Raw genomic sequence first — 57671 nt, forward strand, 5'->3', positions numbered from 1 at the left:
AGGCCCGACACGTGGCTACTTGATCAAGGATGTCTGGCTTATCGATGGCGCGCTCTACAAGGACAATGCCAGTCTCTGGGTGTCCCTCAAGCCGAGTATGTTTCCACGAATTTCCGTGGAACACGAGTTCGAGCGTGCAGCCGTCTACTGCACGCAAAATGGCAATACATGGTTCGGCACCTGGTTGATGGAAGACTGCGTGACCTATCCATTGGCATGCAACGAAGGCGTCCCCGTGACTACCGCGCCATCCACCCGATTTCCACTCTTTCCCCAAGGCCCCGCCTATGAGGACTGGCTGGGTATGAAACCGGTCCGCTCGCACAGCGCGTTTTTTCGTGAGCTGGTGATTTTCGACGATATGAGCAACAACCGAAGCCGGTATTCACGTTTCCGTGCCATGGGTGAAAAGCTACTGTCGCACGTGAGCCATGACGCTCACCCTGGCGTGTTCATTCTGCGGGGTAGCGGCGGTGAAGTGCGCTTTATGCGCAATGAACTTGAGCTCGCGGAACATCTGCGTAAGAGCCGGGGATTTCGCATCATCGACCCTTCAAAATCCGATGTCCCGACCATAGTGGCGACCTGTGCCGGAGCGCGGACCGTGGTAGGGGTCGAAGGAAGCCAGCTCGTACACGGTATCAATGTACTTCAGCCGGGTGGTTCGCTGCTGGCACTGCAGCCACCGAACCGTTTCGTCAGCTACTACAAGTACCTGACGGATCGCGACCACCAGAATTTTGGCTTTGTGGTCGGAACACCAGAGGGCGATGGCTTCAAAATCGACGTTGAAGAAGTTGAGCGCACACTGGACCTGTTCCCTTCATGACGGCGGCCTGGGGAATGTCTGAAAATGACTTCCAAAACCTGCTGCCCCCTCCCCCAAAAAACCCGCTGACCGTTACCGGTTCAGCGGGTTTTTACTGCGCATCCCGTCGATGCAACGCCCACTGCGCCAAATGGCAATCCGCAATGACGCTGTTAGTACAGCGGGGAAAGTTTCGACATAAAGTCCATCTCCAGCTCACCTTCATAAGTTTCAGCACCAACCTTCAATGCTTCCGCCACACGCGCTTGCGCCACATCGTGAGCGACACTTAAATCTGACTCATGAGCTTCAACCAGCAGTCCCTCTGCCAAGGAGCCAAATGCTCCAACATCCACGGCCGCCTTGGTATGAGCGATGGCATGCGCAGGGAATGAGGCGATACGGTGAGCCAGTTCCTCGACGAAAGGTGTCAACTCCTCCGCCGGCAATGCTCGATTGATAAAGCCATAACGTTCCGCCTGTTCCGCCGAAAAATCGTTACAACCCAAAAGCACCTCTAAGGCGCGCGCCCTCCCGACGAGCCGTGGCAATCTTTGCGTACTGCCACCGCCCGGAACAAGCCCAACCGCGACCTCTGGCTGGGAGAAAACCGCTTTGCCTAGGGCAGCAAAGCACATGTCCATAGCCAGTGCAATTTCACACCCTCCTCCCCGAGCCCGTCCTTCGATTTTTGCAATGGTTACCTTAGGCATGTTCTTGAACCGTTCACCGATCATCTGTGTAAGGCGAAAACTGCGGGAATGGGAAACAGTTTTGGGAGCGGCTCCGACCCTCCCCAATCCAGAGTGAGCTATAAAAAATTCAGGAAGTTCGCTCTGCAGGACCACGACTCGGATGCTCTCATCGACCTCGAGCTCTTTACCAAGATTGTCGAATTCCAGCGACAGTACTTCATCAAGAAGATTTATCGGCGGGTGATTGATGCTGACGAATGCAACTCCAGAATCAAACCTAAACCGGAAACACTTGTAGTCAGAATATCGCATGATACTGCCTCCATTTCGGTGATCGTTTCGGTAAACCATTTCTGCTTGGTTTATGTTCTGGTTCTTGTTCTCGTGACCTTACGCAGGGTATGTTGACTCGCTAGTTTCGAAATCAATGCCAAAAACCGTCCGATGCAAAACTCTCGTGGCAACACAGGCGATACAGAAATTGTCTGTGCACTCGCCAGCGTAAAAATGGTGACCGGTTCCGCCACAGGCCGCAGAACACCCAACATGAGGACGTCAAACGCGCTGGGTTCAATTATTCATCTACGATAGGGTTCACCAAACTCCCGAGACCTTCCGAAGTTACAACACAAGTGTCACCTGGTTTCATCCACAGCGGCGGTGTACGCGCCATACCGATGCCGGAGGGGGTACCTGAAACAATCAGGTCTCCGGGGGCCAGTGTCATCACTTCGCTGACAGTTTCGATGAGCGTCGCCACATCAAAAACCATGTCGTTGGTATTGCCTTCCTGAACGACTTGGCCATTCAGCAGCGTTTGCAGTTTCAGCCCCTTCACACCCTCACGCAGTTCATCTGCCGTCACGATGTAAGGACCAAATGAGCCGGTACCGTCGAAGTTCTTGCCCATAGTCCATTGGGGCGTACGCATCTGATAGTCGCGCAGGGTCGCATCGTTGAACAAAGAGTATCCAAAGACATGCGTTAACGCCGAGGCCTTCGGAATTGCCCGGCCACCCTTACCGATAACGATGACTACCTCCCCCTCGTAGTCGAGCTTTTGGGACACTTTTGGCCGGACGATTGGTTGGCGGTGTCCGATGAGGCTCGAGGAGAAACGCGAGAAAATGGTTGGGTAATCTGGTTGTACTAAACCCGCCTCGCTCGTGTGGTCGCGGTAGTTCAATCCGATACACACGATTTTTCCGGGGGAACTGAGCGGGGGAAGTTGCTCGCAGGTTGCGAAGTCGACGGGCTCTCCTTGCAAAAGGCGTGCACCAAGCGAAGCGACTGCTTCCTCGCCTGCAAGTAGAGCGTTACTAAGGTCGCCAAATTCCGGAATGTCAGCGAGAAAGAATCCATAGAACTCTTCTCCTCTTGCCGAAGCAGCGAGGCCGACACGACCCTCTTTGGCAAAGCGCATAAATTTCATAATCTGCCCTTCAATTAAAGTGAGATCGGTTAATGGGGGGGCACGGCGCACTCAGGTATCCCCGGTGCACTGCTCCAGACTGAAGACGAAAGACGAAAGACTCGTAGGATTTACCCGTAACATGCCGCAACCCCATTTCGCATGTACGGTTTGCCGACACATAGGCGTCTGCTGTCGTCGCATCCACATAGGCATGCTCTTCTCACTCAGCTGACGCTACCAGCTCTGGATGCAAGAGGCCTTCATCGTGCGCGACGACCACGACTTGCGGCACTAGCCGATATGGGCTGGCATCTGAGGCATAGCGGAGGGAACTAAATGATGGGGAAGTCAAATGGCTTCTCCGCCACTGAGGCCGGGACGCTTACCTTAATTGCCAGCTCCTTGGCATGGGTCACATTGACCCACCAACCGAAAGCTGCAGCGGTGAAGAACATGAGGACGCTGTAAATGGCTGCCGGAATGGCCATGGTCGGGTTGTTCAGCAGCGTCGGGCTAAGCGCCAGGGCAATAGCCAAAGCGCCATTGTGAATACCAATTTCCATGCCGATGGCCACTGCCTGGCGCTGCGGCAACTGGAACAGGCGTGGCACCCAGTAGCCGATGCCGAGGCTGAGCAAATTGAACAGCAATGCGGCCATACCTACTACAGGGGCGTAGTCCAATACCGTCTGCCAATCCTTGACCAAGGCGAGCACTACGGTGACTACAAGGAACAGCGCGGAAATGATCTTCATCGGGCGCTCCATGAGTAACGCAAAGCGTGCCGCCAGTTTGCGTACTAGCATGCCCACCGCGACCGGTACCAAGACGATGGCGAATACCTGCACGACCTTTGCAAATTGCAATGGAATGGCCTGACCGTCTGCCATGAAGTACATCAGTGACCCATTGACGAGCAATGGCATGGTGAGAATCGCGACCACCGAGTTCACGGCCGTCAGGGTGACATTCAGTGCCACATCACCGTGTGCCAAGTGGCTGTAGAGGTTGGCAGAGGTACCGCCTGGAGAGGCCGCCAGGAGCATCAGGCCCACGGCCAGTTCCGGTGCCAGCCCAAAACACTTAGCAATAAGGAAGCAGAAAAACGGCAGTAGGGTTAGCTGGCAGACCAGACCGATCAAGACAGGCTTGGGAAACTTCACGACCCGGACAAAATCCGCCGGGGTGAGCGACAACCCCAGTCCGAGCATGATGATGCCCAGGGCAATTGGGAGGAATGTAGTCAGCAAGGGCGATGCCATCATTATTGTTGTACTCGCAGCGAGGCAAGCCCGGCGGTTAACCGGGATGCAAAGGGCCTGGTGGTCTGGCCAGACAAACCGAAGCTTGTACCCGGCCGGTACGTTATTGGTTGTAACCTTTGCGTTGATTGGGCTGCCGGGGAGTCTAGTGATGGAGGGGCGCGGACAATATTCTCCTTGCCAGCCAGACTATTTGCCTTGCCGGTCAGACAGATGCCTCTTGAAACATCAATATCATTGGAGAGGCGGTATTTCGGCGCTCCTGGATACCGTAAAAATCCCGCCTATATACCCTTGTGGCGCTAACGCGCGGTGCTGTAACACCACCGAAAGGGGCGGGACAGGTCAGCCTCTTTGGGCGCTGTTGCACCCGCGTCACAAGCGGTTGTCTCGAGTATTGGTGCTGGTGTAAAACGGCTGCGCCTGAATCGAGTAGGAGTCTGCAAATGAATCAGCGTACTACTTCCTCCGGCTGGGCTAGCGCCATTGTCCGATCCCTGGAAATGGGCGGGGTCGACTGTCGCATTCTGTTCGAACGTCTTGGGATGGATTACTCCGCCCTGAGCGATCCCGAAGCACGCTTCCCACAGGATGGCATGACGGGCCTATGGCATCTGGCAGTAGAGGTTTCTGGAAATCCGGTCATTGCACTGAACATGGCCCAGGTGGTGCGGCCAGCCTCCTTCCATGTGGTCGGCTATGCATTGATGTCCAGCCGCAACTTGCATGAGGGCATTTCTAGTCTGGTCCGCTATCAGCGCATCATTGGGGAGAGCGCAGATCTCAGCTTTCACCCTACGTCGGATGGCTATGAGTTGACTCTGGCAATTCATGGCGATCGCTTGCCTTCTGCCAGAGAAAGCGCGGAGGGGTCGCTGGCCTATATTCTGGCCTTTTGCCGCTGGCTAGCGTGTCGCCCATTGACTCCTCGCCTTGTCAGCTTTAGCGGGCCTGCACCAGCTAATCTGCAGCCATATTGCGAGGTGTTTCAAGCACCGCTGATGTTCAATGCCGAGCACTATGCATTGTTGTTCGACCGCCCCGATCTGGATGCCCCGCTGCATTCTGCTAACGAAGCTCTGGCGCAATTGCACGAACGCTTCGCCGGCGAATATCTGGCGCGTTTTTCGGACGGCCAGATCACCCACCAGGTACGTCAGTTGCTCTGCCGTTTGCTACCCCAAGGTGAGCCCAAACGCGAAGTGGTGGCCCAGACAATGTTTATGTCCGAGCGTACCTTGCAGCGCCGCCTGCAAGCGGAAGGAACCGGTTTTCATCAACTGCTCGATGGTACTCGCCGTGAGCTGGCCAGCCAGTACCTGATCCAGCCCGAACTGACCCTGCAGGAAATCTCCTATCTGCTGGGCTTCGCTGCTCCAAGCAATTTCTTCCGCGCCTTCCGCCGTTGGTTCAATACCACACCTAATGAGTATCGGGTAAGTCTGTAGAGAGTTGAGCGATGCGCTCGCCAAGTACATGAGCGGCGGATAGGATTTCGCCAATCGAGTCAGGTGCCTCCGTGCCCTCGTCCGCTCGGCAGCGATTGAGGGCGGCCAATGCATTCGGCACAGGTCCTCCAACGAACGCTTTCCGCCCTGTTTCCGATGCTATCCACCCAGTGCTCCCTGGCAGGAACCCGACCCGGTCATTTCAACGGGTCACACGTGACCAATGTCTTCGGCTCCAGATACGCGCTCATCCCCCACCTGCCCATTTCGCGCCCAAGGCCTGAATGCTTGAATCCACCGAAGGGGGCACGCGGTTCGTGGGCCAGGGTGTTGATGAGCACACGTCCCGAATCGATCTGACGGGCGATATTCATACAGCGTTCGGGGCTCTTTCCCAGCACCAGGGCGCTCAGCCCATAGTCCGTATCGTTGGCAATGCTGATCGCATCAGCGTCATCCTCGTAGGGGATGATAGTCAGCACGGGGCCGAAGATTTCCTCACGCGCGATGCGCATCCGGTTGTTGGCATCAGTGAAGATCGTGGGCTTCACAAACCATCCGGCGTGCAAGCCTTCCGGGCGACCTTCGCCACCCACCAGCAACCTCGCACCTTCTTCCTGGCCGATACGGATGTAGCGCTGCACCCGTTCCCATTGTTTCTGGCTCACCATCGGGCCGATGTCGGTGTCGGCGTTGCGCGGATCGCCCGATTGAATCTGTGAGACGCCCTCCTTCGCAATCCTCTCGAACTCTGCCAACCGTCTGCGCGGCACAAGGATGCGCGTGCCCGCGATACAAGCCTGGCCGCTATTGAGAAATCCGGCTTGCAGCACCAATGGCATGACCGCCTGGAAATCCGCATCGTCGAGCACCACGGTGGGCGACTTGCCGCCCAGTTCGAGCGTCACGCGCTTCATGGTGTCGGCACCAGTTCTTACCAGATGCTGACCGACAGCGGACGAACCCGTGAACGAGATCTTGGCAACGTCGGGATGGCGGGCGATTTCTTCGCCAACCACATCGCCCCGTCCGTTGACGATATTGAATACACCCGGTGGCAGCCCCGCTTCGTGCAACGCCCTGACCACGACCTGCGTCTGTAACGCGCTCATCTCGCTGGGCTTGATGACGGCGGTGCAGCCTGCCGCCAGCGCGGTGGCCAGCTTGTTGCAGATGAAGCCCGCATTGCTGTTCCAGGGCGTGATCAGACCGGTCACGCCCACGGGCGTCAGAATGACCCTGGCCATGCCGACCTGTTCCTCGAAATCGAACGCCTCCAGCGCATCGATCGCTTGCGCAATCACATCAGCCGGATAAGTCGCCATCCAGCGCCCGCGAACCGCAGGCGCGCCGTATTCCACGAGGATGGCTTCCAGCAGTTCTTCCTCCCTTGCCGCCACGGCCCGGTGCATGCGTTGCAGTGCCGCAATGCGCTCCTCCCGACTTGTACGAGCCCAGGCCGGGAACGCAGCCTTGGCGGCTGCGATGGCACGCTGTGCGTCCAGTGCATCGCCCAGCCGAACCTGACCGATGACTTCCTCGGTGCTCGGGTTATGAAGGTCGAACCATTCCTGACCGTGCGGAATGACGAACTCGCCGTTGATGTAGATGTGTTCAATGCGCTGCATGGCGACTCCTCGCTCAAAATGACTCGCCTGAATCGAGCCTCTGTGAAGTGAAGTCTAAGAAGGATTCATTGTTCCGATAAGCTATCCTTTGGCTTATGAAGCATCCGCATTTTCAGGACAATCCATGCACAAAACAGGAATGACCGAGCTGGAAGTGGTTCTGGCCGTTGCGCGCCGCAGCAGTTTTCGTGGCGCGGCACAGGAATTGGGCATGTCCACCACCGCCGTGAGCAGCGCGGTGGCCGGCCTGGAAGCGCGCCTGAAGGTGCGCCTGTTCAATCGCTCCACGCGCAGCGTTGCCCTCACCGACATCGGGCAACGCTATGTGGAGCGCATTGCCCCTGCATTGGCGCAGATCAAAAGTGCCGGCGAAGAGGCCAGCGTCGGCCCCGACGAACCCAGCGGCACACTGCGCATCAATGCACCGCATGGCGCGGCCTACCTGCTGCTGGAGCCGCTGTTCAAGCAGTACGCTCAGCGCTATCCCGAGGTGCGCATCGACATCGTCAGCGAATCAAGCATGGTCGACATCGTCGCCGGGGGCTTCGACGCCGGGATTCGCCTGGCAGAGTCCGTACCGCAAGACATGATTGCCGTGGCGCTGTCAGGTGACATCCAGATGCTCGTGGTGGCAACGCCCGAGTATCTCGAACGCCATGGCGTGCCCGAGCACCCGCGAGACCTGCTCAGCCACCAGAGCATCGGCATGCGCATGGCCCACGGTGGCCTCTACCATTGGGAACTGGAGCGCGACGGCCAGAAGTTGCAGATGGATCTGCCGGTGCGCTTCGCATTCAATGAGTTGCCGGCCATCAAACAGGCCGTGTTGTTGGGCCTTGGCATCGGTTTCATTTCCGAGTGGTTCATCCAGGAAGAACTGGCAAGCGGCGCCCTGGTGCCGGTGCTGATGCCGTGGTGCCCGTCGTTTGGCGGGTTGAGGCTTTATTACTCGGGTCATCGCTTCGTGCCGGCGCGATTGCGCGCACTGATTGATCTGGTGCACGAGTTGCGGCCCAATCTGGTTTGATTCGGGCGACGAGTCGGCACCGGATGGCGCTTAACCGCAATCGAATATCGTGACTGTCTTTTCGGTCATGGCAAAAAGGCAAAAAGGGGGACAAGGCAAAAAGGGGGACAGATTTATTTTCTGCACTCGCGCGCTGCGTCGGCAGCCGCATCAGCACATCTTTGAGAGAGGCATACGGATCATGCCCATTCATGCGTGCCGACTGGATCAAGCTCATGATCGCAGCTGCCCGCTTGCCGCTGCGTAGTGACCCGGCGAACAACCAGTTCGAGCGTCCAAGTGCGCACGGCCTTATCTGATTTTCGACTGCGTTGATAATGGGCATAGCGCCGTCCTCGATATTCAGCTCGGGCAAATTTCAATAAATCCTTCCCCTCGTTAAATGTAAAAACATCCAAGGCGCCATGAATTTTCAAAAGATATATTCCCCGACAAGGCGGATTCGGAAAGTACATTGCCCCGTTCTCCAACTCATTCTCAGTTAGAACTTCAGCCTCAATAAATCCAATTTTTTCTCCTTTTTCATTTCGCCTTGGAAGAGTAACTCGTCCGGAGCCAAAACCGGTATATATAGGAATAGAAAATTTCTCCGCAATGGACTCAATAATCAGATCGTGATTAAGCGAGAAAACCCAGAGAGGTGAATCCCCTTTGATTAATGAGCAAAAACCTTCATATCGCTGCAACTGACTATCGATCAAATCTTCGTTATTCACCTGCCGAAAATAAAGCAATCTATATACAAGTTCAACCATCCACGAATAGAGACCAGAATATTCCTGAAGATAATCTCCATTGCGCTTAGATTGAGCCTCAAGGTAACCTAATATGCTTTCATAATGTAGATTACCCATATTTAGCACGACTAAAAAATCATCTACTACAATTTCAGAATAGCCACCACCCTGTGCCCGCCAGCTCTCATTGAGCTGTTTGAATTTATCGGTAGTGAGCCACCCTTAATCTCTTCAGTAAGTTCCAAAACCAAAGGCATTGAGGCTTCATAGGAAGCGCCTGCGCCTATAAAAAGCCCTATAAGTGGTGCCATAAAATTTTCCCCAAAATTTAATTCACATCATGAAATTAGAGCACTACTGACAAAAAGGGGGACAGATTTATTTTCTGAAAATAAATCTGTCCCCCTTTTCCTCTGGAAGTTGGCGATGGTCTTGAAATCCGGCATCAAACGCCCGGTCAACCACATCAGCTCGACGTTGCGTTGAGCTTCTCGCTCCAAACGTCGGCTCGACTGGATGCGGTTGAGATAGCCGTAGATGTAGATCTTCAGCAAGATCGCGGGATGGCAAGCCGGCCGGCCAGTATCGGTTGGAACGGCACCTTCAAAACCCAGATTGACCAGGTCGAGTTCGTCGACGAAGACGTCGACTACACGCATCAGATTGGATCGCTGACGTAGTCATCGAGGCTCTTGGGAGGTAAGGAGCCTTGGCCTCGATGTTCACCTTGGATAAAGCGCTTCATGGGCGATCCTTGCGATGAAATCCTCAGAAATCAGAGCAAGGGTTCGCGGAGGCGTTTTTACACACTCTCGGCCAGAAGCGGTCACTGGGATGCGCCTGGAAAACGAGTTGATTCAATGGGCATCAGAAATGACTGTGTGTGCCGACACGATGGCTGATATCTTTCCCGCGCACCAAATCGCGTCCAATCGACGCAGATCCCATCAAGGAAGATACAAACAATGAAAATATCATTCATCGCTTCGCTAGGAATTTTATCGCTAATTCAAACATCACTATCCTTCGCGGATAATGTTAATGGAAAAAATCTCTATTTACAGCGATGCACCATGTGCCACGGAATAGAACTCAAAGCAACAGGACCATTGGCTAATAAAAGCAATCCTCCTACACCTGACCTAACAACATCCGCTTTCAAAAAACGATTAAATGATTATCCGGGCGTGATTGTATCATCGATAATACTTCGTCCAAATGGAGACTTGATTCCAAAAACTTTGCGAGAGAATGGTGTAAAGCTATCGCCGTACTCATGGGGGATTAAAGATCTGCGCGATTTAAATCAATACATGGTTGGTGTGATTTCAAAAAATAGATGATTTTTGAGATGAGAGGTAGGCCCAGAAATCTAAAAGCCATTTCAGGTTTGAGGGCTTGTGGGATAATGCCGGTGAGCCAGTCGACCTCTCGCGGGCACATCGCTAATGAACAATCTCGGATTAATACAAGCTCGGGCGGCTCTTCGCATCCAGCAGCAGTCGGCTGCGGTCGTGACAGGCAAATAACGGCCAAGAGCGGTCACTCACAAATGATCAATGTCGGTCATTTAGTTTTATCTACGTAACCTGTGGCACACCTGGCTTCGCAACGAAACTTGATCGAGAGAACGACACCGCTATCCCAACAGTGCGTGTTTTAGCACCGAGTCGGTCGTGGTCTGGTAGTGGCTGGACAGCAATTCGCAAGCCTTGCCGATGTCTTTGGCCAGCGCAGCATCCATCAACTGGCGGTGTTCGTTCGGCACATCACGTGCGCTGCTGTCGGCATAGTGCATCGACAGAAAACGATAGCGCGCTGTCTGGTCTCGCAGTGACGAGCACAGCCGCAGTAATGTCGGTGAATTGCAGCTGGAGATCAGCGCCTGATGGAATACTTCGTGAGCTTTTTCCCACTCGGGTTTTAGCAGTCGCTCCGGGCCTTCGACGATGGTCAGGCGATCCAGTCGATGGTGAGCGGCAAGAACACGACTCTCCCACTCCACATCACCCTGACGAATCGAATCGGCAAGCGCCTTGCATTCGATGTGCAATCGCGCAGCTGTGATGTCGGCGATTTCTGCTGCAGAGATACGGCCGACACTGAAACCTTTCTGATCGGCGGCAGATACGAAGCCACTGCTGGCCAGGCGCGACAAGGCTTCACGCAGCGGAATCACACCGACGTCGTAGGCTTCGGACAATTCCTTGAGACGCAGGCGACTGCCCGGAGCCAATTGGCCATTGATGATGTCCTGGCGAATCCGTTCTTCCAGCTGCGAAGCCATGGTGCGCTTTTCGGTGGGCTCGGCCGATTGCCAGTTGATCAAAGGGGAATTCAAGGTCGACTCCATTTTTCGCTTGTCTGCACGAATCATACACAGGATGAATAATTTCTCACATCATCTTAAATATATATTTTTTTGTTGACGGTATATTTTTTTGGCTCTAGCTTTGTCAACACGCAGTCGGTACTGCCCTTCACCACCGGCGCCCATCAAATCAACAAGAGAAACCTGTCATGCGCTACGTCCGCTTCCTCAATCAAGGTCAACCTGTTCTGGGTGTCGTCACTGCCGACGGCGTACGCGTACTAGGAACCGAAACGCTTGAGTCGTTGTTGGCGCGAGGTGTCGATCTGACCACTCATGCCCAAGGTGCCAATGGCGCTATCGTCGAAATCGCCGAAGACGCTTACCTGCCATTGATGGAGCGTCCGACCAAAATCGTTTGCGTCGGCCTGAACTACGCCGATCACACCAAAGAGTCCCCTTACGCTCAACCGACCTACCCCACCCTGTTTCCTCGCTGGAACTCTAGCCTGACAGCCCATAACAAACCGCTGATTCGTCCGCGCATCTCCGACACCCTCGACTACGAAGGTGAAATGGCTGTGGTTCTGAAAAGCGGCGGTCGTCATATCCGCAAGGAAGACGCACTCGATCACGTCGCCGGTTATGCGCTGTTTAACGAAGGCTCGGTACGCGATTATCAGTTCATCTCGCCGCAGTGGACCGTCGGCAAAAACTTCGATGACACGGGTGCGTTCGGGCCGGTGCTAGTGACTGCCGATGAGTTGCCAGCGGGTGGCAAGGGTTTGTTGCTTGAGACACGCGTCAACGGCAAGGTAGTACAATCGGCCAACACCACAGACATGCTATTCGACGTCGCCACCATCATCTCTACGTTGAGTGAAGCGGTCACTCTCGAAGCAGGCGACGTGATTGTCAGTGGTACCCCGGCTGGCGTTGGTTTTGGCATGAATCCCAAGGTTTATCTGAAAGCAGGCGATGTGGTCGAAGTATCGATCGAGGGCATCGGCAAACTGGTCAACCCGGTTGTCGACGAAGTCTGATAACAGACACAGCTTCGAACTCGGCGCAGGGCCGACCTCGCCCCTGCGCCCCACTACAAGAATAATTAAATGGAGGCAATCATGAGCGTGTCCCATGGTGTGCATTCAATCGATCATTACGCGCTGAACGTCCCGTCTCTGGACGAAGCCTGCCAATTCTTCGAAAGCTTCGGCCTCGACGTTCTCCGTGAACAGAACCAGCTTTTGTTGCGAGCAACTGACGGCCATGTCTGGGCAAAAATTTTCCCTGCGGCCTCCAAGTCCCTCGCCTATCTGAGTTTCAACTGCTACGAGCAGGATTACGCTGCGTTGCGCCAGCAGATCGAAACCGCTGGCGGGGTGTTCGAAGATCGTCCCGAAGCCGGAATCTGGTTTCGCGACCCGGACGGCAACCTGTTGCACGTGAAGGTCGGCGAAAAAACCATGCCCGATCAAAAGTCCGACCACCACAACAGCATCACCCCCTCCAACAGTCGCGGCGCAACGACCCGCAACGCCATGGCGCAGGTCCGCCCTCGCCGCTTATCCCATGTCCTGTTGTTTACCCCCGATGTCCTTGGCGCGCTGCACTTTTACCAACAAGCCCTGGGTTTGAAGCTCTCCGACAAGTCGATGGACATTATCGCCTTCAGTCATGCCGCCCACGGTTGCGACCATCATCTGGTGGCGTTCGCCAAGAGCAGCGCCAAGGGCTGGCACCACGCTGCGTGGGAAGTCGACAGCATTGATGAAGTCGGCGCGGGCGCTTCGCAAATGGCGGCGGCGGGACACGTGAAAGGCTGGGGCACGGGCCGTCATTGCCTGGGTTCGAACTATTTTCATTACGTGCAGGATCCGTGGGGTTCGTTCTGCGAATACTCGGCAGACATGGACTACATCTCCGAAGGCAGCGAATGGCCTGCCGGCGATTACCCCCCGGAAAACTCACTGTACCTCTGGGGCCCGGACGTGCCGGACAACTTCATTTTCAACACTGAAGCGGATACCCCGGCACCTGCCTGAGTCGCCTGCCGCTTATTGTTTAAAAAAAATGGAATTCCTGCATTGCGCGAGCCTCCCTGGTTCGCGCAACAGGCCCGGCCATGTCCGGAAATCATTGCGAAGTACACGAGGCACAGATCATGAACCAGCACACTACAGTCGATGTCGCCATTGCCGGTTACGGCCCCGTGGGCCAGACCCTGGCCATTCTATTGGGCCAAATGGGTTATTCAGTCGCCGTCTTCGAACGCTGGCCAGCGCTTTACCCGCTCCCGCGGGCAGTATTTTACGATCATGAGATTCGCCGTATTTTCCTTTCCATGGGCCTTGGCGAAGAACTGGCGAAAATCTCCCAGCCGTCGGCACGCTACCAGTGGTTCAACGCTGACTGGAAAGTCCTGGTAGAGATCGATTGGTCGGCTGAATCCATCAGTGACGGGCCGTTCGGTTACCTGTTCAATCAGCCATCGCTGGAAGCCGCACTGGACCGCAAAGCCAAGAGCATCGGCAACGTGCAGGTCCATCAGGGCTGGGAAGCAACTGCGCTGAAACAAGACACCCAAGGCTGCGATATGGTTCTCAATCGGGTCATCCGCGAAGACGGCAAGTTTTCACTCGGTAAAGAGCAGCAAAGTGTCCGGGCTCGTTATGTGATCGGTGCCGACGGCGCCAACAGCTTCGTGCGCCAGTCGCTGGGAGTTGAATGGCAGGATCTGGGCTTTCAGGAAGACTGGCTGGTAGTCGACTTGCAACCCAAGTCCGGTGTGCAACTGGATGTGCCGGACATCGGCCAATGGTGCAACCCCGAACGACCGACCACCATGGTCCCTGGAGGTCCCGGTTATCGCCGCTGGGAATTCATGCGCCTGCCCCATGAAACCATCGAAGAATTGCAAGACACCGACAAGGTCTGGTCACTGCTGTCGCGCTGGGTGACGCCGGACACCGCTGACTTGGTGCGCCACGCAGTCTATCAGTTCCGTTCACGCATTGCCTCGAACTGGCACAGCGGTCGGGTAATGCTGGCCGGCGACGCGGCCCACGTGATGCCACCGTTCATGGGCCAAGGCATGTGCTCGGGGATCCGGGATGCATGGAACCTGTCCTGGCGTCTCGATTTGCTGCTCCGCGGTTTGGCTGACAACAGCCTGTTGGACAGCTACACACTGGAGCGCAAACCGCAGATCCGCGCCGTGATCGAAGCGTCCATGGCCATGGGTAAAGTCGTTTGCGTATCGGACCCGGTGAAGGCCGCCGAGCGCGATGCAGCCTATTTGAGCGGCAACGTCGCACCACTGCCGCCGTTCCCGGGTTTAACCGATGGTCTATTGCAAGAGGATGGCCAATTGCGCGGCATTCTTGGGGTGCACGGTTCGATCGAAATCGGTGGCAAGGTCAGCCGCTATGACGATGTCATCGGACGCAGCTTCCACTTGCTGGTGAGAGGTGACGAGAATCCTTTCGCGGTGCTCGACCCGGAACAGCTGGCATTCATTCGTGACTACGACGTGAAAGTCGTTCGGCTCGCGGAAACGGCTGACAGCAGCAGAGGCATCTATCGCGATGTCTCTGGCAAATACCTGCAATTCATGGCCGAGGCCGGACTCAAAGCCCTCATCGTGCGCCCCGACTACTACTGCTATGGCGGCGTCGCAGAGCTGTCTGCGCTGCCAAAATTGCTCCACTCCCTGCGCGAGCAATTGCAGCACAGCAGCCAAACCCATGTCGTCAATGGTGGAAAGGCCCGCCACGCCTGACACGATTTCCCGGAGGCATGGATGCCCCGCTCTCTAAAACTCTGACAACAAAAACAAGAGACAGATAATGATCAACATCAAGGTGAAAACGCTTGGTGCGGTTTTGGCCGCCTTCGCAACACTCAACACACACGCCGCCGAAACCCCTGAAACGGGTGAAGGCACGCTATTTCGTAGCTTGTTTGGAGACACACTGGAAAAGGATTACGGGATTCAGGTCTCTGGCCTTTTTGACGTCGCTTACTCTCGCAATAATCGTTCGACACACGATGAGCGTCAGGATGGGTTGAGCAATCTCCCGGTGGTTGGTTTCGCCGACGAGGGCCTGGAATGGGGTAGCTTGCATCTGTTCGTCGACAAGCCCCTGAAGGGCACCATGGTGCCACGTATCACGCCGTTGCCAGGTCCTGCGCCGAGCGAAGCATCCTTCGGTTTTACCTTCGAAATGAACTACGGGCGTAATGCCCAGTTCGCCCGCACCGCGGGCTGGGACCAGCATTGGGACGTTAACGCTCCTGGTGATAACAACCTCGCCAAGGCCCAGAGCGACAAGCAGAAGTTCCTTGCCATTCCCAACATTGCCGCCACCGCCTACCTGCCTTACGGCCGTGGTATCACTGTCATGGCCGGTATATTCGGCCCAGCCATGGGCTATGAGATACCGCCCAACATCCGTGCTGCGCGCAATCAATTTGCCAGCAAGACCTACGCCTTCGTTAGCGAGCCGGGAACCGTAAGTGGCGTGCTGCTCGGTACGCGATTGTACAACGGCGAATCGTCGATTCTCGGCGCCGAATTGGGCGTCGTCCAGGGTTGGGACAACCTGAGCGATAACAACCACCAGAAGTCGATGATGGGGGCCTTGCGTTGGCGTACTGCGGACATGCAGACCTGGGTGGACTATGAATTCATCGTAGGGGATGAACAGAACGACAGCTTCAGCGATGTGCAGGCTCCAACGTCGCGCTTGGTGTCGCCAGAGGGTCAGTTAAAGCAACAACACTCGCTCAACGGCTGGCATCGTTTCGACTCAAACTGGTCGATGGGCGCCGAGCTGGTTTATGGCCGTCAGGACGGTGACGGCAAGGCCACAACCATCGACATCATCAACGGTCCTGGTTTCGATGGCGCCCATTGGTGGGGTGCCAATGCGGTGCTCACCTACCAGCAACGCCCGGACCTCTCCTACTCGGTGCGAGCCGAACATTTTGCCGATCCCGACGGGTTCATCCTGCTGCCGGTATCTACCGCTCGCGGCAATTTCAATGCCCTCACTGCGGGCCTGCGCTATGACCTGAACAAGTACATCTCGTTGCGCCCTGAAGTGCGTTACGACGTGTTTGATGGCAATGCCGACGATCACCCGTTTGGCGCGGGTCGCAACAACACGCAGCTGACCGGCCTAGTTGAAGCGCTGTTTTATTTCTAAGACCTTGGCGGCCGGGCTTACGTACGGCCACTAACCCTAAACTCCATCCGGGTAACAACCATGAATAACAATAAGCATGCGTGGGATGTGCGTTACGAATTCAAAGCGGTAGCCCTGCTGGCCTTGGGCTTCGGCCTCGTGGGCCTGGACCGGTTTATCATCCTGCCGCTATTCCCGGTGATGATGAAAGACCTGGGCCTGAACTATCAGGATCTGGGCAACGTGACGGCGATACTGGGCTTGGCCTGGGGCATTTCCTCGATCTTCATGGGGCGGCTGTCCGATCGCATAGGTCGACGCAAAGTGCTGATTCCGGCCGTGCTGGTGTTTTCGCTGCTCGCAGGCCTTTCCGGTTTGGCGACCGGCATCGGCGGGTTGATGCTGATCCGCGCGATCATGGGCATTTCCGAAGGCGCTTTCACCCCAACAGCCCTGGCGGCCACGGCAGAGTCATCGCATCCTCGCCGGCGCGGGATGAACATCGGCATTCAGCAGGCGTTTTTCCCGATCCTCGGCTTGGGTCTCGCGCCCATACTCGCCACACAGCTGTTGCTCGTCGTGCCTTCGTGGCGCTGGGTGTTCGCAATCGTTTCGCTGCCGGGTTTCCTGCTGGCATTGGCGATGTACCGTTACTTGCGGGAAACGCGCGCAGCCACTGCGAAAAAAGCCGAAGCGAGTGCCGCAGTGGATCACCCGCGTTGGCTGGATGCCCTGCGCTATCGCAACGTACTGCTGAACATCGTCGGCATGTTCTGCATGCTGACCTGCCTGTTCGTGATCAGCGTGATGATGCCGAACTACTTGATGGACTATTTGCACCTGGAAGTACAGCAGATGGGCTTCGTCATGTCGGCCATTGGCCTGGGTGGTTTTCTCGGGCAATTGATCATGCCTGCCGTGTCAGACCGCATCGGCCGTAAACCGGTGGTGCTCATTTCGTTCGTCGCCACCGGCGCATTTCTTTGGTTGCTGATGGGCACTGGTGCCGAGCCGGTCAAGTTGTTCGCGCTACTGTTTCTGACGATTTTCTTCAACTTCAGCATGATCTGCATGACGGTCGGACCACTCACCAGTGAATCGGTGCCGGCCGCGCTGACGTCTACCGCTACCGGGTTGGTGGTGGGCATTGGTGAGATTTTTGGCGGCGGTGTCGCGCCGGCTATCGCGGGTTATATCGCACAGCATCACGGGATCGAAAACACGATGTATCTGGCACTCGGCGCGGTGGTGGTCGGGTTGCTGGTCGCGACCTTTTTACGTGAAACCGCACCCGCCAGAGTGGCCGAGCCTGGGGTCGAAGGCATCGACAGCGTTTAACAAAATTCACTCTCCACCCGGGGAGCGACAGGAGGTCGGAATGGGATTGCTTGTTCGCAACAACAGCTCTCCCGCGCCACGCACACGATGAGCGTGCCAGCGCCAGGCGCCACGATCGCCCGGCGCTGATTTATCCCTTGAGCGTTTCATCAAAGCAAGGCGCCGGCCACAAGCCGGCGCCGTCTCATCCGATGTTCGCTTAGACAGCGGCAAAAAAACAAAGCGTCCATCAATGCGCACGCTGCGATCCCCTTCTTTGAGGACAAATCCGTTGTTTTTCAGAAAAATGAAGTTGGCACCGCGCTCAATTTTCGGCTTTGGCTTGATTGGCTTGGTCGTCCTGCTGCTTGGCCTGTTCTCATTGAGTATGGTCAAGCAAATGAGCGTGCAGTCCGAAGCCATCAGAGAGGTCTGGGTCCCCGCAATCATCCGGCTTGCAGCGTTGAACACAACGGAGGATCGAGCCGGAATAATGACCTTCAGGATGGTTGTTCTACAGGATCCCTCTGCCTTGGCCGCCAATCAGACAGGGTTGAAGCAAGTACTCGAAAGCGTTCGACAGCAGCAAGATGATTTTGCCGCGCACCTGCACGACAAATCGGAGCAGGAAATGTTCGAACGCTACCTTCAAGCCTACAAGGCTTTTAGTCATGAGCGACTCGAAGTCATCCGGCTCGCAGCAGGTGGGCAAACGGCATCGGCTATTGAGATACTGAATGGCCCCATCGATAAATTTGCTATGGAACTGGGCGTCAGCTCGGGGCAGCTGCTGGATTTTTATCTGAAGCATTACCATCAGGCGGCTGAAAACGAACAGCAGACACGTGATCGTGTCGTGACGGGGGTCATTGCGGCAATGGCACTGGCCGCCCTGTTGACTGTACTGCTGGCGACGCTCTACACCAGAAGTATTAACCAGCCACTGCTCGACGCTCTTAAGGTAGCGGAGAACATTGCGCAAGGTGATTTGACCTCTTCAATCGACGATACGGGGAACGATGAGCCAGCCTTATTGCTTCGAGCATTGAGGGCCATGCAGGGCAATCTTCACGACACCGTTCTGCGTATAACGGACTCTTCCACCCTGCTGGCTTCGTCCTCGCAGCAGTTTCATTCAGTGATAGCGATCGCTACGAGCGGGCTTCAGGAACAGAACAGGGAAATCGAGCAAGCCGCCACGGCCGTGAATGAAATGACCGCTGCGGTCGATGAAGTCGCGAGAAATGCATCGGCAACGGCACACGCTTCACGAACCACGGATGTCGCGGCACAAACTGGTAAAGCTCGTGTCGTCGAAACACTTGAGTCGCTCTCACTATTAGCAGAGCGCATTTCCATTACCGCAGATCGCGTAGAAGCACTTGCAAGCAGCGTGTCCGGCATTAACCGGGTGCTTGAAGTGATACGGTCGATCGCTGAGCAAACCAACCTTCTGGCGCTTAACGCGGCGATTGAAGCCGCCCGGGCTGGCGAAGCCGGTCGTGGTTTTGCCGTCGTCGCCGAGGAAGTGCGGGCATTAGCTTTTCGCACGCAACAATCTACGGGTGAGATTGAACTGATGGTCAGCGAGCTAAGCAGCGTGGCGGCGCACACATTGTCGTCCATGCAACTGAGCACGGATCGTGTCCACTCAACCTTAGGCCTTGCTCAAGAGGCGGATTCGGCGTTGCAACAGGTAACCATTGCAGTCGAGTCAATCAGTCAAATGAACATCGTCATCGCCAGTGCATCGGAGCAGCAAGCCCAAGTCTCTCGGGAAATTGATCGGAGCTTGATCAGCATTCGTGATCTGTCGGTGCAAACCTCGGCGGGAGCGGTACAGATTCATTCGACCAGCGAAGAACTGTCGCTCCTGGCGACGGGCCTGCGCGGTCACATCAACAAGTTTCGCCTCTAGCTCGGGCGTTCAGCATTCTTTGCGCGAGGTTTTATACATGATCGAATTCCACCAAGTCACCGCGTACCAACAACAGACACGGGTGCTCAATCGGTTGTCGTTGAAGATTGAGCCGCACGAGCGCGTGGCAATCCTGGGCCCCAACGGCGCGGGTAAAAGCACCCTGCTTAAACTGATAAACCGGGAGCTGTATCCCGTTGCGCAGGAAGGCAGCTACCTGAAGCTTTTTGACAGCGAAACGATTCATCTTTGGCAGTTGCGGGACAGGATCGGTTTTGTTTCGCACGACCTGCAAGAGAACTACACGCCCTATACCACGGCATTAGAGGTTGTCGTTTCCGGGTTTTTCGGTGCCATTGGCAGTCATGAACACCTTCAACCGACGAATATCCAGGCCGATCAGGCCCGGGCAATGATGACCAGACTCGGAATTGCGCAGGATGAGGCCTGCATGTTTCAGCGCCTTTCCACCGGCCAGAAGCGGCGTCTCCTGCTGGCCCGAGCACTTGTTCATCATCCCGAGGCGTTGATTTTCGATGAGCCCGCCAATGGCCTGGACATGGGCGCCAGCCTGGCCATGCTGACGCTGTTGCGCAGCTTTTGCAGTGAGAACCGGTCATTGATCATCACCACTCACCACGTTGACGAAATCATTCCCGAAATTGACCGCGTGGTGCTGATCAACCGAGGACAAATTATTGCTGACGGCCCAAAACCCGAAATTCTCACGAGTAAAAACTTGTCGGAGCTGTATCAGACCAGGCTACAAATCACCGAGAACAACGGTTGGTATCGCTGCTGGCACGATTGAGGCTGCCGTTCAAATCAAGGCGAATCAGTGGGGGGGCTCGCCGGGTCACCCGCAGCCGATGCCACTCCCGCCTGCAGGTAGACCTTGGAAAACGCCACGGCCTCCTGCGCCGGGGTGTTCGCCACACCGAAACCGCGCAGCACCATCAAAATGACCGCGTCGATATAAACCTCCGGGTCGTCCACCTTGCGCTGGGTCATGCTGCGAACCCCTTCCAGCGTCGCGCCGATCAGAGCATCGACGCCTGCCTGCATCGAGGGCAGTTCTAGCAAGCCTGCGCCTCGTCCCGCCTCCAGGTCGGCGAATACGTACTTCAGCAGGATCGACTCGTGCTGCACTAACTCGGCCCTCAGGAAAAACGCCGCCCAGCGACGGTCGGTATGTGCACGAAGCAGAAAAAGCCGCATCGCCGTGCTGATGCGCTCCAACGGATGAGTCAGCACGTCATACACGGGCAGGATGTGCAGGGTCATGCCGTCGGTGGCTTCCTGGCCTATGGCAGCCAATGCCTCCTCCAGTGAAGCAAAGTGTTTGTAGAACGCTCCTCGGGAAATCTGCGCCACCCGGGCAACATCTTCGATGCTGACCGAAACCTTTGCAGGGTCGGCCAGCAAGTCCATGGTCGCCGAGAGTATTCGAGCGCGCATCGCATCACGTTTGCGCCGAGCGGTCACGGTTCGGTGATCCGGCGGTGCGTCCATGTCCTCTCTCACTGTGGCCGGACTTTCCATTTGCGTTATGCCTTTTTGCATCAAATCGCCCACTCGCCCAGATGAATATATATCTTGACTGCAAAAATATATTTTAATTAATATCGAATTCGTCACCGTGACGGATTCGTCACTATTGTGTCACATGCCCATCCAAATAATCCCAATAACAGGAAAAGCCATGAATTCCGTCCTCCAAAATGCGGTTGTCGACGCCCAGATCGATAGCAGCGACCTTATTGCCCGCGCCAGCGGTTTGGTCGAGACCTTGCGCTCGCGTACCCGTGAAGTCGATGAACTGGCCCGTCTGCCCGAAAACACTGTGGCCGACCTCGACGCCATCGGCGCCTTTGACCTGATGATTCCACGCCAGCATGGCGGCCTGCAAACCAGCGTCAGAACCTACATGGAAATGGTCAGCGAAATCGGCCGTGGAGATGCCTCGGCCGGCTGGGCCTGCGCGCTGATCAATATTTGTAACTGGATGGTCGCAACCCTGTATCCCAAAGCGGTCAGCGACCCCATCTTCGCCAGCGGCGGCAAGGTGCGCAGCAGCGGTGTGCTGTCGCCACGCAAAGCCAAGGTCAAGCGCCAGGCAGGCGGTATCCTCATCGAAGAAGGCCTGTGGGGATTCAACAGCGGCGTGTACCACGCACAGTGGGACCTGCTGGGGATTCCGATCGTCAACGAAGTGGGTGAAACCGTGGACCAGGGGCTGGCACTCATCCCGATCCAGGACATCACCCTGTTGCACGATTGGGACACCATGGCACTGCGTGGTAGCGGCAGTACCTCGGTGTCGGTAAAAAATCTGTTTGTACCCGATGAGCGCATCGCTTCGGTATCCAAAGCCATCGCCGGCGATTACGCGTCCACACACCTGCAAGATGAAGCGCTTTATCGTGGCGCGTTCATTCCGCTGCTGGCAATCATCCTGGTGTTTCCGGCCTTGGGCATCGCCAAGGCAGCACTGGAAACTTTTCTCGTCAAACTACCCGGCCGCGGCATTCAGTACACCTGGTACAGCCAACAGGACGAGGCTGCTGTGACCCACTTGCAGGTGGGTGAGGCCTCGGCCAAGTTCGATGCTGCACGGCTGGTGGTGGAGCGTTGCGTGGACGAAATCGATACCTGTGCCGCTCGCGGCTCGGCGATGGACCGACAAACCCGCGCGCGCATCCGCCGCGACACCGGTTATGCCAGTCAGTTGATCTGGGAAGGCGTTGACCTGCTGGCCACAGCCAGCGGCGGATCGCTGGCGGGTACTTCCAACCCGTTCAACCGCCTGTGGCGCGACGCCAGAGTGGCCAATCTGCATGGTGTGGTGTGTACCTCCACCAATCTGGAACTGTTTGGGCGAATCCTGTGTGGCAAAGAGGCCAATACGCCTTTGGTGTAAATGCACGATTCAGGCAGCGGCCAGGCGCACTGGCCGCTCGGCAAACGAATGGAGAATGACAATGAATAATGCACACAATGACGCTGCCAAGTTTCGCCGCGTGATGGGCCGCTTTGCCACGGGTGTAACAGTGGTGACCTACGAAAGGGAAAACCAACCGGCGGGTATGACGGCAAATGCGTTCCTGTCGGTGTCACTGGAGCCGCAACTGATCCTGGTGTCGATCAAGAACGAGTCACGCTTTTGCAACCACATAAAGCAAGGCGACTGTTACGGCGTGAACTTTTTGACCGAACAACAGGAGCACCTTAGCGGCCACTTCGCCGGGCGTGCCGTGGAGGGATTGAACGTGGCCATGAACAAGGTTCAGGGCGTGCCAATCATCGAGGGCAGCCTGGCCCACATTGTTGCTCGGGTGGTCCAGATCCATGCGGCTGGCGACCACCAACTGTATATCGCTGAGGTGGTCGAACTTGTTGAAGCAGAACAGGCGCGGCCGCTACTGTTCTTCTCTGGCCAATACGGCAAGTTGAACGCGGCTTGAGGCCGGGAGGGTCGACGGCGAGCCGGCTTCATTGCCCCCGCGCCAACGATCACAACGTTGCTGGTGCTACTGTGCCTTGATGTGCAACCCTCAGAAATGCGCGCACCGCACCGCCGGTTTCGTTGACGCGGCTGATGAGCAGCAAGTCGGTGTGAGGTTCTACGTCGTCGAATGTTCGGTAGGTCAGGCCCGGAATGCTGACCTGCATCAACGGCGCAGGCACCATCGCGACTCCCATGCCGGAAGCAACCAGCGCGAGCACGCTTAACGTGCTGGTTGTCCGTTGAACCTTAGGCTCGCGCCCCAATGCCTTGCGCAGCCCGGCCAGCATGTATTCATCTGCGCCGTGAGCGGCATAAATGATCAACGACTCCGCGCCCAGCATCGGCACGCGCAACGTTGGCTGGTTCGCCAACGGGTGGTCTTCGGGCAATGCAACCACTAAGGGCCAAGTGCCGATGCGCTCGAATAACAAGGCACTGTCGAGGGCCTGACCGCCGTGACTCGGCGCATAACCCAGGTCCAATTGACCGCTCTGAATGGCTTCGACCTGTAGCTGCGGCGCCAGCTCGCGGAGGATGACTTCCGCGTCCGGATAAGCCGCGCGAAAGGCACGAACGTCGGCCATCAACCGGCCGCTGAACACGGCGTTGCCGGCGAAGCCGATTCGTACGCTGCCCATCTCTCCACGTAGCGAGCGTTGCACCACGCGCTGGGCATGCGCCGCCTGATCGAGGGTGCGCTGTGCTTCGGCTCGCAACAACACACCGGCTTCCGTGAGTTCTACGCGACGACTCGTGCGCAAGAACAAAGGACCACCGAGTTCCTCCTCCAAGGCACGGATCTGCATGCTCAACGCGGACTGAACAATGTGCAGGCGCTGAGCTGCCCGGCCGAAATGCCCTTCCTCTGCGACAGCAAGGAAATAACGCAAATGACGCAAATCCATGAGTGTTTTTTCCCATCAGAATTAGTGATCGATCCTTCATATCAATCTATTTGAAGTTATCTGTCCAGGGGAAGATGCTGACGCCAACACCCCACCACCCGCCAAGGACACCGCATGCAGACTTACCTGGAAGACCGCCTCCAAATTACCGACCTGATTACCGGCTGGATCCATCGCGATTTAGGCCAATGGGATCAACTGGCCAACCTTGCCCACCCTGACGGGACCATAGAAGTCACTTGGTTTGAAGGACCGTTTGCCGAGTTCGTCGAAGGTTCAAAGCGCATGGGCAAGTCCGACTTGCGCACCAAACACCTGATCGGCACGCCAGTGGTCACCATCAATGGCAGCAAGGCCATCGTTGAAACCAACGCGGTAATTGTTGGCGAAAACGTCCGGTTGGATCTGGGTTGCAGCGTGCACAACCGTTTCTACGACCTTGTCGAGAAACGCCAAAGCCTGTGGAAGCTGGTCAAGCGCCAGAGCATCTATGACATGGGCGGCTTCACCTTCCCCCAAGGCCTGATCGAGATTGATCGTGAAACCGTGGCGCGCTACCCGCGCGAATACGCGCCGCTTGCCTACCTTCTGGAAAAAAGCGGCTTCCCGCTCAATCGGGTATTCGCCACCCGCGGCAGCGACCTTGAACTGACCATGCGGACCGAGGCCAGCGCGTGGCTCGCTGACTGATAACCCGCTATCGCCCACTTCACAACAGAGATTTTCCCGCACCCGGCAACCGCTTTGACCTTGCGTCCCGAACAGCACCACTACCGAAAATAATTACAACAGAGGTATTCAGTCGTGAACAATCAACTCGACATCTGCACGATCGTCGAAAGGAGTCGCTTGGGCGCCTTTCAGGTACTTGTGCTCGTACAGTGCTTCCTGTGCATGGTCGTCGATGGGTTCGACATTCAAGCCATGGCCTATGCCGCGCCCAGCCTCATCACTGAATGGGGCATTCCCAAAGCCAACCTGGGGCCGGTGTTCAGCATCAGCATGCTAGGCATGTTGATAGGTTCGCTCGCTTTGGGCTCGATAGCCGACCGTATCGGTCGCCGGCCAGTATTGGTGACCGCCTCGTTAGTGATGGCGGTTCTGATGTACTTCACCGCTCACACCACGACGGTGGACGGACTATTGGCACTGCGCTTTCTTACCGGGATCGCCATGGGTGCAATCGTGCCAAACGTCGCCACCCTGGTGACGGAATACGCCCCCCGGCACAACCGTGTGATGCTATTGACGCTGGTGTCATCGGGAATGGTCGTGGGAGGTCTCGTCGGCGGCGCCCTCGCTGCCGCACTGATTCCGCAGTATGGCTGGCAAGCAGTTTTCTATTTGGGTGCCATCGCCCCACTGTGTGTGGGTGTGCTGATGTTCTTTGCACTCCCCGAATCGCTGCAGTGGTGCGTTCTGCGCGGACGCCAACTAGACCGCGTCAGGGCCATCCTGACCCGTATAGAGCCCGGCCTTCAAATTAGCGAACAAACGACCCTGGTGATCGGTGAACCGCGCAAGAAAGGCCTGTCGCTCGCTCACTTGTTTGCCGATGGCAGGCTGCCCGGCACTTTGCTGCTGTGGCTGATCAACTTCATGAATATGCTCTGCGTGTATTTCCTCGCGTCGTGGACGCCGGTGCTGATGAGTGGCGCGGGCCATTCACCGTCGCAGGCGGTACTGGCGGGCACGTCCATGTGGCTGGGTGGCCTGGCGGGCGGCTGGCTCTTGGGCTGGTTTGTCGACCGACGCGGCTTCGGCGCCGTGCTCGTCCCCACATTCATTGTCTCTGCCGTGGCCATCGTTCTGTTCAGTCAGTACTACACCTCGATCAACCTGGCTTACATGACCATTGCCATCGCCGGCTTCGGCATCCTCGGCGGCCAAGCGGCACTGAACGCCATGACCTCTACCTTTTATCCGACTGCACTGCGGGCCACCGGCACTGGCTGGACGCTGGGAATCGGTCGCCTGGGGGGCATTTGTGGTCCTTTCATCGGCGCGACTCTGCTGCATCTGCAGTGGTCGACGAGTGACCTGCTGGTGGCCGCCGCCATTCCCGCCAGCATCACCGCCATCGGCATCATCGGCTTCTGGCGCCTGAATCGGACGACGGCTGTGCCAGTCACCACCTAAGCGTTCCGCACCGCGGCCAGCGGATGGCCGCATCCCGATAAAAACAAGAGAAACCCCCATGAAGAACATCAACGTCAAATCGTTTGGTGCGGTTCTGTTCGCCCTCGCCACGGGTCATTGCCTGGCAGGCCAACCGGCCGATGTCGGCGAAGGCACTGTGTTTCGCAGCATTTTCGGTGACTCGCTGGAGCACGACTATGGCATCAAGGTGTCCGGCCTGTTGGACGCCGGTTACTCTCGCAACAACAACTCATCCCATGAGGATCGCGAGTCCGGACAGACCAACACCCCCGTGGCCGGATTCGGCGACGAAGGCTTTGAACTCGGCACCCTTCACCTGTTTGCCGACAAAGCGTTGAAGGCCAATTTCATCCCGCGCGTCACACCCTTGCCCGGCCCCGCACCCACTGATGCCTCTTTCGGCTTCACGCTCGAGGCCGCCTATGGTCGCAATGCGCAGCAGGCCCGCACTTACGGCTGGGACATGCACTGGGGCATCAACTCTCCAGGTGACGACGATCCGGATAAGGCCCGACGCGACAAACAGAACTTCCTCGCCGTACCTAACATCGCCGCCACGGCTTACCTGCCGTATGCCGGCGGCTTTACCGCAATCGCCGGCATCTTTGGATCAGGGCTCGGCTACGAAATCCCACCCAACGTGCGTGCGGCGCGCAACCCGTTTGCCAGCCGTTCCTACGCCTTTATGACCGAGTCCGGCACGGTTTCCGGGTTCCTGCTGGGCAAACGTCTGGTCAATAACTCCAGCATGTTGCTCGGCGCCGAGTTAGGCGTGATTCAGGGCCAGGGCAATCTGCGCGACAACAACGACAGCAAGGCCTTGCTGGGCGCACTACGCTGGCGTACGCCCGACATGAACACCTGGATCGACTATGAATTTCTCCTCGGTGACTCACAAAACGACAGCCGCAACGACATACAAACACCTCGCGGTCGTCTGATTTCCAGCGACGGACAGTTCAAGCAGCAGCACTCGCTCAATGGCTGGCATCGGTTCGATGAAAAGTGGTCAATGGGCGGGGAAATGGTCTACGGCCGTCAAGCGGGCGACGGCAAAGCCACGACCGTCGACATCGTCACCGGTCCCGGTTTTGATGGGGCGCACTGGTGGGGCGCCAACGTGGTGTTGACCTACCAGCAACGCAAGGACTTGTCGTTCTCTGTGCGGGCCGAGCATTTCGACGACCCGGACGGCTACATTCTGTTCCCCTCCTCCACGTCGCGAGGCGCGTTCAATGCGCTGACAACGGGCCTGCGCTACGACTTCAATAAGTACCTGTCGCTGCGTCCGGAGCTGCGCTACGACTGGTTCAATGGGCGCGACGATGCTCGCCCGTTTGGCAATGGTGATGCGCGCAACCAACTGACCGGAACTGTGGAAGCGCTGGTGTATTTCTGAGATCTGCTACGCGCTAACGCTATGACTCCGTGACGGGATGACGGATTAAAAGCGTTAGTGCGGCTTCCATGGCGACGCACCGGCTTATGGGGTCGACCGTCGGCGTTCATGACGGGCGGCTTTCGGCTGTGTCAGATACACAGGTAGCCTGATCGAGAGCTACGCTAATGCCTAGTGAGGCCCGGTCCATCCAAATAAGCAGTGGCGCACGAACATGGTTTTCTCTTTACTGATGGCGTTGGTATTAGCGTTCCTGATTGGCTGGGTTTCGCAGCGCATGGGTATGTGTCTTGTCAAAGCGAGCGAACAATTGCTGGCGGGGCGCCCAACGTTGTTTGTGGCACTGACATCGTGTGGATTGTTCGGGTTGATGCTGGCCCCGCTCTATCGTTTCTCCGAGGTCAGCCTGCCACTGTACTCGCCTGGTATTTCCTATCCTTTACTGGTTTCGGGAGGCTTGTTGTTCGGGGTGGCATCGGTGCTGAACAACGGTTGCAGCGTAGGCACGCTGACCAAGTTTGCCTGTGGCAATTTCAATAAACTGTTCACGATGATCGGCTGGGTCCTGGGGATCGTGCTCTGGTATTACATGCGCATGATGCCCGAACAAAAGACCATTCTGATGCCGGAAATTTCCAGCCGCCATTACTGGCTGTTGATCGGTGTAGTGGCGCTGGTGCTGATATTTTTGGTCGGCATACATGGTAATAAACACCTGGTGCTCTCCAGTATGCTGCTGGGTGCGTTGACGAGTGCGCTCTATACGTTCGAGCCGTTATGGACACCTAGTGTGTTCTTTTACAATGTTTCGCAGATGTTCTGGCAAGCCGATATGGCAATCAGCGCCCGGCGTATTGCGGTGTTTGTTATGTTGCTGGCAGGCATGCTGAGTTTTACCCTACACAGGAAAACGTTCCGTTTCGAGGCCTTTACCCCATCAAAGGCTGGCGTTCATTTGTTGGCGGGTATTTTGATGGGAATTGGGGCTTCGATGATGCTTGGCGGTAACGACTCGCAAATACTGTTGGTGTTTCCAACACTGGGCGTTGCTTCAAGCATTCCACTGGTGTCGATTGCCACAGGCATTCTGGTGTCATTGTGGTGCAAAACACGCGGTACGAGTTGAACACCCTCAAGATGGTTTCAGAGGTGTGTCGTATTTTTTGTGCAACAGCCAATCCAACTGAAGTGATTCTCGCTGAGACGGAACAAGGGCGAGCGATCCTGGGCGTAGTGGATGGCTTCTGTGCCAATGACGTTGAAGGCGATGAACCTGTGGCGCAAGAACTTGTTGCGGCAGATTGGCTACAAGCTGTGAATTGCAGAGCGAGCATTTCGTGGGAAAGGGACTGGTTTGATTTCGTCTAGCTGAACATCTGCAAAGTGTCGATTGGAACTGGTCGCTGACAGCCGCTTTCGACTCAATATAGACGGTGACGACAGACAGAAATCGGCCAGGAGCGGACAGTGAGGTATGACTATGAAACCAGTGACGTTCCACTCAGTTTCGATAACAGCTCTCAGACCAGTAAGTCGACGGTCTGCAACATGCGCCGATAAGGAGAGTGCGCATGCCCCATCTCCAGGTGAATGGTTTCGATCAGGCACTCCAGAAACCGCTCGGCCGCCGGCCGCAGGGGCTGCCCGCTGCGGCTGATGGCGCCCACCGAGGCACTGCCGACCGGCTCGCGCAGAGGCAAGGCACACAAGCCTTCGCGCTGAGCGCATATCTCCACCAGCGGCCAGGGAAAGATGCTCAACATGTCGGTTTCACGCAGCAAGCTCAAGATGATCGACAGCGAGTGGGCGAAATGCACGTGCCCCTGCGTCGAAATCGTTCCGTCTTGTTGCGAGGCCAGTATCCAGTCAGCCGACGCCAGATCCTCCATGGTCTTGCTGTTCGACAACGGGTGTTGCTGACGAGCCACCACCGCACAATCGGCAGTGAACAGCGGCAGATAGGTCAGGTCGGTGCTGGAAAACCGGGTATCAAGCCGTCCGATAAACAGATCGACGCTCGCATCCCGCAGCAGCGGACACGCAACCGATGAAAGCCCCTCATACAACTCAAGTTGCACCTTTGGAAACAGCTGGCGAAAACGCACGACGGATTTGGGCATGAGCGTCATCGCCAACCAGGGTGTCACGGCGACCGACAAGCACCCCGCCAGTTCCCCCTTGCAATCAGGCAACACCTGACGGGCACTGACCATCTGTGCCACCAGCAGACGTGCCTGAATCAACAGCTTCTTGCCGAGTTCGGTAAACACAATCCCTGAGGTATTACGGATCAGCAATTGTGTGGCGGTGTCTGCCTCCAGCTTCTGGATGGCCTTGGTGACCGCTGCCGGCGAAGTGTCGAGCCTTTTTGCAGCGCCGCGGATACTGCCCGCGTCGGCTACCGCCACGAGTGCATTGAGTTGATAGAACTTCATAGTGTCCGCCGGTGTTAACCCTGGGTTGCCTTGTTCACTTTCGATTGCCTGTCAGCTGCTGCCTTGGCCCTCTACTCTCGGACCAACACCACCTTGGCTTCGAGCCTCACCAAAAGACCGTACCAGAAAAAGCCCAGGCACTTTGATGAAACGCATGATGCCGTAAGCCATCGTGGGATGTGGCCCTTGCGACAGATTGGTTTCTCCTCTTGCTCACCAAGGAAAAACACTGCCAATGACACAGTCCATCACGCTGTTAAAAGAGATTGAGCAGGAAATGCGCGAACTACGCCACCAGATCCATGCCAACCCTGAACTCGGTTATCAGGAGGTCGAGACTAGCGAGCTGGTCGCCGAACGATTGATCAAATGGGGTTATGACGTGACGCGCGGCTTCGCCGAAACCGCGGTCATCGCCACGCTGAAAAAAGGCACCAGTTCGCGTGTGATCGGCATACGGGCTGACATGGACGCACTGCCTATCCTGGAAAAAACCGGGCTCCCCTATGCAAGCCGGATACCGGGCAAGATGCACGCGTGTGGCCATGACGGGCATACGGTCATGCTCCTCGCCGCCGCCTACGCCCTCGCCCATGGCCATCCGTTCGATGGCACCGTCCGCCTGATTTTCCAGCCGGCCGAAGAAGGTCTGGCCGGCGCCCGACGAATGATTCAGGAAGGCGTGCTGCAACAGTTCCCCTGCGATGCAGTGTTCGCTGCACACAACATGCCTGGCTACCCTGTCGGAAAACTCGGGTTCCGAGCCGGGCCCTTCATGGCATCCGCCGACCAGGTCAATGTCACGATTCACGGAAAAGGCGGTCACGGCGCGATGCCGCATCTGAGCGTCGACCCTGTGGTGGTCTGCGCAAGCATCATCATGGCCTTGCAGACAATCGTCTCGCGCAACATTTCACCTCAGGAAATGAGCGTTATCACCGTCGGGGCCATTAACGCAGGCAAGGCGTCCAACGTGATCCCGGACAGCGCGCACATGCTGATTTCCGTCCGCTCACTGAACAACGCCGTCCGGGACCGCCTGGAGAGCCAGATAAAACACCTCATTCACGCCCAGGCGCAGGCATTCGGCGCGACCGCCGACATCGACTACAGTGCCGACTACCCCTTGCTGGTAAATGACGAAGAAATGACCCGGTTTGCCAGTCAGGTGGCCATCGACTGGCTCGGTGAGGACGAGGTGATGAACGACATCGTGCCCTTCAATGGCAGCGAGGATTTCGCCTACTTCCTGCAGCAATGCCCTGGCAGCTATCTGATCATCGGCAATGGCGACGGTGAAAAGAGTTGCATGGCTCACGACCCTCGCTACGACTTCAATGACGACATCCTGATTCGGGGCGCTGGCTATTGGGTCAAGTTGACTGAGGCCTTCTTGCCACTCAACGCTTGAGCAAAGACCTGCCAAACCGTGAAAACCAATAAAAAATGAGGTCATCATGCAACTACGCAAACTTCAATACGCCACCCTGCTGTTCGGGCTGATCATCACCCCGCTATCGCAGGCAGAACCGGTGATCAAATTCGGCGTCGACCCTAGCTACCCACCTTTCGAGCAAAAGCAGCCAGATGGTTCATTGAGTGGTTTTGATATCGATCTGGGCAATGCCCTATGTGCCGAGTTGCGGGTCAAGTGTATTTGGGTCGAGCAGACTTTCGACAGCATGATCCCGGCGCTAAAGGCGAAGAAATTCGACGCCATCCTGTCTGCATTCAGCGCCACCGAGGCACGTCGCCAGCAGGTCGATTTCAGCCACAAAATCTACACCGCGCCGTCTTCTCTCGTGGCCAGAAAAGACTCCGGATTGCTGCCGACGGCAGAATCATTGAAAGGCAAGTCGGTTGGGGTGGTTCAAGGCTCGCTGCATGAAAGTTATGCCAAGTCGCAATGGGGCCGTCAAGGCATCAATATCCTTTCCTACCAAACCCAGGACCAGGTGTTTTCAGACCTCATCACCGGACGCCTGGATGCCTCGTTCCAGGCCTCGGTACAAGCCGACATCGGATTACTGCAAAAGCCTCAAGGCCAGGGCTTTGCCTTCGCCGGTGAGCCCATCACCGACAAAAGCATCATTGGCGATGGCGTCGCTATCGGTGTCCGAAAAAACGAGCCTGATCTCAGAGAGCAGCTGAACACGGCCATTGCCAGCATTCGCCAATCAGGCCAGTACGACCAGATCGCGAAGCAGTACTTCAACTTCGATATTTACGGCGAATGAGGCAATCCCCATGAACGAAATGACACAACGCGGTGAATCTCGTTTTGCCTTCCCCGTCAGCGACGAGACTGCCTCGAATTCATCGCCGGCTCACACAATGGCCCCTGGCTGATGCCTCGGTCCTTCATGGACAGCCAGGCCAAATGGTTCTCCGAGGGAACACTGGGCGAGCTACCGGATATTGAAAGCCATCGCGAGGACTTTCCCATTCTCGGATGGACGTTGTCGCCGGGGGACATGGTGTGTTTCAACATGTTGACCTTGCATGCCTCTGCTGGCGTGGGCGGGCATAACCGTCGCCGCGCGTTTTCAGTGAGGGTCATAGGCGATGACGTGCGGCATGCGCCGAGACCTTGGGCCACCTCACCCGACTTTCCAGGGCTTAAAGATGCTCTGGCATCAGACGCACCTATGGAACACGAGCTTTTTCCGCCGCTCTGGCATCGAGAAACCAGAATGTCCGAGCGATAAGTTGATAATGCAGAATGGCTCAAAAACAGGTGATGGGTGTGGGTCGGTTGTTTCACGGAACAGGAAAGCCGAGTCATGTGCCCGGTTAGCCAAGGTATGTGGTTTCCTCTTACAACCTCGACACCTTGCGATATGTTTCGGATGCCTGAATCGCCACCGTTTCTATAGATACTTCTGACCGCCTGCAATGGGTTGGCTGCTGCCCTTCGTAACTGGTCGTTATCGACCGAACGTAAGGAGGTAGGAACCTTTAAGGCCCACCCTCCCACAACTCAGCAGCCACCTGCGAGCATTGCTACGTCCAGTAATCGACCTGATGATGCCAGCCGCTCGACAGAAGTCGCAATTCAATCCCGAGCAATCTTGTTATTTTCCAAGGCTTAGGGCAGGGTCGATACCACTGAGATCTCTGCCAAAGGAGTCACCCCATGTCAAAGCTATATCCAAGTATCGATCCCGAGGGGCTGGTCGAGTACTCAGTGGTCTACACCGACCGCTCGCTCAACCACATGTCGCAGTCATTTCAAGGCGTGATGAAGAACATTTCCAGAACCCTGAAACAGGTCTACAACGCCCAGGCTGTTGCGGTGGTCCCGGGCAGCGGCACATTCGGCATGGAAGCGGTGGCACGACAGTTTGCCACCGACCAGCAATGCCTGGTGATACGCAACGGCTGGTTCAGTTATCGCTGGAGCCAGATCCTTGAGATGGGCAACATCCCGGCGGCCACCACGGTGCTGAAAGCCCGACCGGTCGACACGGGTCGCCAGGCTGCCTACGCCCCACCCCCTCTGGACGAAGTGCTGGCAGCCATTCAGGCGCAGAAGCCGCAGATTGTCTTCGCCCCCCACGTTGAAACCTCATCAGGGATTATCCTGCCCGACGAGTACCTGCGGGCCGTCGGTGACGCCGTGCATGCGGTGGGTGGCCTGTTCGTGCTGGACTGCATCGCCTCAGGCACGCTTTGGGTTGATATGCAGAAATGCGCAGTCGACTTGCTGATCAGCGCACCGCAGAAAGGCTGGAGCGCCTCCCCTTGCTGCGCCCTGGTGATGCTCAGTTCTTTGGCCCTCGAGCGCATCGAACAGACGCATAGCAGCAGCTTCGCCTGCGACCTGAAAAAGTGGCTTCAGATCATGCAGGCCTACGAACAGGGCGGACATGCCTACCATGCGACCATGCCCAGCGATTCCCTCGCGCGATTTAACGAAGTGATGAAAGAGACGCAAGCCTACGGTTTCGACAAGGTCCGCGGCGAACAACAGGCTCTGGGCGATCGGGTGCGCGCAATGTTGACCGGCAAAGGCATCAAAAGCGTGGCCGCAGCCGGCTTTCAGGCCCCTGGCGTAGTGGTGAGCTACACCGATGATGCCGACATCAAGAGCGGTAAGAAATTTGCCAACCACGGCCTACAGATCGCCGCCGGAGTGCCGTTGCAATGCGACGAGCCGGCCGACTTCCAGACCTTCCGCATCGGCCTGTTCGGACTCGAAAAGCTGCACAATATCGAGCGCACGGTCAGCACCCTCGAGCAGGCACTGGACGAGGTGATGGTTAACTAAGCCCTCATCTTGCCCGCAGCACATACCGAACTTGTGATTCCAGGAAGGCATCCTGCCCTGGGCACTGCCAGCCCATGGCGCTGATCTTCGACGAATATGACGCTGGTCGCCCGGCGTCATGTTAGAACCATAAGGGAAAGCCCGTGCACGCGTCTTACTGACACGTGCGCCCTTCAGCGCTATCAGAAAAGGTTTCCAACGAAGCCTTTCACGGGGTGGATGATTGGTGGCTGTATGACTTGGATCGAACCAAAGCAGTCATCTAAACCACGCCAGATTCCTGGCATTTTTTTTGTCCTGGTTTGGGATAGGTGCAAGGGTCAGGAATAGAGGCAAAGCGTGTGTGACGGTGTGGGGCTGGTCATGCGCCAAGACTGCGAATATGTAACATGTCTTTTTTTTCATGTTCAGCAGTCGCGTTGATGTGCCGTCTACACTCAGACCCTATCGGACACACCTACCACAACTGGCAAAATTGCCAAGATGGTTATCGGGTCCTGCCATCGCGCACAAATTCCGAGAGCCATTCAATGAAACTGAATCATGCTCTGCTCAGGGAAAATAACAATGCGGATTTGCTGCGCCTCTTCGCTGCATGTGCGGTCATCTGGGGGCATGCTTACGCTCTTGTTCCAGGGCCCGCGACGACAGAGCCTATTGGGGGTTTGCTTGGATTTGACTATTCGGGATCGCTGGCCGTTGAATTCTTCTTTTTCTTAAGCGGTATTCTTGTAACGAATAGCTGGATAAACAATAGTTCACCACTTAATTTTATACTGGCACGGTTTTTTCGGGTGTTCCCAGCCATCTTCGTTAGCGCGGCCGCTTGCGTCTTACTGCTTGGACCGATATTCACCACACTACCGTTGAATAGTTATTTTGCCGACATTCCCCTTTTTACAGCGATATTTCGGCACCCCTATGTCGAATATTCATTGCCTGGTGTGTTTGAACATAGCAACTACCCGCTAACCAACGGATCTATTTGGACGATCCGATATGAACTTATTATGTACGCCATGTTGCTGGCAGCAGGGCTCTGCGGGGTATTCCGTCATAAGCTCTTCGCGACGGTGGTTCTCATTGCAATACTTGTAACCTCAATGTTTTTCCCAGAAGAAATTCAACTGATTGGTCTGATGAACGTAGATATTGGTGGTCGCCTCCCAGCCTTTTTTGCTTTTGGTGCTCTCCTTGCGCTTTACAAGGACCAGGCAAGTATCAATATCCGTGTAGTTTTCGGTTTAATCCTCTTTGCCTGGATTTTTCGGCATGGGTCGGCGTTCCAGTTTGTATTTTATCCGGCATTTTTGATTACTGCGCTTTGGCTGATGACCACCGACCCAATCAAGGCATTGCGGCTTCCAGGGGACTTTTCGTATGGTGTTTATGTCTTCGGATGGCCAATACAACAGGTTATAGCCGCCGATTTCCCGAATTTCAGCATTCATGAAAATCAGGCTGTTACGATCGCCGCTTCTCTTGCGTTGGCCAGTATTTCTTGGTACGTAATTGAAAAACCCTGTATCCGATTTGGGCGCCAGTTAAGTCAGTATTTTGCAGCGTATAGCAGCAGCCGCGAAGCCAATTCAGAGGTGACGCTAGCGACTGGCCGTAGGCCCAGGGAATAACGACTGGCATGTGAGTTGTAACTGCGCCAAGAGGGGAATTATGTTTCCTTCAGGCAGCATTCTCTGGGCGGAGTGCTTGGGCGGATGTCTGCTCCTGGCCGATGTCTGCCTGTCGCCACCGTCAGCTCTGGGTCGATTGCACCAATCGCGTAAACGGTCACACCAGTTGCCCGAGGGACTTCATGCCCTTAAGCAACACCAAGATGGCAAGGTAGATGGGGATGATCACCAGCAAACCGGCAATCACCCGTTTGGTAAAGTACGCAAGTGCCTGTTTCATATGCCTACCCGTCGGGATTGGCAAAAAATTGTCTTGGCTTCTGAGGTCAACGATCGGGTATGCGACACCTGTGCATTATCGTGGACTTGCTGCTGGGGGGGCCGGTAAACAGAAGCCCCTCGAAAGATGAAGTTTGACGATAGTACGGCCTTGGCAGCCCCACAAGGACGGGCCTATGAAGCCAGCCGGTAGCAGTGCATTAACGGCTATTGGCCGTAGCGCCGCTGAATTAATGGCAGAAATTTTATGTTTGCTACTCTTAGTGAACCGCATCGAGGTCTGTGGCTTGCAAAGTCAGCTTGCACCTCCCTGGCATCGTTCCACTCCTTCCAAACCTGCCTGATCACAGGGAGCTGCAATGCGCACTCCATTATTTTACGTGTTGTCAGCGGTCCTTTTTTTGAGCGGCGCTCCCTGTATGGCGCAGACAGTGGATGCAGCCCCCACCTCGCCAGCAAACCCTGCCGACACCGCACCGGTCACGGCGGCAGCTAAAGATGCCGTGTTTACCGAGGAGCAGCTGGATCAAATGCTGGCGCCTATTGCGCTTTATCCGGACCCACTGATGGCGCAGGTACTGATGGCCACCACTTACCCTGGGGAAGTCGCTGAAGCGGTCACTTGGTCTAAAGCACATCCGGACGCCAAGGGCGACGATGCGGTCAAGCAAGTGGCGAACCAACCCTGGGATCCGAGTGTGCAGGCACTAGTCGCCTTCCCGCAGGTCTTGGCCACGCTGGGACAGGATCCGGTCTGGGTGCAACGCCTGGGTGATGCCTTCCTGGCGCAGCCCGACGATGTCATGAATGGGGTGCAACGCTTGCGTCGTCAGGCGCAGGCAGCCGGTAACCTGCAGAGCAACCAGTATCAGAACGTGACGATCCAGAATGTTGCGGCACCCGCCGCAGCACCGGCACCCACGGCCACAGCTCCAGCCCCTGCTCCGGCCCCTGCCAGCAACTCATCCACCATCATCATTCAGCCCGCCGATCCGCAGGTGGTGTACGTTCCCTCTTATAACCCGACAACCACCTACGGCACTTGGGCCTACCCTGCGTCGCCTCCTGCGTACTATCCACCGCCGCCCGCCTATTACCCCGGTCAGGCATTGATGGCCGGGCTGGCATTTGGCACCGGTGTGGCGATCGTCGGTGCGTTGTGGGGTGAATGTGACTGGGGCAATAACGACGTCGACATCGACGTCAATCGTTACAACAACATCAATGGCAACAACCGAATCACCAATAATCAGAACAAGTGGCAGCACAACCCCGTTCATCGCAATGGCGTGCCCTATCGAGACACCAGGAGCCGCGAACAGTACGGCCGACAACTGGACGGTGCCAATCAGCGTGAAGCCTATAGGGGGGACAATGCCCAGCGCGCCCAGGCGCGTGATAGAGCCCGCAGCTCGATGGACAAGCACGGTATCGAACGACCTGCCACCAGCAACCTCGAAGCCCGTGACAGGGCGCGCGAAGCCCAGTCCCGAACCTCGGCTGGCAATCGGGTACAAGCAGGTGCAGACAGACCGAAGGCGTCCGACAGACCGAAGGCGTCCGACAGAAGCCAGGGCACGGCCAGAAACACTCGGGAGAATCAGCAGCCCAGGAAACAGACCGCTCAGGCGAATCAACGCGCACAAGGCAACTCACAGGCGCGCCAAGCGGCGCAAAATCGGCAGACCGCGCCGGCCGCCAGCAGGGGCAGTGCCCGCGACAATGCATTCGCCGGCGCGCGCTCACCGTCCCAAGCCAACTTACAAGCCAGTCGCGGCCGGGCCAGTCAGGCATCCATTCAGCGCCCCAGCGCCACGCGATCAACCGGCCATCAGATCAGTCGGCCGTCCACTGCACCAGCGCGTCAAAGGGGGGGCCGTCGTTGAATAACCATCCTCGAGTCAAGGCTCTCAAGGGTTCGCTCCGTCATGCCTTGGCGATCACTGCCGGCTTGGCGTGGTCGTGCATGGTCATGGCGCAGCAGGAATTTCCAACGCCAGAAAAGGCCGCTGAAGCGTTCGTTGAAGCACTGGGTACGGAACACGCCGATCAGAAACGCCTGACAGAGTTGCTGGGCAATGAATGGCGCAATTTCATCCCTCGTGAAGGCGCGGAACGCAAGGACGTGGATGCGTTTTTGAAGCAATACCACGAGCAACATCAGATTGAAAAAACCAGCGACAACAAGGCGATTTTGTCGGTGGGAAATGACCACTGGACACTGCCTATTCCCATCATAAAAGTCGCGAACCGTTGGCGCTTCGATGTCAAGGCCGGTAATGCCGAAGTCCGTGCACGTCAAATTGGCCGTAACGAACTCGCCGCGGTGCAATCGGCGCTGGCCTATCACGATGCCCAGATGGACTATGCGTCAGTGGATCGTGACGGTGACGGCGCACTTGAGTATGCGCAGAAAATCTTCAGCACCCCCGGCAAGCACGACGGACTCTATTGGGCGGACGACGATAGCGGGCAGATCAGCCCGTTGGGGCCCACGTTCGGCAAAACCATTGCCGGCGAAGACTGGCATGGTTACCGCTTCCGCATCCTCAATGGCCAAGGCCCTTCAGCACCGGGCGGCGCCTACAGCTACCTCATCGGTGACAAGATGAGCCGGGGCTTTGCACTGATCGCCTGGCCGGCGAAGTATGGCGATTCCGGAGTGATGAGTTTCATGATCAGTCATGAAGGGCAGGTATTCGAGAAAGATCTGGGACCTGATGGTGAGAAGTTGGCGCAGTCGATGAAGCGCTTTGATCCGGATGACAGTTGGGAAGTGGTGAGTGCAGATCAAGAGAAGCCGGATTGACTCAGTTCTTAGTCAGCGCAGCCAATGAAATCGGGCGCGGAAGGCGCCCTGGGCACGGATGTTAGTCATCAGTTATCAATCACCCGTTGCAAATGAATCGCCAACTCCGTGGCAAACCGCCGCTCCGGCGTCTCGACATCAATGCCGAACAAATCCTGAATCCGCGACAGGCGGTACCTGAGCGTCGTCACGTGCACTCCCATTGCATCGGCACAAGCCTGACTGCGGCAGCTTTCCCTTAGATAGACGGTCAGTGTTTCGAGGTAGGGCGTGTGGTGTTTGCGGTCATGAGCCAGCATGGCACCGACGCTTTCATTGACGAAGGTACGAATATCTTCGCCGCCTACCGCCGCCATAAAGATGGGTATCGGTCCAAAGTCCTGATCGGAGATCGGGCCACTGCGGCCGAACGAACGAGCAATATCGATCAGCCGCCTGCACCGTTCCCAGGCGGCGGGATAATCGGTCAGCATCCTGCAGACGCCGCTGGCCAGCAGAATTGGCTCGGCCCCCAGGTAGTGTGCCAAGTCATCGGCAATCTGGCGTTGGACCTTGGCCAACCGCTCCCGGCCCTTCTCGCCTTCAGATGGCAGGAGGCACACCAGGCCGTTATCGACGACGATCACCGTTGAGTGGATCGCCGCCCGTTGGAGGATACGTGCAACGTTGTGATGCAGGTTCTTCGGCTCGTGGGCCTTGCCGCCGAAATCGATAATGATCATCTGCTGCGCGGTACTGAAGCTGATGCCCAGGCGCTGCGCCCGCTGCTGGATATCATCGGCGTCGCGCCAGCGACCTTCGAGCACCTCGAACAGCAGTTCGGTCTGGGTTCGGGTTTCGAAGCGAAAGCGAATAAAGCTGCGCATCATCTGAACGCTCAAGGCGAACTTGGCGCTTTCCAGCATCAACAGATCCAGCTCATTGACCGGCTGTGCCACCGGGAACAGCACCAGTGCCCCCACCAGTTCGCGATCGACCATCAGCGGCTCAATCTGCGCCCGCAGGGTAAACTGACGTTGGCCGTCATCAAGGAACAAATTGACCGTACTCCTGAGGGCACTTCGCAGGCTTTCATGGGCGGCCTTGGAGATCTGCACGCTCAGCACCCCGGCGACTGCATCCTGCCAGGCAATGTCATCGAATAGCGCGGTATCCGGCGAACGACCGGCCACCACTTGATTGGCGGTGAAGTCCACGGCAATCACCGGGTTGGGTAATTGGTTGCCGACCATCAGCGACAGGGACGTCACCGAGCCACCGCCCAGCACGTGTTCCAGCAGCGTGGTGTGCACGTGCAACGCTTGCTGCATGCGTTCCGCGGCGCGGCGCTCGGCTTCCAGTTGGCGCTGACGCTCCACTGCGATGGCGCCGAGGTGGATGATCATGCCGAGAAACACCCGGTCTTCCTCCGACACGTCCATGATCGTGCGGGAAATCACGCTGAGCACCATGGGCCGACCGTCGAAGTCGGTGCAGTTCATCGGCATCACCATCACCGTACGGTAATCGCGCTCCAGGGATTCGCTGCGATAACCTGGGTACTCGCATTCGCGTACGTCGCGGATAAATACCGGCTCATTGCGTTGCAGAGCGGTCATCACCGGGCTGGATGACAGCTCCCAGCAATCCACCAGGGGCCGCTGCACCAGGGTCGGGTCATGGCGGGCAAGGACGTAGCCAAAACCGGCGTCCATATCAATGGCCATGATGGAGCTCATGGTCCAGTGGGTGTGGCGACAACTGGCGTAGACCAATTGGTGCAGCATCGATTGCAGATCGCCGCCGGAGTTGATCTGACTGGCCACATCGCGCAACGACAGTATCTGCATTTCTCGATTCAAGGCGCTCACCTGAACGTGGAGGTCACGGCAGAAACTAGCCTGCCAGGCCGACCTGATACTTGCTCCGGTTACGAGCAATGTCCAGCTCATTTGCACTCCTTAACCATGGAAGACGCTGTTTCCCTTTGCTCCTAGCCTAAGGCCATAACCAACAGCCACAAGGGCGAAGAGTCATCATGAATCTAGAGAATCTGGGCGTCAGGAAGTACTGCACCTTTATCGAGGAAACCTTTATCGAAGGCGGCAAGGACGCCGGCAAACCCATCACCTTGATCGTCGTTGCCGCCGTGCTGAAAAACCCTTGGGCCGGCCAGGGCTTCGTCGAAAACCTGCGACCGGAGATCCTGCGCCTCGCCCCGGGCCTGGGCTACGAGATGACCCGCCGTTTGATCGCGCTGATGCCGGGCGACCAGGTCGAAGCCTTTGGCAAGGCCGCCGCCGTGGGGGTCAACGGTGAAATCGAGCACGCCTCGGGCCTGATCCATACCCTGCGTTTCGGCAACCTGTTCCGCGAAGCCGTAGACGGCACCGCCTACCTGAGCTTCACCAACACCCGCAATGCTCCCGGCGCCCTGCTCTCCCTGCCAATGGTGCACAAGAGTGAAACCGGCAAACGCTCGCATTTTCTCACCGCCAATTTCCAGATCGCCGATGCGCCGGGGCCGGACGAAGTGCTGATCGCCATCGGCGCCGCCGACGGTTCGCGCCCTCACCCGCGCATTGCTGATCGGTATCAGGACATGGCGGAAATGGAAGCCGAGCGTCCCAAGGACTGATCACTCCTTTGAACCGCAGCAAAACTTTTGCCGCGGTTGCTCTTGATCGATGCAAGCCCAAGGGATTTGTTCCCCGTAGGCTTGCTTCAAACCATAAGAAACACGCCTTGAACACAGGAGTAATCCGATGCCGAGCACCATGGTCAGCGCCAACGTCGCAGCCGTCGATCCGGGCGCCTTGCGTCAGGCTTTCGGCACCTTCGTTACCGGGGTTACCGTCATCACCACCCATGACGCCGACGGCAATCCACGGGGCATGACGGCCAACTCCTTCACCTCGGTCTCCCTCGACCCGCCGCTGCTGCTGGTGTGCGTCGGCAAATCAGCCGCCAGCTACACCTCGTTCGCCAGCACCGAGCACTTCGCCGTCAACCTGCTGCACGAAGGCCAAGTGGAAGTCTCGGGGACGTTTGCCTCCAAATCACCGGACAAATTCCACACCGTCAACCACGACAAGGTCCACACCGGCGCGCCGATCCTCACCGACAGCCTGACCTGGTTCGATTGCACCGTTGACCAGCGCATCGACGCCGGCGACCACCTGGTGCTGATCGGCCAGGTACGGGCCTTCGGCACCAGCCCGAAGCTGCCGCTGTGTTTCTGCCGGGGCCGCTACGCCAACATCCAGGACGCGCTGCCGGCCAGTTGGCTGGACTCGCACAAGATGATCATCGGTTACCTGATCGAAGCCGGCGACGCGATTCTGTTTCGCGCCGATGGCAACGGTGGCTGGACCCTGCCCGTGGCCGGCAAGCGCAAGGGCTTTATTGATGCGGGCCAGAGCGCCCTGTCGATCGAACTGGAATCGACCTTTCTGTACTCGGTGTTCGATGTCGACGATACCGATCCCGGTTTCCTGATCTATCGCGCGCAACTCGACAGCCTCGACGCCGACGTCGAGCTGCCCGACACCCTGCGCTTCTTCCCGCTGGACGACTTGCCCATCGAACAGATGCCAGTCAACGAACTGCGCTCGGTGGTCCGCCGCTACGCCCGCGAGCGCAAAAACCAGCAGTTCGGCATTTACACCGGCTCCGCCGACAGCGGCCGGGTGGAAATGATCGAGAACGCCACGCCGCCCCGTGCCGCGCTGGCCCACGAATCCCTTTGATACGCAGCCACAGGACTCTTACATGAAAACCACGGTCAGTGCCCTTGAGGGCAATCGCCTTAACCTGTTTATCGACGGCCGCTTCGTCGCCCCCGACAGCGCAACCTACTTCGACAGCTTCGACCCCACGACCGGCCAGGCCTGGTACCAATTCGCCCAGGCCGATGCCAGCGACGTGGACCGTGCCGTCGCGTCGGCCCAGCGCACCTTCAATGACCCGCAATGGCGCAACCTGACGCCCACAGCGCGGGGCAAATTGCTCTATCGCCTGGCGCAACTGGTGGCGGAAAACGCCGAAGCCCTGGCGTTGCTGGAAACCCGCGACAACGGCAAGTTGCTGCGGGAAATGCGTGCGCAGATGAGTGCCCTCCCGGACGCCTACACCTACTTCGCCGGCATGGCCGACAAGCTGCAAGGCGAAACCATCCCGGTCAACAAGCTCAACCAGCTCAACTACAGCACCCGCGAACCCTTGGGCGTGATCGGCATGATCACCCCGTGGAACTCGCCGCTGATGCTGCTCACCGGCACCCTGGCGCCGTGCCTGGCCATCGGCAACACCGTGGTGATCAAACCGTCCGAGCATGCCAGCGCCTCGACCCTGGCCCTGGCCGAACTGATCATCGAAGCCGGCTTCCCGGCCGGCGTGGTCAACGTCGTCACCGGTAATGGTGCAGTCACCGGCGACGCCCTGACCCGTCACCCCGGCATCGCCAAGTACGTGTTCACCGGCAGCACCGACACCGGTCGCCGCATCGCCGGCAATGCGGCGAACAACCTGGTGCCGTGCCAGATGGAATTGGGGGGCAAGTCACCCCATGTGGTGTTTTCCGATGTCGACATCGACAAAGCCGTCAACGGCGTGGTCTCCGGCATCTTCGCTGCGGCCGGGCAAAGTTGCGTCGCCGGCTCGCGCTGCTTCGTCGAAGCGCCGATCTACGACAAGTTCGTTGAAGCCCTGGTCGCCCGCACCCAGCGCATCAGTGTCGGCCACCCCATGGAAGAGCACACCGATATCGGCCCGCTGGCGCTGCAAGCCCAGTTGCAAAAACTCGAAGGCTACATCGCCAGCGGCGTGACCCAGGGCGCACAGGTGGCCATTGGCGGCAAACGCCCAAGCGCCAGCAACCTGTCCGAAGGCTGGTACTTCGAACCGACCGTCATGGCCAACGCCACCAACGACATGTCCTTCATGCGCGACGAACTGTTCGGCCCGGTGGTCGGCGTCATGCCGTTCACCTCCGAAGAACAGATGATCAGCCTGGCCAACGACACCTCCTACGGCCTGGCCTCGGGCATCTGGACCCAGAACATCGACCGCGCTATGCGCTTCGCCAACCGGATCGATGCCGGCACGGTGTGGATCAACACCTACCGCAGCGCCGCCTACATGTCCGCCAATGGCGGCTTCAAACAAAGCGGTTACGGCCGGCGCGGCGGCTTTGATGTGATGCGCGAGTTTTCCCGGGCCAAGAACGTGGTCATCGACTACTCCGGCGAGATGCAAGACCCCTTCGTCATTCGCCTGCGCTGATCAAGCCATTGAGGAGCACCTTATGAAATTTGCCGTATCCCTGAGCATGGAACGCTTTTCCCCAGACGTGCCCATGCAGACCGTCATGGCCAACCTGCTGGAACTGGCGAAGATCGCCGATGAAGGCGGCTTCGAAACGTTGTGGACGTCGGAGCACCACACCCTCGAATGCACCATCGCGCCCAACCCGTTCCAGACCCTGGTCTGGCTGGGCCAGCACACCGAGCGCATTCGCCTGGGCACCGCGACCCTGGCCGCCGCCTATTGGCACCCGATCCGCCTGGCGGGCGAAGCGGCGTTGTGCGACCACTTGACCAACGGGCGCCTGGAGTTCGGCATTGCCCGCGGTTCCTATCAGTATGAATTCGACCGCATGACCCCCGGCCTGCAACAGCAGGAAGGCGTGGGTTATATGAAGGAATTGGTGCCGGCGGTGCAAAAGCTCTGGTCCGGGGATTACGCCCATGACGGCCACTACTGGAAATTCCCGCTGACGGCCGCGGTGCCCAAGCCCCTGCAACAGAATCACCCGCGTATCTGGGTCGCCGCACGGGATCCCGGCACCTTCGACTGGGCAGTGGGCATCGGCGCGAACATCCTCTCCACCCCACTCTCGTTACCGGCCGCAGAAATCGCCGTACTCGGGGAGAAATTCAACAAGGCCGTGGCCGACAATCCTCATGTGCCACGCCCACGCTTCATGATGCAACGCCGCACCTGCTTGTACGCCAAGGCCAGCGATTGGGAATTGCCGGTCAAGCACAGCATGGACTTTGGCCGCGCCTTCGAAAACCTGATGCAGAACATCGGCACCGTGCACAACGGCTTCCCCGAGCCGGTGCCGTTTGAAAGCGTCAAGGGCAAGGACAACTACAACCCGGAAAACATTCGGCGCAACCTGATGTTCGGTACCCCGGACGAGATCATCGAAAAGCTGCTCGATTACGAAGCTGCAGGCGTAGACCAGTATTGTCTGGGCCTGACCTTCAACCTGCCGTTCGAATTGCAGAAGCGGACGCTGCGCCTGTTTATCGATGAAGTGATGCCGGTATTCGCCGAGCGCGAGCGCGCCAAACGCCGCGAACAGGTTGCGGGGTAAGCGCCATGAGCGACGCACAACGTTTCAGCGTGGCCAACGTCACGCTCAACTACCGCCTCGATGGCCAGGGACCGCGCGCGCTGGTGTGTATTCACGGTGTCGGCTCCAGCCTTGAGGCGTGGGCCGAGGCGGTGAAAGGTTTGAAAGACCAGTTCACCATTTTGACCTTCGACCTGCGCGGTCATGGTCAGTCGTCGCACACCCAGGGCCGTTATGAAATCGATCACCTGGTGGGCGAAGCTTTGGCCCTGGCCGATCATGTTGGTTTCGACCGCTTCGACCTGGCCGGTTTTTCTTTGGGCGGCCTGATCGCCCAGCGCATGGCCCTGACCCACCCGGCACGCATTCGCCGCTTGGTGTTGCTGTCGACGGTCGCCGGGCGCAACGCCCAAGAGCGCGAACGGGTGCAGGAACGCTTGACTGCCTTGCAGGCCGGCGAACCCGTCGCCCACTACGAAGCATCGCTGTCGCGCTGGTTGACCGAGGACTTTCAGGCGCGTCACCCCGACGTCGTCAGCCGTCTACGCCAGCAAAATGCCGACAACGATCCGGGCTGTTACGCGGCGGCTTATCGGGTGCTGGCGGAGTCGGATTTCGGTGAACAGCTTTCGCAAATCCGCTGCCCGACCCTGATCGCCACGGGGGCCGACGATACGGGATCCAACCCGAGAATGGCCGGCCTGATGCACGAGCGCATCCAGGGTTCGCAGCTGAAGATTCTGCCGGGATTGCGTCACTGCATCCTGATCGAAGCGCCGGAACAAGTGGCCAGCCTCATGCGCGATTTTCTGATTGATTCGGAGACACACCATGGATAAGTCATTGCAGGCACGGGGCGAAACCGTTCGCCGTCAGGTCCTGGGCAACGCTTACGTCGATCAGGCCCTGGGCAAGGCCGACGATTTTTCCCGACCCTTTCAGGACGTGCTCAACGAGTATTGCTGGGGCATGGTCTGGACCGACGACGCCCTCGACCTCAAGCAACGCAGTTTGCTCAACCTGGGCATGCTCGCCGCGCTGGGCCGGATGGACGAGTTTGGCACCCACTTCTGCGGCGCCTTGCGCAACGGCCTCAGTGACGACGAACTGCACGCCGCCCTGGTCCAGATCGCGGTGTATTGTGGCGTACCGGCGGGTGTCGAAGCCTTCCGCGTCGCCCGCAAAGCGCGGGAAAGCATGAGCCAGGAGGTTAATGATGCGTAGCAGCTGTCGAGCTCCGGCGAGGCTGCGTCAGCGGTATAACGGATAGACCGGGTTCTCAGGTTTTACGACTGCTGCGCAGCCGGACGCGACCTCGTTTCACTCGAGCGCTGCTACACGGCTCATGCTGTAAGTGCCATCGAACAACAAGAAGTTTTTGAGACTGCACCCTTGCGTGACTGAATGACCTTTAACTGCCAGTAGCCCAAAAATTTCTATACATGAAGTTTTCCGCAGATTGAAAAACAATAATTGGAGGCAATTGGTGAGCGAACGACTGAAGATTGAGAACCTCTACAAGGTCTTTTCCTCGGAGCCAGAGAGGGCCATGCAGCTCTTGACGGCCGGGGCCAGCAAAGACCGGATCCTGGCCGAGACTGCGACGGTGGTCGGCCTCAATAACGTATCGCTGTCCATTCCCAGTGGCGCGATCTACATGATCATGGGCCTGTCCGGCTCCGGAAAATCCACCCTGGCACGGTGCATCAATCGCTTGAACGAACCGACGGCGGGCAAGATCCTGCTCGACGGCGAAGACCTGGTGACTCTCAACGAAAGCCAGCTGCGGGAAGTCCGACGAACGCGTATCTCGATGGTGTTCCAGCACTTCGCCCTGCTGCCGAACAAAACCGTGATCGAGAACACCGAGTTCGGCCTCAAGCTGCGGGGCGTGCCGTTGGCCCAGCGCCGCAAACGCGCCGAAGAAGTGTTGGCGGTCGTCGGCCTGGCCAAGTGGGCCGATCACCATCCACATGAACTCTCCGGCGGCATGCGCCAGCGGGTCGGCCTGGCCCGTGCACTGACCACGGATGCCGATGTGCTGATCATGGACGAAGCCTTCAGCGCCCTCGATCCGCTGATTCGTACGGAAATGCAGGACGAGTTGCTGCGCCTGCAACGCACCCTGAAGAAAACCATTCTGTTCATCACCCACGACTTTCAGGAAGCGCTAAAGCTCGGCACACGCATTGCGATCATGGCCGACGGCCAAGTGGTGCGCGAGGGCACGCCCCAGGAAATCGTCATGGATCCGGGCAGCGATTATGTCGCCGCATTCACCCGGGATGTGGACCGCTCACGACTGTTCGATGCCCTTTCGATCATGGAAACCGCGAGCACCCTGCTGGTCCAGGGCGACACCCGCGTTGTCGGCAATGAAAGCTCCAGCGCTTTTGTCCTGAGCGCCAGCGGCAAAGCGGTCGGCGTGCTCGATTCGGCCTCGCTGCTGGCCGTCGGCGGCGGTGCCGATGCGCTGCAACGCCTGTCGAGCCAATTTGTCAGCGTGCCGGCCAACGCCAAATTGGTGGAAGTGGCGCGCCTGCTCAAACCGGGCCTGCCGGTTGCCGTGGTCGATGGCCAGGGGCTGTTTATCGGCACTCTGAACAGCGCCCACATTCTTGATTGCATTGCCAGCGTCGCGTCCCATCGGCCAAGCGCTGCGGAGGTTGCACACCATGCTTAGTTCAGAAGACATCGCTGTTTTCCCCGTGGACCAGTGGATCAGCCAGGGCGTCGAGTGGCTGGGCATTCATCTGCGGCCGATGTTCCTGGCGATTCGCTGGCCGGTGGAGCACTTGCTGGCGTTGAGTGACTCGCTGATCCACGCCATTCCCTTCCCGATCATGGTGCTGCTGATGTTCTTCGTGGCCTACCGCGCCGCGAGCCTGGGGGTGGCACTGTTCAGCGCCGCAGCCCTGGTGATCATTGCCGTGCTGGGCGTCTGGGACGAAGCCATGACCACGTTGTCGCTGATCACCACGGCGATTGTAATCTGCATGGTCGTCGGGATTCCCATGGGCATCTGGTGCGCCCGCAGCGAACGGGTCTGGCAGGTGATGCGGCCGATCCTCGACATCATGCAAACCACACCAACCTTCGTGTACCTGGTGCCGGTGGTGATGCTGTTCGGCGTCGGGACCGTGTCGGGTGAGGTGGCGGTGGTGATCTCCGCCTGCCCGCCGCTGATCCGCTTTACCTACCTGGGCATCCGCATGGTGGACACCGAACTGGTGGAAGCCGGCCACGCCTTTGGCGCTGATCGCCGGCAATTGCTCTGGGAAATCCAGTTGCCCCTGGCGATCCCGACCATCCTCGGCGGCCTTAACCAGACTGTCCTCACCGCCATGGTGATGTCGGTGGTGGTGGCGATGATCGGTGCCGAAGGCTTGGGCCTCGTGGTGCTACAGGGCCTTGGGCGGATGGACGTCGGCCGCGCCGCAGTGGGCGGGATCGCCATTGTCTTGCTGGCGATGATGCTCGACCGGATCACCCAGAAACTGGCGCAGCCGACCGTGCGTAAACGCAAATCGCTGTTCAAGCGACTGCTCAATCCCCGACCGGTAAACGCATAACAAGAAAGAAGTCATGAATGCCCGTTGTTGACTGCCAACCTTTAACCATAACGAGAAAAAAAAGAGGAAATCATGATGCGTCCATTCAAAGCCTTGCTTGGATTTGCAGCAACGTTGTCCCTGGTTGGTCTGGCCTGCACGCAAGTGATGGCCGACGACCTGCCAGGCAAAGGCAAGACCATTCGCTTTGTGCAGTCGGAAAGCACCGGCGGTAACTACGTCATCACCAAAATCGCCATCGAGGCCAGCAAGCAGCTCGGTTACGCGACCAAGTTAAGCACCGTCAACACCACGCTGTTTTTCCCGGCGGCGGCCCAGGGCGACCTGGACCTGTCGATGGACGTGACCCTGCCCCAGCTGCAACCCAGCTTCGACAAGGTCAAGGATCGCACCGAGGTCGTGGGCGGTGGCTCCATCACCGGCGCCGGCTACAACGGTTACATGATCGACAAGAAAACCGCGGATGCCTACCACATCACGAGCCTGGAACAGCTCAAGGACCCGAAGATCGCCGGGCTGTTCGGCAAGAACGGCAAGGCTGACCTGATCAGCTGCGACCCGGGTTGGGGCTGCGGCGATGTGGTCGACTATCAGCTCGACAAGTTCGGCCTCAAGGCCACCGTAAACCCGGTCCGCGGCAAATATGAGGCGCTGATGTTCGAAAACGTCGCACGCCTGAAACGCGGCGAGCCGGTGTTTTTCTATGCCTGGGCGCCGTCGTGGATGACCAACACCATGGTGCCAGGCAAGGACGTGGTCTGGCTGCCGACGCCGTTCGATGCCTTGCCTGGCAACGTACCGAGCAGCGTTTCGGCGTTGACCCCAGGAGTGGCCGGTTGCGCTGGCGGCGCCGACCCTTGCCGCATGGCCATGGCCGCGTGGAACTGGTACGCGATCGGCAACAAGCAATTTGTCGCGGCCAACCCGGCCATCAAGGCCTTGGTAGAGCAGATGACGTTTCCCCAGGCCACCTGGAGCTACTGGGAAAAAACCATCAGCCAGGATGGCTCGAGCGAACGCAATATTCGCAAGTTGGCAGATGACTGGATGAGTGAGAACAAGGCGACGATGGATGGTTGGGTGGCCACGGCCAAAGCCGCTCAGTAGCGCCGAAAACCTTGTGGTGGGCGGGCTCGCCTGCTCACCACAAAAACCTCTGTTTGACGGCCTGCAATCAGAAAAAACCCGCTGCCGTACCCCCGCCAAACCTCCAGATACTGCTACCGCCCTGCCCTAGCATGAGTCCCACTCAGACAAGTTGGAGTGAACGCAATGAGCTACAAACACCCGCTGCTGTTCAAAGCCCTGTGCTACGTCGACGGGCATTGGGTCCACAGTGACAGCGGTCGCAGCATCGCCGTGCATAACCCGGCGAACTTTGAATTGATTGGCCATGTGCCGATGCTCGATCAGCCGCAGATTGTCGCGGCCGTCGATGCCGCGCACCGGGCATTTGCAGGCTGGCGCGAATTGAGCCTGGATACGCGCGCCACGATTCTGCGGCGTTGGGCGGCGTTGATCCTTGAGCATCAGGAAGACCTCGCACGCATTCTCAGCCAGGAACAAGGCAAGTCACTGGCAGAATCCCGCGGCGAAATCGCCTACGCCGCCAGTTTCATTCCCTGGTTCGCCGAAGAAGCCCGGCGGCTTTATGGGCAGAACATTCCCAGCCATATCCCTGGCGCGCACCTGGGCACCGTCAAGGAGCCGGTCGGCGTTTGTGCCCTGCTGACGCCATGGAATTTCCCTTCGGCGATGATCACCCGCAAAGCGGCCGCCGCACTGGCTGCCGGTTGCACCGTGGTAATCAAGCCGGCCCACGAAACGCCTTATTCGGCGTTGGCCCTGGCTCAGTTGGCGGAAGAGGCAGGTTTCCCCGCCGGCGTGTTCAACGTGGTGTTGGGCGAACCGCAGATGGCCATGCAAACCCTGGCTCAAGACAGCCGCGTGCGTTCCGTCAGCTTCACCGGCTCGACCCGGGTCGGCAAGTTGGTGCTACAAGCGACGGCCCAGGACGTGAAGAAAGTGTCGCTGGAACTGGGCGGCAACGCGCCGTTTATTGTCTGCGCCGATGCCGATCTGGAGCTGGCGGTGAAAGTCGCGGTAGAGGCCAAGTTCCAGACCTCGGGCCAGGATTGCTGCGCGGCCAATCGGATCATGGTCGAACGCTCGATTTATCCGGCGTTCCTCAGCCGCTTTGCCGCCGCCGTGCGTGAGCTGCGGGTTGGCCCTGCGCTGATCGGCCAGCAAGAGCAACACGTCGACATCGGCCCGCTGATGCACCAGGCCGCCTTCGATGTGACCGCCGAGCGTGTGGCTGATGCGCTGAGGCTGGGCGCGCAACGTCTGGTGGGCGGTGAGGCTCACGCGTTGGGTGGATTGTTCTACCAGCCGACGGTGCTGGCCGATGTCACGCCGCAGATGCGCATCTATCGTGAAGAAAATTTCGCGCCCATCGCCGGGGTGATGCCGTTCGACACACTGGATCAGGCCATCGAAATGGCCAACGACACCGAATACGGTCTGGCCGCCTACGTTTGCTCCAACCGCCTCGACCTGATCTACCCACTGATTCGCCGCCTCGACCACGCCATGGTCGCGGTCAACGGCGTCAAGTTCACCGGCCACCCGATCCCGTTCGGTGGCATGAAAGCCTCGGGGCTGGGCCGCGAAGGCGGCACCGAGGGCTTCGAAGCCTTTGTCGAAACCAAATACTTTTGCCTGCACCATCAAGGCCAGTTTTAAGGAGATCCGCCATGAGCCAAGAACTCGAAACGCTGTTCGAACAAGACCGCGCGCACTTCATGCACCCCTCGACCCACGCCCATGACCACGCCAGCGGCGCGCTCAAGGGACGCATCATCAAGAGCGCATCGGGCATCCGCATTCGCGACCACGAGGGGCGCGAATTCATCGACGCCTTTGCCGGGCTGTACTGCGTGAACATCGGCTACGGCCGCACCGAAGTGGCCGACGCGATCTACAAGCAAGCCAAGGAACTGGCCTACTACCACACCTATGTCGGCCACTCGAGCGAGGCGATTATCGAGCTGTCGAGTCGCATCATGGACTGGGCGCCCGAGGGCATGAAAAAGGTCTATTACGGCCTGTCCGGTTCCGACGCCAACGAAACCCAGATCAAACTGGTGCGCTACTACAACAACGTGCTGGGCCATCCGCTGAAGAAGAAAATCATCTCCCGCGATCGCGGTTATCACGGCTCGGGCATCATGACCGGCAGCCTGACCGGGCTGCCGACTTTTCATCAGCATTTCGACTTGCCGGAGCAAGGCGTCAAACACACGGTTTGCCCGCACTGGTACCGCAAGGCACCGACCGGCATGGATGAAGCCACGTTTGTCCGCTACTGCGCCGAAGAACTGGAAAAAATGATCCTGGCCGAAGGCCCCGACACCGTGGCCGCATTCATCGGCGAACCGTTGATGGGCACCGGCGGCATCATCGTTCCGCCGGCCGGCTACTGGACGGCGATTCAAGCGGTACTGAACAAATACGACGTGTTGCTGATCGCCGACGAAGTGGTCTGCGCATTTGGTCGCCTGGGTTCGAAAATGGGCAGCCAGCGTTACGGCATGCGTCCGGACCTGATCACCACGGCCAAGGGCCTGACCAGCGCCTACGCGCCGTTGTCGGCGGTGATCGTCGGCGAGAAGGTCTGGGATGTGATCGAAAAAGCTTCGACCAGCGAAGGCGCCATGGGCCATGGCTGGACTTACTCGGGACATCCGATCTGTGCGGCGGCCGCACTGGCCAACCTCGACATCCTGGAACGGGAAAACCTCACCGCCAATGCCGAGCAGGTGGGTGGCTACCTCAACCGCCGCTTGCGCGAAACCCTGGAAGGCCACCCGCTGGTGGGTGAAGTGCGCGGAGACGGCATGCTCGCCGCCGTGGAGTTCATGGCCGACCGAGAGCAGCGCACCCCGTTTGACGCAGCCTTGAAGGTCGGCCCGCGGGTTTCGGCGGCGTGCCTGGAGCGCGGCATGATTGCCCGGGCCATGCCCCATGGCGATATTCTGGGCTTCGCGCCCCCGCTGATCCTGACCCAGGAGGACGCGGATCTGATCGTCGACATAACCCGCAGTGCGATTGATCAGGTGGCCAGTGAAGTGCTGGGCTGATGCTTAGTTAAGCGAATGCCGCCTCCTGTAGGAGCGAGCTTGCTCGCGATGGTCGTCAACGATAACGTGTTGATCCTGAATTAACGCGTCGCTCTCAAATCCATCGCGAGCAAGCTCGCTCCTACATGACCCATGAGCTTGCGGAGTCCGTTCACGATGCACAAGCTTGATCGTTATGACCTGAACATCCTGCGGATCCTCTCCGAGGACGGGCGTATCACCAAGTCGAACCTGGCCGAGGCCATCAACCTGTCGGTGACACCGACCTGGGAGCGAGTGCGCAAGCTGGAAAATGCGGGCCTGGTGAAGGGTTACCGTGCCTTGATCGACTGGAACCAGGTGTTCAAAAGCCAACAGTTGCTGGTGGAAATTACCCTGGCCCGGCACACGGCACCCGACATGCGCCGGTTCGAACAGCGCATGAGCTTAGCTGCCGAAGTGGAGTTCTGTTATGCCACTGGAGGCGGCGTGGATTACATTGCAATGATCCAGGCGCCGGACATTGATCAGTACCAGCGTTTTATTGACCAGTTACTCCTGGAAGACCTGGGAATCGAGCGCTACTTCACCTATATCGTCACCAAGACCATCAAGACCGGCGGGGCGCTGCCGCTCCAGGCGTTGAATGTTTTATCTCCCGCTGACTAATGCCAGGCGACAGGCCAACCCTACCCCCTGCGCAATTGATTAAGGCGCTTGGCTACCTGCAAGTTGCCGTTATCTGGTTTCTGAGCCTGGTCGCCGAAGGGCCGTGCAGCCGCCCCTCAGTCAGCGCGGCGCAACAGCGAGGAACTCGCCCGCACCTGCAACTGCGGCGCAAGGATGATCGACTCGGCGGCCTCGCCTTTGATGCGCTTGAGCAGCAACTCCACCGCATGCCGCCCCATCTGCGCCATCTGCAGGCGCACGCTGGTCAGTGGAACGATTAGTTCATTGGCTAGCGGGATGTCGTTGAAGCCGACGACGGCAATGTCCTTGCCCGGCTGCAACCCTTTGTCGCGGGCGGCGCCCATCAGGCCAATGGCAAGGAAGTCGTTGACCGCGAAAAACGCCTGTGGGCGTGGGTTGAGCCCCAACAGATACTCGCCTTGTTTGTGTCCGGTGTGGCTGTCAAAAGGACCATTCAGGATCCACTCCGGGCGCAGGGCGAAACCTTGCTCACGGTAATAGCGGATGAACCCGCGGGTACGATCAGCCCCGGTGGACGCATGCCGTTCACCCGCCAGGATCGCCACATCGCGACAGCCCAGCTGATACAAATGTTCGGCCGCCAACCAGCCACCCAATTCGTCGTCGCTGGCCGCCGTGAGGTGTCCTGCAATCTGCCGGCTGACCAGCACGTAGGGAATGTGCTTGCGTGCGAGCAGATCGAGTAGGGGCTGGGTTTCACCCACGTGCGAGTCACCCACGATCAGCCCGGCCACTGAGCGGCGCAAGGCGTGCTCGGCACGTGCCAGTTGGCGCGTCTGCAGGTCGTCGGTATTGGAGACGAAAGTGAGGTAGCCGGCCTCCTCGGCCGCGCTGTCGATGCTGTCATAAATGGTGGCCATCACCAGGTCGGTGAGGCGCGGCATGAGTACGCAGATTTCCTGACTTTTACGCAACTTCAGGTTGGATGCCTGCGTGTTCGGCCGATAATCCAGCTCCTTGGCCAGCGCGCGGATACGCGCCACTACCTGGGCCGACGCCGCTCGCTCGACCTCGGCCGGGTCGCCATTGAGCACCCGAGACACCGTGGAGACGTGCACCCCGAGTGCGGTCGCCATGGACTTCAGGGTGGCGGGGCGAGATTCATTCGGCATGTTTGAGAGTCTTCCAACCGTGCATTATTCAGCGCGCGATTCTACCTCAATCAGAACTTCTTCCCGGAAATAAACCTTTACCCAAACGATTGACTAAACCTTTTCCCGTATCTACATTTCGTTTACCCAAACGTTTGGGTAAACAATAAAAATACGCCGGACGCGGCCGACTTTTTGACTTCTGCCATTATTTTGAAGAGTCAGATCCCTATGAAGAGCGCAGCTATTCCGTCTTTCCGCTACCAGATTTTTTTCCTGATCATGCTGATGGCACTGCTCAACTACATTGACCGCGGCGCGATTGCCTATGCCTCGGCGAGCATTCTTCCGGAGTACGGTTTCGACAAGGCCGACTGGGGCAAAGTGCTGGGTTACTTCGGTTACGGCTACATCCTCGGGGCGTTGATCGGCGGCATCCTGGCCGACCACTTTGGCGCCAAGCGCATCTGGCTGATTGCGGGTGCCACCTGGTCGATTTTCGAGATCTCCACCGCGTTTGCCGGTGACCTCGGGCTGGCATTCATGGGAGGCTCGGCCATGGCCGGTTTCGCCACTATCCGCGTGCTGTTCGGCTTTGCCGAAGGCCCGGCCTACTCGGTGATCAACAAGAGCGTGGCCAATTGGGCCACGCCCAAGGAGCGCGGCTTCGTGGTCTCGGTTGGACTGCTCAGCACACCACTGGGCGCGCTGCTCACCGCTCCGGTAGCGGTAGGTCTGCAAACCCTGACTGGCGGCTGGCGCAGCATGTTCGTGGTGCTGGGCGTGGTCAGCCTGGCGCTGCTGATTTTCTTCATGACGCGCTTCACCAACACCCCCGATAAGAACCCGCGGGTGTCCAAGGCCGAGCTCGACTTCCTGCGACGGGAACGCGCAGCGGCAACCAATGCTTCAACCCCGACCACCAGCGTTGCGCCGGTATGGCATTTCTTCAAGAACAAGGACCTGATACTCAATGCGGTCGGTTACTTCTCGTTCGTGTACGTGACGTTCCTGCTGCTGACCTGGACCCCCAAATACCTGCAGGACGAGTTCCACTACAACCTGTCGTCGCTGTGGTACATGGGCATGATTCCGTGGACCGGCGCCTGCTTCACCGTGCTACTGGGCGGCAAGATCTCCGACCTGCTGTTGCGCCGCACCGGCGACCTGAAGGTGGCACGCAGCTGGCTGGCCGCGACCTGTCTGCTGTTGACCACGCTCTGTTTCATACTGGTATCGCAGGCCCAGACCGTGTGGGGCGTGATTGCCCTGATGACCCTGGCCAACGCCCTCAACGCGCTGCCCAACTCGGTTTACTGGGCCGTGGTGATCGACACCGCGCCGTCCAACCGGGTGGGTGCCTACAGCGGCATGACCCATTTCATCGCCAACACCGCTTCGTTCATCGCGCCAATGCTGACCGGCTACCTGACCGTGCGCTATGGCTACTCGTCGATGTTCGTGGCAGCGGCGGTAGCCACTGCACTCGGCATGAGCGCGATGCTGATGGTGCGTCCCGGCAGTCGGCAAACCAGCCCTTCCCCTTTACCCGCAGCCGTTTGATGGAGTTGTTTGTATGAGCCTGGCGAAGCCTACTCACGTTGGATCTTTTTTTGGTCAATCAGTCATAGCGCTGGCCGAGCGCCTGCGCGCGGGAAGCCTGACGAGCGTCGAGCTGACCCAAGCAGCCCTGGACAGCATCGAGCGTCTGAATCCGACCTTGAACGCCTTCGTTCATGTCGATGCACCCGTGGCACTGGCCCAGGCGCGCAAGGCCGACGAGCTGTTTGCTCAGGGCCTGGACCTGGGCCCGCTGCACGGCATACCGGTGGCAGTCAAAGACAATATCGACACGTTCGACCACGTCACCACCTACGGTTCGGCGCATTTCGCAGGCTTCAAGCCGAGCCGCGATGCGCTGTGCGTGCAGCGCCTGCGCGAGGCGGGTGCGGTCATTGTCGGCAAGACCCTGACCCACGAATTCGCCTACGGCCCGACCGGCGACCGTTCGCTGCAGGGCGCGGCACGTAACCCCTGGGATGCCAGCTGCATCACTGGCGGCTCCAGCGCCGGCAGCGCCGCTGCGGTGGCCAGCGGCATGGTGCCGCTGGCGCTGGGCACCGACACCGGCGGATCGATCCGTATTCCGGCGGCGTTGTGCGGAGTGGTCGGCTTCAAGCCATCGTTTGCCAGCGTGCCGCTGGAGGGGGTGTTCCCGCTGTCGTCGAGCCTCGACCACGTGGGCCCGATCGCCAACCACGTCGAGGATGCGCGACTACTGTTCGAAGTGGTGGCTGGGCGAGTTTGTGCGTCGGTGGCCAACCCTCGACCATTGCGGGTTGGCTGGATCACCACCGGGACCTTCGGCCCGGTCGACGCCGAGCTGGATCGGCAGGTATACCAGGCGGCGCAGCAGCTGTTTGGCGAGGCGCTGCAGGATACTGCTGAACTGGAGCCGCTGGCGGCCGGAATGAAAGACACCTTGCTGGTGCTGCAACGCGCCGAGGCGTTCGATGTGCATGCCGAGCGCATGCAGGATGCACCGCACAAGTTCGAGCAGGAGGTGCGCGAGCGCCTCGAGTTGTCGCGTGAAGTCAGGGGCTGGCATTACATCCGCGCGCAGGCCAACCAGGTACGGTTCAAGGCGGCGATGGCGCGCTTGTTCGAGCACTATGACTTCTTGGTC

At 58.1% G+C, this 57671-nt stretch carries 48 protein-coding genes and 5 pseudogenes (2 of these 53 running past the window's edge); 40 read left to right on the forward strand and 13 right to left on the reverse strand.

The features are described from left to right. A protein-coding gene (locus JFU37_RS19015; RefSeq protein WP_201117353.1) for a glycosyltransferase 61 family protein crosses the window boundary here: on the forward strand, positions 1-829 show its 3' portion. The gene continues 290 nt to the left of window position 1, outside the view; 829 of the gene's 1119 nt are visible here — the last part of the coding sequence; its start codon lies off the left edge, out of view; the stop codon is at positions 827-829. A 152-nt stretch (positions 830-981) separates the two neighbouring features. On the opposite strand, the gene JFU37_RS19020 is transcribed toward JFU37_RS19015, so the two are convergent. From JFU37_RS19020 to JFU37_RS19030, 3 genes are all read right to left on the reverse strand, one after another. Beyond that, positions 982-1815: an enoyl-CoA hydratase/isomerase family protein gene (locus JFU37_RS19020; RefSeq protein ID WP_201117355.1), complete on the reverse strand. Its 834-nt coding sequence runs from the start codon at positions 1813-1815 to the stop codon at positions 982-984. Between the two features lie 262 nt (positions 1816-2077). Next, positions 2078-2986 (reverse strand): fumarylacetoacetate hydrolase family protein, encoded by a 909-nt coding sequence (locus JFU37_RS19025; RefSeq protein ID WP_342214955.1) that lies wholly within the window; start codon positions 2984-2986, stop codon positions 2078-2080. Between the two features lie 263 nt (positions 2987-3249). Further along, positions 3250-4182: a bile acid:sodium symporter family protein gene (locus JFU37_RS19030; RefSeq protein WP_201117358.1), complete on the reverse strand. Its 933-nt coding sequence runs from the start codon at positions 4180-4182 to the stop codon at positions 3250-3252. A 443-nt stretch (positions 4183-4625) separates the two neighbouring features. Between JFU37_RS19030 and JFU37_RS19035 the strand changes: the two genes are divergently transcribed. Beyond that, entirely contained in the window at positions 4626-5627 is a 1002-nt protein-coding gene (locus JFU37_RS19035) for an AraC family transcriptional regulator (protein WP_201117360.1), read from the forward strand. A gap of 197 nt (positions 5628-5824) precedes the next feature. Here JFU37_RS19035 and JFU37_RS19040 read toward each other — a convergent pair whose 3' ends face one another. Further along, positions 5825-7255: an aldehyde dehydrogenase family protein gene (locus JFU37_RS19040; RefSeq protein WP_201117362.1), complete on the reverse strand. Its 1431-nt coding sequence runs from the start codon at positions 7253-7255 to the stop codon at positions 5825-5827. 124 nt (positions 7256-7379) lie between these two features. Between JFU37_RS19040 and JFU37_RS19045 the strand changes: the two genes are divergently transcribed. Further along, positions 7380-8282: a LysR family transcriptional regulator gene (locus JFU37_RS19045; RefSeq protein ID WP_242485780.1), complete on the forward strand. Its 903-nt coding sequence runs from the start codon at positions 7380-7382 to the stop codon at positions 8280-8282. Positions 8283-8385: 103 nt separating this feature from the next. Here JFU37_RS19045 and JFU37_RS19050 read toward each other — a convergent pair. Both JFU37_RS19050 and JFU37_RS19055 read right to left on the reverse strand, forming a co-directional pair. After that, a pseudogene (locus JFU37_RS19050) lies at positions 8386-8622 on the reverse strand (transposase domain-containing protein); the annotation flags it as partial. 798 nt (positions 8623-9420) lie between these two features. Then, positions 9421-9764, reverse strand: a pseudogene (locus tag JFU37_RS19055) (transposase); the annotation flags it as partial. Between the two features lie 220 nt (positions 9765-9984). Here JFU37_RS19055 and JFU37_RS19060 point away from each other — a divergent pair. Next, positions 9985-10362: a c-type cytochrome gene (locus tag JFU37_RS19060; RefSeq protein WP_201117364.1), complete on the forward strand. Its 378-nt coding sequence runs from the start codon at positions 9985-9987 to the stop codon at positions 10360-10362. 296 nt (positions 10363-10658) lie between these two features. Here the strand turns inward: JFU37_RS19060 and JFU37_RS19065 are convergent, their stop codons facing one another. Continuing rightward, the gene (locus JFU37_RS19065) at positions 10659-11360 is read right to left on the reverse strand and encodes a GntR family transcriptional regulator (RefSeq protein ID WP_242485781.1); all 702 of its coding nucleotides are present in this window, start codon (positions 11358-11360) and stop codon (positions 10659-10661) included. 179 nt (positions 11361-11539) lie between these two features. Here JFU37_RS19065 and JFU37_RS19070 point away from each other — a divergent pair, with 179 nt between their 5' ends. From JFU37_RS19070 to JFU37_RS19100, 8 genes and pseudogenes are all read left to right on the forward strand, one after another. Further along, positions 11540-12373, forward strand: a complete 834-nt coding sequence (locus JFU37_RS19070) for a fumarylacetoacetate hydrolase family protein (RefSeq protein WP_201117367.1) — start codon at positions 11540-11542, stop codon at positions 12371-12373. A gap of 81 nt (positions 12374-12454) precedes the next feature. Continuing rightward, positions 12455-13375 carry a VOC family protein gene (locus tag JFU37_RS19075; RefSeq protein ID WP_201117369.1) on the forward strand — a complete coding sequence of 307 codons (921 nt, stop codon included), beginning with the start codon at positions 12455-12457 and terminating at the stop codon, positions 13373-13375. Positions 13376-13494: 119 nt separating this feature from the next. Next, positions 13495-15111, forward strand: coding sequence for a bifunctional 3-(3-hydroxy-phenyl)propionate/3-hydroxycinnamic acid hydroxylase MhpA (mhpA, locus tag JFU37_RS19080; protein WP_201117371.1), 1617 nt, complete (start codon positions 13495-13497; stop codon positions 15109-15111). Between the two features lie 67 nt (positions 15112-15178). Next, on the forward strand, positions 15179-16540 hold the full coding sequence (locus JFU37_RS19085) for an outer membrane beta-barrel protein (RefSeq protein WP_201117382.1): 1362 nt from the start codon (positions 15179-15181) through the stop codon (positions 16538-16540). Between the two features lie 60 nt (positions 16541-16600). Next, positions 16601-17857, forward strand: a complete 1257-nt coding sequence (locus tag JFU37_RS19090; RefSeq protein ID WP_201117384.1) for an MFS transporter — start codon at positions 16601-16603, stop codon at positions 17855-17857. A 286-nt stretch (positions 17858-18143) separates the two neighbouring features. Continuing rightward, a pseudogene (locus tag JFU37_RS31305) lies at positions 18144-18899 on the forward strand (MCP four helix bundle domain-containing protein); the annotation flags it as partial. Further along, on the forward strand, positions 18891-19754 hold the full coding sequence (locus JFU37_RS31310; RefSeq protein ID WP_446739601.1) for a methyl-accepting chemotaxis protein: 864 nt from the start codon (positions 18891-18893) through the stop codon (positions 19752-19754). The pseudogene JFU37_RS31305 and the gene JFU37_RS31310, both read left to right, overlap by 9 nt. A gap of 37 nt (positions 19755-19791) precedes the next feature. After that, positions 19792-20565: an ABC transporter ATP-binding protein gene (locus JFU37_RS19100; RefSeq protein ID WP_201117387.1), complete on the forward strand. Its 774-nt coding sequence runs from the start codon at positions 19792-19794 to the stop codon at positions 20563-20565. A 14-nt stretch (positions 20566-20579) separates the two neighbouring features. Here the strand turns inward: JFU37_RS19100 and JFU37_RS19105 are convergent, their stop codons facing one another. After that, a complete protein-coding gene (locus JFU37_RS19105; protein WP_242485783.1) occupies positions 20580-21266 on the reverse strand; it encodes a TetR/AcrR family transcriptional regulator in 687 nt (228 codons plus the stop codon). A 190-nt stretch (positions 21267-21456) separates the two neighbouring features. On the opposite strand from JFU37_RS19105, the gene JFU37_RS19110 reads away from it, so the two are divergent. Further along, entirely contained in the window at positions 21457-22674 is a 1218-nt protein-coding gene (locus tag JFU37_RS19110; protein ID WP_201117391.1) for an acyl-CoA dehydrogenase family protein, read from the forward strand. A 61-nt stretch (positions 22675-22735) separates the two neighbouring features. Further along, on the forward strand, positions 22736-23218 hold the full coding sequence (locus JFU37_RS19115; RefSeq protein ID WP_242485784.1) for a flavin reductase family protein: 483 nt from the start codon (positions 22736-22738) through the stop codon (positions 23216-23218). 49 nt (positions 23219-23267) lie between these two features. Here the strand turns inward: JFU37_RS19115 and JFU37_RS19120 are convergent, their stop codons facing one another. After that, positions 23268-24167 carry a LysR substrate-binding domain-containing protein gene (locus tag JFU37_RS19120; RefSeq protein WP_201117395.1) on the reverse strand — a complete coding sequence of 300 codons (900 nt, stop codon included), beginning with the start codon at positions 24165-24167 and terminating at the stop codon, positions 23268-23270. A gap of 114 nt (positions 24168-24281) precedes the next feature. Between JFU37_RS19120 and JFU37_RS19125 the strand changes: the two genes are divergently transcribed. The 5 genes and pseudogenes from JFU37_RS19125 to JFU37_RS19145 form a co-directional block, all read left to right on the forward strand. Continuing rightward, positions 24282-24857 carry a nuclear transport factor 2 family protein gene (locus JFU37_RS19125; protein ID WP_201117397.1) on the forward strand — a complete coding sequence of 192 codons (576 nt, stop codon included), beginning with the start codon at positions 24282-24284 and terminating at the stop codon, positions 24855-24857. Positions 24858-24971: 114 nt separating this feature from the next. Further along, on the forward strand, positions 24972-26306 hold the full coding sequence (locus JFU37_RS19130; protein ID WP_201117399.1) for an MFS transporter: 1335 nt from the start codon (positions 24972-24974) through the stop codon (positions 26304-26306). A gap of 58 nt (positions 26307-26364) precedes the next feature. Beyond that, the gene (locus JFU37_RS19135) at positions 26365-27726 is read left to right on the forward strand and encodes an outer membrane beta-barrel protein (RefSeq protein WP_201117402.1); all 1362 of its coding nucleotides are present in this window, start codon (positions 26365-26367) and stop codon (positions 27724-27726) included. A 214-nt stretch (positions 27727-27940) separates the two neighbouring features. Next, positions 27941-28852 carry a YeeE/YedE thiosulfate transporter family protein gene (locus JFU37_RS19140; RefSeq protein ID WP_201117404.1) on the forward strand — a complete coding sequence of 304 codons (912 nt, stop codon included), beginning with the start codon at positions 27941-27943 and terminating at the stop codon, positions 28850-28852. Between the two features lie 5 nt (positions 28853-28857). Further along, positions 28858-29044 (forward strand): annotated as a pseudogene (locus JFU37_RS19145) (adenosine-specific kinase); the annotation flags it as partial. A gap of 202 nt (positions 29045-29246) precedes the next feature. Here JFU37_RS19145 and JFU37_RS19150 read toward each other — a convergent pair. Further along, the gene (locus tag JFU37_RS19150) at positions 29247-30161 is read right to left on the reverse strand and encodes a LysR family transcriptional regulator (RefSeq protein WP_201117406.1); all 915 of its coding nucleotides are present in this window, start codon (positions 30159-30161) and stop codon (positions 29247-29249) included. Between the two features lie 235 nt (positions 30162-30396). Between JFU37_RS19150 and JFU37_RS19155 the strand changes: the two genes are divergently transcribed. The 5 genes and pseudogenes from JFU37_RS19155 to JFU37_RS19175 all read left to right on the forward strand — a co-directional run bounded on the left by JFU37_RS19155 (position 30397) and on the right by JFU37_RS19175 (position 36062). Further along, on the forward strand, positions 30397-31572 hold the full coding sequence (locus JFU37_RS19155; RefSeq protein WP_201117408.1) for a M20 aminoacylase family protein: 1176 nt from the start codon (positions 30397-30399) through the stop codon (positions 31570-31572). A gap of 46 nt (positions 31573-31618) precedes the next feature. Next, complete coding sequence (locus JFU37_RS19160) at positions 31619-32398, forward strand: ABC transporter substrate-binding protein (RefSeq protein ID WP_201117411.1); 780 nt, start codon at positions 31619-31621, stop codon at positions 32396-32398. A gap of 66 nt (positions 32399-32464) precedes the next feature. Next, a pseudogene (locus JFU37_RS19165) lies at positions 32465-32869 on the forward strand (phytanoyl-CoA dioxygenase family protein); the annotation flags it as partial. A 428-nt stretch (positions 32870-33297) separates the two neighbouring features. Next, the gene (locus JFU37_RS19170) at positions 33298-34431 is read left to right on the forward strand and encodes an aminotransferase class V-fold PLP-dependent enzyme (RefSeq protein ID WP_201117413.1); all 1134 of its coding nucleotides are present in this window, start codon (positions 33298-33300) and stop codon (positions 34429-34431) included. Positions 34432-34961: 530 nt separating this feature from the next. Continuing rightward, positions 34962-36062 (forward strand): acyltransferase family protein, encoded by a 1101-nt coding sequence (locus JFU37_RS19175; protein ID WP_201117415.1) that lies wholly within the window; start codon positions 34962-34964, stop codon positions 36060-36062. Between the two features lie 157 nt (positions 36063-36219). Here JFU37_RS19175 and JFU37_RS31035 read toward each other — a convergent pair whose 3' ends face one another. After that, complete coding sequence (locus JFU37_RS31035) at positions 36220-36342, reverse strand: hypothetical protein (RefSeq protein ID WP_274609949.1); 123 nt, start codon at positions 36340-36342, stop codon at positions 36220-36222. A 358-nt stretch (positions 36343-36700) separates the two neighbouring features. Between JFU37_RS31035 and JFU37_RS19180 the strand changes: the two genes are divergently transcribed. Continuing rightward, positions 36701-38227 (forward strand): DUF3300 domain-containing protein, encoded by a 1527-nt coding sequence (locus tag JFU37_RS19180; RefSeq protein WP_201117418.1) that lies wholly within the window; start codon positions 36701-36703, stop codon positions 38225-38227. A gap of 80 nt (positions 38228-38307) precedes the next feature. Then, a complete protein-coding gene (locus tag JFU37_RS19185) occupies positions 38308-39150 on the forward strand; it encodes a DUF2950 domain-containing protein (RefSeq protein ID WP_201119478.1) in 843 nt (280 codons plus the stop codon). Between the two features lie 68 nt (positions 39151-39218). Here JFU37_RS19185 and JFU37_RS19190 read toward each other — a convergent pair whose 3' ends face one another. Further along, on the reverse strand, positions 39219-40991 hold the full coding sequence (locus JFU37_RS19190) for a helix-turn-helix domain-containing protein (protein ID WP_242485785.1): 1773 nt from the start codon (positions 40989-40991) through the stop codon (positions 39219-39221). Positions 40992-41167: 176 nt separating this feature from the next. On the opposite strand from JFU37_RS19190, the gene JFU37_RS19195 reads away from it, so the two are divergent. The 12 genes from JFU37_RS19195 to JFU37_RS19250 all read left to right on the forward strand — a co-directional run bounded on the left by JFU37_RS19195 (position 41168) and on the right by JFU37_RS19250 (position 53852). Next, positions 41168-41767 carry an amino acid synthesis family protein gene (locus JFU37_RS19195; protein WP_201117420.1) on the forward strand — a complete coding sequence of 200 codons (600 nt, stop codon included), beginning with the start codon at positions 41168-41170 and terminating at the stop codon, positions 41765-41767. A gap of 127 nt (positions 41768-41894) precedes the next feature. Further along, positions 41895-42878, forward strand: a complete 984-nt coding sequence (locus JFU37_RS19200; RefSeq protein WP_201117423.1) for a flavin reductase family protein — start codon at positions 41895-41897, stop codon at positions 42876-42878. 22 nt (positions 42879-42900) lie between these two features. Next, positions 42901-44412, forward strand: coding sequence for an aldehyde dehydrogenase (locus JFU37_RS19205; protein WP_201117425.1), 1512 nt, complete (start codon positions 42901-42903; stop codon positions 44410-44412). 22 nt (positions 44413-44434) lie between these two features. After that, positions 44435-45511, forward strand: coding sequence for an LLM class flavin-dependent oxidoreductase (locus JFU37_RS19210; RefSeq protein ID WP_201117427.1), 1077 nt, complete (start codon positions 44435-44437; stop codon positions 45509-45511). Between the two features lie 5 nt (positions 45512-45516). After that, a complete protein-coding gene (locus JFU37_RS19215; RefSeq protein ID WP_201117429.1) occupies positions 45517-46329 on the forward strand; it encodes an alpha/beta fold hydrolase in 813 nt (270 codons plus the stop codon). Continuing rightward, positions 46322-46714, forward strand: a complete 393-nt coding sequence (locus tag JFU37_RS19220) for a carboxymuconolactone decarboxylase family protein (protein WP_201117434.1) — start codon at positions 46322-46324, stop codon at positions 46712-46714. The genes JFU37_RS19215 and JFU37_RS19220 overlap by 8 nt, the downstream gene beginning before the upstream one ends. A 325-nt stretch (positions 46715-47039) precedes the next feature. Continuing rightward, complete coding sequence (locus JFU37_RS19225; protein WP_201117436.1) at positions 47040-48173, forward strand: quaternary amine ABC transporter ATP-binding protein; 1134 nt, start codon at positions 47040-47042, stop codon at positions 48171-48173. Further along, on the forward strand, positions 48166-49062 hold the full coding sequence (locus JFU37_RS19230; protein ID WP_201117438.1) for an ABC transporter permease: 897 nt from the start codon (positions 48166-48168) through the stop codon (positions 49060-49062). The genes JFU37_RS19225 and JFU37_RS19230 overlap by 8 nt, the downstream gene beginning before the upstream one ends. Positions 49063-49134: 72 nt before the next feature. Beyond that, positions 49135-50169 carry a glycine betaine/L-proline ABC transporter substrate-binding protein ProX gene (gene proX / locus JFU37_RS19235; protein ID WP_201117440.1) on the forward strand — a complete coding sequence of 345 codons (1035 nt, stop codon included), beginning with the start codon at positions 49135-49137 and terminating at the stop codon, positions 50167-50169. Between the two features lie 165 nt (positions 50170-50334). Continuing rightward, positions 50335-51807: an NAD-dependent succinate-semialdehyde dehydrogenase gene (locus JFU37_RS19240; RefSeq protein WP_201117443.1), complete on the forward strand. Its 1473-nt coding sequence runs from the start codon at positions 50335-50337 to the stop codon at positions 51805-51807. Between the two features lie 11 nt (positions 51808-51818). Beyond that, complete coding sequence (locus tag JFU37_RS19245) at positions 51819-53204, forward strand: aspartate aminotransferase family protein (protein WP_201117444.1); 1386 nt, start codon at positions 51819-51821, stop codon at positions 53202-53204. Positions 53205-53360: 156 nt separating this feature from the next. After that, positions 53361-53852, forward strand: a complete 492-nt coding sequence (locus JFU37_RS19250; RefSeq protein ID WP_201117445.1) for an Lrp/AsnC family transcriptional regulator — start codon at positions 53361-53363, stop codon at positions 53850-53852. A 116-nt stretch (positions 53853-53968) separates the two neighbouring features. Here the strand turns inward: JFU37_RS19250 and JFU37_RS19255 are convergent, their stop codons facing one another. Beyond that, a complete protein-coding gene (locus JFU37_RS19255) occupies positions 53969-55006 on the reverse strand; it encodes a LacI family DNA-binding transcriptional regulator (protein WP_201117446.1) in 1038 nt (345 codons plus the stop codon). Between the two features lie 210 nt (positions 55007-55216). Here JFU37_RS19255 and JFU37_RS19260 point away from each other — a divergent pair, with 210 nt between their 5' ends. Next, positions 55217-56548 carry an MFS transporter gene (locus JFU37_RS19260; RefSeq protein ID WP_201117447.1) on the forward strand — a complete coding sequence of 444 codons (1332 nt, stop codon included), beginning with the start codon at positions 55217-55219 and terminating at the stop codon, positions 56546-56548. A 13-nt stretch (positions 56549-56561) separates the two neighbouring features. Then, on the forward strand, positions 56562-57671 hold the 5' portion of the coding sequence (locus JFU37_RS19265) for an amidase (protein ID WP_201117448.1). The gene runs 246 nt beyond the window's last position; the window shows 1110 of its 1356 coding nt (coding positions 1-1110); the start codon lies at positions 56562-56564; the stop codon falls past the right edge of the window.

The organism is Pseudomonas sp. TH41 (genome assembly GCF_016650695.1).
GTDB lineage: Bacteria > Pseudomonadota > Gammaproteobacteria > Pseudomonadales > Pseudomonadaceae > Aquipseudomonas.

What these genes read in the sequence shown, in the direction of transcription:
- JFU37_RS19220 (WP_201117434.1), top strand. Translation starts at nt 46,322, where the DNA reads ATGGATAAGTCATTGCAGGCACGGGGCGAAACCGTTCGCCGTCAGGTC.
- JFU37_RS19250 (WP_201117445.1), top strand. Translation starts at nt 53,361, where the DNA reads ATGCACAAGCTTGATCGTTATGACCTGAACATCCTGCGGATCCTCTCC.
- JFU37_RS19135 (WP_201117402.1), top strand. Translation starts at nt 26,365, where the DNA reads ATGAAGAACATCAACGTCAAATCGTTTGGTGCGGTTCTGTTCGCCCTC.
- JFU37_RS19070 (WP_201117367.1), top strand. Translation starts at nt 11,540, where the DNA reads ATGCGCTACGTCCGCTTCCTCAATCAAGGTCAACCTGTTCTGGGTGTC.
- JFU37_RS19140 (WP_201117404.1), top strand. Translation starts at nt 27,941, where the DNA reads ATGGTTTTCTCTTTACTGATGGCGTTGGTATTAGCGTTCCTGATTGGC.
- JFU37_RS19030 (WP_201117358.1), bottom strand. Translation starts at nt 4,182, where the DNA reads ATGATGGCATCGCCCTTGCTGACTACATTCCTCCCAATTGCCCTGGGC.
- JFU37_RS19170 (WP_201117413.1), top strand. Translation starts at nt 33,298, where the DNA reads ATGTCAAAGCTATATCCAAGTATCGATCCCGAGGGGCTGGTCGAGTAC.
- JFU37_RS19060 (WP_201117364.1), top strand. Translation starts at nt 9,985, where the DNA reads ATGAAAATATCATTCATCGCTTCGCTAGGAATTTTATCGCTAATTCAA.
- JFU37_RS19075 (WP_201117369.1), top strand. Translation starts at nt 12,455, where the DNA reads ATGAGCGTGTCCCATGGTGTGCATTCAATCGATCATTACGCGCTGAAC.
- JFU37_RS19040 (WP_201117362.1), bottom strand. Translation starts at nt 7,255, where the DNA reads ATGCAGCGCATTGAACACATCTACATCAACGGCGAGTTCGTCATTCCG.
- JFU37_RS19100 (WP_201117387.1), top strand. Translation starts at nt 19,792, where the DNA reads ATGATCGAATTCCACCAAGTCACCGCGTACCAACAACAGACACGGGTG.
- JFU37_RS19205 (WP_201117425.1), top strand. Translation starts at nt 42,901, where the DNA reads ATGAAAACCACGGTCAGTGCCCTTGAGGGCAATCGCCTTAACCTGTTT.
- JFU37_RS19150 (WP_201117406.1), bottom strand. Translation starts at nt 30,161, where the DNA reads ATGAAGTTCTATCAACTCAATGCACTCGTGGCGGTAGCCGACGCGGGC.
- JFU37_RS19180 (WP_201117418.1), top strand. Translation starts at nt 36,701, where the DNA reads ATGCGCACTCCATTATTTTACGTGTTGTCAGCGGTCCTTTTTTTGAGC.
- JFU37_RS19045 (WP_242485780.1), top strand. Translation starts at nt 7,380, where the DNA reads ATGCACAAAACAGGAATGACCGAGCTGGAAGTGGTTCTGGCCGTTGCG.
- JFU37_RS19090 (WP_201117384.1), top strand. Translation starts at nt 16,601, where the DNA reads ATGAATAACAATAAGCATGCGTGGGATGTGCGTTACGAATTCAAAGCG.
- JFU37_RS19155 (WP_201117408.1), top strand. Translation starts at nt 30,397, where the DNA reads ATGACACAGTCCATCACGCTGTTAAAAGAGATTGAGCAGGAAATGCGC.
- JFU37_RS19115 (WP_242485784.1), top strand. Translation starts at nt 22,736, where the DNA reads ATGAATAATGCACACAATGACGCTGCCAAGTTTCGCCGCGTGATGGGC.
- JFU37_RS19105 (WP_242485783.1), bottom strand. Translation starts at nt 21,266, where the DNA reads ATGGACGCACCGCCGGATCACCGAACCGTGACCGCTCGGCGCAAACGT.
- JFU37_RS19215 (WP_201117429.1), top strand. Translation starts at nt 45,517, where the DNA reads ATGAGCGACGCACAACGTTTCAGCGTGGCCAACGTCACGCTCAACTAC.
- JFU37_RS19085 (WP_201117382.1), top strand. Translation starts at nt 15,179, where the DNA reads ATGATCAACATCAAGGTGAAAACGCTTGGTGCGGTTTTGGCCGCCTTC.
- JFU37_RS19225 (WP_201117436.1), top strand. Translation starts at nt 47,040, where the DNA reads ATGCAGCTCTTGACGGCCGGGGCCAGCAAAGACCGGATCCTGGCCGAG.
- JFU37_RS19230 (WP_201117438.1), top strand. Translation starts at nt 48,166, where the DNA reads ATGCTTAGTTCAGAAGACATCGCTGTTTTCCCCGTGGACCAGTGGATC.
- JFU37_RS19120 (WP_201117395.1), bottom strand. Translation starts at nt 24,167, where the DNA reads ATGGATTTGCGTCATTTGCGTTATTTCCTTGCTGTCGCAGAGGAAGGG.
- JFU37_RS19195 (WP_201117420.1), top strand. Translation starts at nt 41,168, where the DNA reads ATGAATCTAGAGAATCTGGGCGTCAGGAAGTACTGCACCTTTATCGAG.
- mhpA (WP_201117371.1), top strand. Translation starts at nt 13,495, where the DNA reads ATGAACCAGCACACTACAGTCGATGTCGCCATTGCCGGTTACGGCCCC.
- JFU37_RS19255 (WP_201117446.1), bottom strand. Translation starts at nt 55,006, where the DNA reads ATGCCGAATGAATCTCGCCCCGCCACCCTGAAGTCCATGGCGACCGCA.
- JFU37_RS19260 (WP_201117447.1), top strand. Translation starts at nt 55,217, where the DNA reads ATGAAGAGCGCAGCTATTCCGTCTTTCCGCTACCAGATTTTTTTCCTG.
- JFU37_RS19110 (WP_201117391.1), top strand. Translation starts at nt 21,457, where the DNA reads ATGAATTCCGTCCTCCAAAATGCGGTTGTCGACGCCCAGATCGATAGC.
- JFU37_RS31035 (WP_274609949.1), bottom strand. Translation starts at nt 36,342, where the DNA reads ATGAAACAGGCACTTGCGTACTTTACCAAACGGGTGATTGCCGGTTTG.
- JFU37_RS19185 (WP_201119478.1), top strand. Translation starts at nt 38,308, where the DNA reads ATGGTCATGGCGCAGCAGGAATTTCCAACGCCAGAAAAGGCCGCTGAA.
- JFU37_RS19200 (WP_201117423.1), top strand. Translation starts at nt 41,895, where the DNA reads ATGCCGAGCACCATGGTCAGCGCCAACGTCGCAGCCGTCGATCCGGGC.
- JFU37_RS19035 (WP_201117360.1), top strand. Translation starts at nt 4,626, where the DNA reads ATGAATCAGCGTACTACTTCCTCCGGCTGGGCTAGCGCCATTGTCCGA.
- JFU37_RS19125 (WP_201117397.1), top strand. Translation starts at nt 24,282, where the DNA reads ATGCAGACTTACCTGGAAGACCGCCTCCAAATTACCGACCTGATTACC.
- JFU37_RS19240 (WP_201117443.1), top strand. Translation starts at nt 50,335, where the DNA reads ATGAGCTACAAACACCCGCTGCTGTTCAAAGCCCTGTGCTACGTCGAC.
- proX (WP_201117440.1), top strand. Translation starts at nt 49,135, where the DNA reads ATGATGCGTCCATTCAAAGCCTTGCTTGGATTTGCAGCAACGTTGTCC.
- JFU37_RS19245 (WP_201117444.1), top strand. Translation starts at nt 51,819, where the DNA reads ATGAGCCAAGAACTCGAAACGCTGTTCGAACAAGACCGCGCGCACTTC.
- JFU37_RS31310 (WP_446739601.1), top strand. Translation starts at nt 18,891, where the DNA reads ATGCAGGGCAATCTTCACGACACCGTTCTGCGTATAACGGACTCTTCC.
- JFU37_RS19210 (WP_201117427.1), top strand. Translation starts at nt 44,435, where the DNA reads ATGAAATTTGCCGTATCCCTGAGCATGGAACGCTTTTCCCCAGACGTG.
- JFU37_RS19160 (WP_201117411.1), top strand. Translation starts at nt 31,619, where the DNA reads ATGCAACTACGCAAACTTCAATACGCCACCCTGCTGTTCGGGCTGATC.
- JFU37_RS19020 (WP_201117355.1), bottom strand. Translation starts at nt 1,815, where the DNA reads ATGCGATATTCTGACTACAAGTGTTTCCGGTTTAGGTTTGATTCTGGA.
- JFU37_RS19175 (WP_201117415.1), top strand. Translation starts at nt 34,962, where the DNA reads ATGAAACTGAATCATGCTCTGCTCAGGGAAAATAACAATGCGGATTTG.